Genomic DNA, 54,128 nt, shown 5'->3' on the forward strand with positions numbered 1-54,128 from the left:
GACCAACCAGGTGGCGATGGCGCCGTGGTGGAGCACTCAGATGACCGCCGTGCAGGACGCCTCCGGTGACGAGTTCGAGATCCTGCGGATGCCGACCTTCGACGGTGACGCCTCCAAGGGCCAGCTCTGGTACAAGACCTCGATGTTCTTCTCCGCCGCCGCCGACACGGACCACCCGGAGGAGGCCAAGGCCTTCATCGACTTCCTGGTGAACTCCACCGAGGCCGCCGAGATCGGCGCCACCGAGCGCGGCATGCTCGCCAATCAGACGGCTCTCGATCACATCCGCGAGGACCTGACACCGGAGGAGAATCAGGTCGCCGACTACATCACCGAGATCGAGCCCGACCTCGGCGAGCCGGTCCCGATCCCGCCGCAGGGCGTCTCCGACTACCAGAACCTGCACTTCCGCTACGACCTCGAGGTCCTCTTCGGCCGCATGAGCCCGGCCGAGGCGGCCGAGCAGATGCACGCCGAGATGGCGGCCGCCCTCTGACCCTCCGGGTCCGGAGGGGACACCGCACGACGACGGTGCGCGCCGAGCGTTCGGCGCGCACCGTCGTCGTGGTGGAAGACTGAGGCCATGGACATCACGATCATCGCGACCATCGTTGCCGGGCTCCTGCTCCTCGTCGCCACCCTGGGCACGGTCTACCCGATCCTTCCGGGCAGCTGGCTCGCCCTGGGAACGCTCCTCGCCTGGGCGTGGATCCTGGGGTCGACGGCGTCGTGGACGATGGGGGCGATCGCGATGGTGCTCGTGGCCATCGGCTGGTCCGCCTCCGCGGTGCTGACCGGGCGGAACCTCAAGCAGCAGCAGATACCGCACGGGTCGATCGTGGTGGCGCTGATCGCGGCGGTCGTGGGGATGTTCGTGATCCCGGTGGTCGGCCTGTTCGTCGGCTTCGGCGCCGGCCTGCTGGGCGCGGAGATGACGCGCCGCAAGGATTTCAAGGCGGCGGTCAGATCGTCGGCGTCGGCCCTCAAGGCCACGGGCATCGGCATCCTGATCGAGTTCGGCTGCGCCGCCCTGGCGACCTCGCTCTGGGTCATCGGCGTGATCTGGCACTTCGCCGCCAACTAGCGGCCCGCCGACGCATCGGGTCCGTCACACGCGCCCGTGAGCTTGGCGACGAACACTGGAAACCGTGCGGGCGCGCTCCTACGCTTCGAATGTGAACACCGCAGCCTCCCTCCGCACCGCATTCGACCGCGCCCGCAAGTGGCTGCCCCGGGCCGAAGATCAGGGGGCGCCGCTCGGCGAGGACATCCTCCTCGCCCGGCACGGCGACGCGGTGGTGCGGCTGAAGCAGAACCGGACGCTCGGGATCACCGTGGCCGTGCTGACCGGCGGCGGGATCGACACGGCACCCAACCGGCTCGACGCCGTCGTGCCCGCGCCTGCCCCGCCCGCCGCCCGGGCCGCGACACTGATGGGGGACTACCGGGCCGGGAGGACCGGGGTGGACCGGAACGAGGTGCGCCTCCTGGCGAAGTTCGCGGCGGCCTGGACGGCGGTGACGGTCGCAGTGTGCTCGGCGACGGCGTGGTTCGCGTTCGAGACGATGGACCCCGAGGTCCTGCAGTCCATGATGATGGCCGGCGGCGCGTACTGAACTACTCGGCCAGCAGGCCCGTGGTCCGGTAGGGGATGAGCTGGCGCAGGAACAGCGTGGTCGACGTGCGGGTGATGCCGGGGCAGAGGCGGATCTTCTCGCTGACCCGGTAGAGGTGGTCGGTGTCCTTCGCGGCGACGCGCACGCGCAGGTCGGTGTCGCCCGCGGGCGCCAGGCACTCGAGGACCTCGGGGATCTCCTGCAGGGCGGCGACGGCGTCGAGGAGCCTGGACTGCTCCACCTGCGCGTCGACGGAGGCGGCGACCGTGTAGCCGAGCGCGCTGGGCGTGACGCGGATGCTGTTGGCCTGGAGCACACCCGCTGCGGTGAGCTTCTCGAGGCGGGACTGGACGGTGCCGCGGGCCAGGCCGAGCTGCTGGGCGAGCATCATGATGGGGACGCGCGGGTCGTCGTCGAGCGCGGTGAGGATGCGCCTGTCCGTCGCGTCGAGTTGATGGCTCGCTGAAGTCATGACCGTCCTAGTGCTGGGGTAGATCCCACGCTAGATCGTGGGGTCGCGAAGCACCGAATGTGTTGCGTGCGCACGACGACGGGGGCGAGTTGTCCACAATCGGTCAAAAGGGCTGGATGATGCCGTTTGGGGGCGGTAAATTCGTATTCATGAGATTCATGCGGCTTGACGATGTTGCGGACGAACTGGACGTCAAACTCTCCCTGGTGCGGAACCTGGTGAAGACCGGAGAGCTGCCGGCCATCCAGGTGGGCGGCCGCGGGATGTGGCGAGTCGAACGCGAGGACTTCGAGAAGTACATCGACCGCCAGCGCGAGGCCGCGCGCGCCGCGGCGGAGAAGTACCGTTCGGAACACGAGACCGAGGAGAAGCAGGACTCGGCGTAGGCCGTCGCGCCCCCGGATTTGTGGCGAGGGCGGTGGCGGCGCTAATCTAACGTGCATCGGCTCGTTCGCGAGCCACGGGGCTTTAGCTCAGTTGGTAGAGCGTTTCGTTCGCAATGAAAAGGTCAGGGGTTCGATTCCCCTAAGCTCCACAATGTGAAGTTCCGGGACATCGTTCAATCGATGTCCCGGGATTTTTCTGTTTAATCGGCGGCCCGCACGGGAGACTTCAGACATGACCAGCAAGTTCACCGAGCTCGCGATCGACTGCGCCGATCCGGAATCCCTGGCCCGATTCTGGTGCGCGGTCCTCGACTACGAGGTGCAGGACGCCGACGAGGGACTCGTCTCGATCGGCTCGCCGCTGGAGCCCGAGGGCAAGCACCGCCCCGGCCCCGTGCCGCCCACGCTGACGTTCGCGCGGGTCCCGGAAGGCAAGGCCGTCAAGAACCGGCTCCACCTCGACGTGAACCCGACCGACCGGGAGCAGGCCGAGGAGGTCCGCCGCCTGCTCGAGCTGGGGGCCCGGCGGGCCGACGTCGGACAGGACGAGGCCAGCTGGGTCGTCCTGACCGATCCGGAGGGCAACGAGTTCTGCGTCCTGGCGAGCCGCTGCCCCTGACCGCCATGGGTTCCCGGACGGACGCCTGAGCGCTACCATCCGGAGTCAGAGGTTGCCGGCGCGGAGGAGGCGAACCGGGTGGGTGCGGAACACGACGCGGCGGGCGTGCGGATCGAGCTGACGCGCGGCGACATCGCCGCGCAGCCGGATATCGACGCCGTCGTCAACGCCGCCAACGCCCAGTTGCTGCCGGGCGGCGGCGTGGCCGGGGCACTCCACCGGGCGGCCGGCCCTGAACTGGCAGCAGCGTGCCGTCCGCACGCGCCCATCCGCCCCGGCGAGTGCGTCATCACGGAGGGGTTCGCGTTGCCCAGTCAGTACGTCATCCACTGCCTCGGGCCCGTGTACGGGATCGACGAACCTGCGGCCGGGCTGCTCGCGGACTGCTACCGCAATGCGCTGCTGCTCGCCGACCGCCAGGGGCTGGCGTCGATCGCGTTCCCGGCGGTCTCCGCCGGGTCCTTCGGGTATCCGGCACGGGAGGCGGCCGACGTCGCGCTCGCCACGGTGATCACGACGGCGCCGCGGCTGGCCAGCGTTCGCCGCGTGCGGTTCGTGCTGTTCGGCGAGGAGTCGCTACTGGTGCACGAGCAGGCGCTGGCCGCCGCGACCGGGTGAGCGTTTCGAGGTTGTCCACAGATCCGGCGGATCGTTCCTCGCCGCCGGATGGCGATTGGTACCGTACAGGGGTCGGTATTCGTCAATACCCTTGACGAGAAGCAGTCCGGCCGCGAGCGGCCGCAGGTGGAGGGGAGCAGGGGCGTGGCTTCGTACGATGTCGACTTCGGGCAGTGCAAGACGATCTTCGGTGCCGCCGAGGCCGATGTGGAGACCGCGGAGACGTCCCGCCACAACATCGTCGGCGACCTTGAATCCCTGATGTCCTCGGCTCAGAGGGGGGTGCTGCGGAACGCGCTGGGTGAGCTGAAGGACGAGGCCCTGCTGCCGCAGATGGACGGCGCACGGATCCGGCTCGCGACGGCCGCTTCAGCCGGCTTCGAGATGCTGCAGATCATGAGCGAATCCGACGAGCTGATGCGGGGAGAATCCGACCGCGGGCTGGCCCGGGCCGTCGTCGACGCCCACCTCCCCGGGACCGGCCGGTAGCGGGCGGGCAGAACATGGTCTACATCGATGCCGGCGCGCAGCTGACGACGTGGGAGTCGCCGTCGGCGATCAGCACCGCGGCCGGCTCCCTGAAGGTGAACGGAGCGGCGTTCCACCGGCAGTTCGAATCGTCGGCGGCAACGTGGCAGGGGCTGAGCTCCGCGTATCGGGGGCCGGAGAAGGAGCGGCTCGTCGGGGCCGCGTCGCTGGCGGAGTCGCAGGCGCGGTTCGTTGCGGACGCCACGGGACTGGCGGAGCGGACCCTGAACGATCTGGCGTCCAGGTTGCAGGGATTGATCGCCCGGCGGGAGGCGCTCGTGGCCGACACCTCGGCCTTCAACCGCCGCAACTCCGAGACAGCCGCGCACGAGCTCGACGGGTATGAGGCCAACCAGTACCGGGTCTTGGACGACGACCTGCTCCGGCTGCAGCGCGAGTACGAGGAAACGATTGAAGAGTGCGCGCGGACACTGCGCGGCGTCCGAGCCGGTCACGTGCACGAAGGCGAGTTCTACGATCACGACCTCGTGGACCTCCGGAAGGCGTCGTTCGATGCCGGGGCGGCGGTCCTGCCCGGCATCGAGCTCCCATCGACCGCCACGGTGACCACCATGACGCACGCGGTCTGGAAGTTCGCCGACGGGCTGACGTGGGATTCGCCGCCTTCTGCCGTGACCCGGACGATCGAGAAAGGGGCCGCACTCTACGGCGTTCCGCTCTCCTCCGGCCTGGCCGGGATTTCCAATGCGCTCTTGCGGCGTTCACACTCCGGTGAGCCGTTCAGGGACCGCTTCCTGCGGGAATTCAAGTCGCGGCTCATCTCCTCGACGCCGCTGGTGGGTGACGCGGCGGCCTGGAAGGAGAGCAGGAAACACGCCCTGCCGGTTCCCGGGGTGACGGGATCGACGACCACGACGAGTGGCGCTGCCGGCGAAATGTTGAAGACCGTCTCGACTGACATCGTCGACCGGGTCAGTGGCGTCAACGCGCGTCCCCTCCTGGTGCGCACTGGTGCTGCCCTCGGGACGGCGGGCACGGCCCTGACCGTGGGGTTCGAATTCAACGACCAGTACAAGCAGAACAAGCAGCAGGTGGCGCAGGAACACCCGGAGATGACGGCGGACGAGGTCAGCACCGAGGCCGCGCACGACGCAGGGGCGAATACCCTGGGTCGAACCGCCGCCAGTATCGTGGCTGCAGCCGGTGCCGGCGCCCTCGCCGGAAGTGTCATCCCCGGGCCGGGGACCCTGATCGGTTTTGCCGGCGGAATCCTCGGTGGAATCGCTGCGGAGGTCGATTTCCTCCCGGATGTCGACGGTGACGGTCAGAAGGACAGCATCGCCGACGCTACGGGGCAGTTCTTTGAGGACAGGTGGGACGACATGAGAGGAGCAGATTAGTGGGAGTGTTTGTTCCCCTTCAAGTGTTCGCCCTGTTGGTGGCACTGCCATGGGCTCTGGCTTGGTTCGGAAGGAGCGCCGCCTGGGTTGAAGGGCGCAAACGCGGCTGGCCCCCACTCTTCTTCTTCGCCGGTTGGTGCATGGCCGAAGGTGCAGCGCTGCATTATCTCGTGACGCCGTATGGCAGCAACGAGGAGCCCTTGCTGAACTGGCCGCTGCTCGACGATTTCACGACGATTCTAGGTTTTGGTGGGACTTTACTCGGTCTTGTGGGGTGGCTCGTGTGGTGGCCGCGGTTCTTGCTGCCCGGGTGGGTGCAGGAGCGGCTGAAGGCGGGGGATCCCGTCCGGACGGCGCGTCCGCTGGCGGAGGTGCAGCACTTGATGACGAAGCCGCAGAACCTGGAGCCGGACTTCACGCCCACCATCGAACAGCTCTCCTTGCCGACGACGATCCGCGTGAAGACAGCGCGCTGGTGGTTCGGCGGGCTCTTCTGCTGCCTGGGGGCCCTCATGATGCTCAGCGTCTTGTTCGGGATTCCGGCGGATGCCTATTCGGAGCCGTCGGGGTCGCTGGGCGTGCTGCGTCTACTGTCTATCGTCGGGTTGCCGTTGACTCTGTGGCTGGCTGTCTACTACCTGCGGGGCGCCGTGCGTCCGGACCACATCACACTGTCCAGTACAGGGGTTCGGGCCACCAGCTGGGGGCTCGTCTGGGACGAGATCGAGGAAGTCGAGGTAAAGGGCGACCCCACCTCTCATAAGGGACAGGTGATCGTGCGGCCGGAGCTTGTCGCCTTCTCGAGGGAGCGGGAGAACAACAAGTGGCTCTCGGGCAGGCCTTTGAGGCTGGGCGGGCTGGCGAGCGACCAGCCGTACCTCCGCTTCCAGCCGGGCACCGATATTATGCCGGGCACCCTCGCCGAGATCATTCGCCAGCTTCGAGACTGGCGCCGGGTGGAAAGCGACCACCAGCAGGACGACGGTTTCACCCATGACTGACCGCAGGCAGCAGGAGTGGGCGACGGTGCGGCTCGGGCCGGCCGTCGTCGACGCGCCCTCCGACTGGATCGTCGAGCGGGACGGAAGCGACGGCGTCGTCGTGCTGCGCATGCCCCTCGACGAGACGGACCTCGGCGAACTGGCGACTACCCCAGGGTTCGTGCACCCCAACCTCGTCCTGCGGTACCTCGAATCGCCTCCGGCCGCGGGCGGCGTGGCCAAGACGGCCGCCGACGAGCTGGTCGGCGCCCTGACGGGTTCCAAAGGATCGACCGTCCTGACGGTCGCGGCCACACCGATCAACGGGTACCCGAGCCGCACCCAGGTGATCGCGGGGATCCACCAGCGCAGTCCGTACCAGGTGGACCGCTGGTTCATCGGCGTCGGCGATGCGGTCGTCGAGATCTCGCTGACGCTGCCCGCGATGATCCTGCCGGACATGGTCGCCCTCGGCGGGGAGGTCGCCTGCTCGATCCGCCTCCACCCCGACGCCGAAGCGCCGCCCGAACCCGCTCACCCGGCGATCCCCGAGTCGCTGCGCGATGCCGTCCTCGAAGAACACGTGCGCGGGCTCGACACGGAACAGGACCTCGCGCCCGTCGAGTCCATCGCGAGTCTTCTGGACGGCGCCGATCGCGCATCGCTGCCCGGCAGCAGTGCTCGTATCATCCTGGAGGCCGCCGACTACCTGCTTCACGCCGACGAAGCCGGGCTGAGCGCCCGGTTCGGCTCCCCGGTCCGGCCCGAGATCCTGGAACTGCAGGAACTCGGCATCCTCACCGGGACCGCGCTCACGGGCAAGGGGCGCCAAATCGTCTCCGGGGTCGCCGGCCGCGGCCAGCTCAGCCTCGAAGGAGTCTCGGCCGGCCGTACGACGGCGGGCGACGTCTGGTTCGACGGCGACCAGGCCACGCTGCTGCTCGGCCCCACGCTGGCCGACCTCCGGGACGGGGCGACAGGGCACATCTACGTGCTGCGCGAGCTCGCCCTGTCCGTGCCGACCATCCTCGCCGCGTGGACGCGGAACGACGCCGCCTGGTTCGTCGATCACAGCGTCCGGCTCAGCAGCGCGAACCTGGACGAACGTCTCGACGGCCACCAGCCGGGCGGCGGCCCCGAGGACCTCGCCGCCTTCGACCGCGAGCTCGTCGGCGACGGCCTCACCCGGTGGACGTGCGCAGCAGGCGGTGAGGAGGCGCCCCTCATCTGGTTCGGCGGCACGGGCCGCGGGCCGCTGGTGCCCACCGAGGACACCGGCGACGCCGTCCGCCTCACGACGGTCTCCGCGCTGCAGATCCACGACGAAATCTCCCGCCTCGCAGCGGTCGCCGCCGCGCAAGGCGGATAGACTCGCCGCGTGAATCCAGCCCGCAGCGCCGCGCGCCTCGTCGACGGGATGGAGCGCCACCAGGCCGGGCTCTACCTGGCCGCGATCGCGCTCGGTGCCGCCGCCGGCCTCGGACTGCCGCGGCTCGCGGGCCCGGCCACCGAGCTGATCAACCCGGTGCTCGGGCTGCTGCTGTACGCGACGTTCCTCTCCATCCCCGTCGCCCACCTGGCGCGCGCCGTCCGCGACTGGCGCTTCCTGCTCACGCTCCTCGCCCTCAACTTCGTCCTCGTCCCGCCCGTGGTCTTCGCCCTCTCGCGCCTCGTCGCCGACGACGACGCCCTCACTCTCGGCCTGCTCTTCGTCCTGCTCACCCCGTGCGTCGACTACGTCATCGTCTTCACCGGGCTCGCCGGCGGTGCCAAGGAGCGCCTGCTCGCCGCCGCGCCCATCCTCCTGCTGGCCCAGCTGCTCGCCCTGCCCGGCCTGCTGTGGCTCATGGCGGGGCACGACGTCGTCGCGCACCTTGACCTCGCGCCCTTCGCCGACGCTCTGGTGTACCTCATCCTGCTCCCGCTGGCCGCCGCCGTCGCCACGCAGAGGCTCGCCGAGCGCGGCGGCACCCGGATCCGGCCGGCGGCGCGGGGCCTCGGCGCGGCGGTGCTGGGCGCGATGGTCCCGCTGATGATGCTCACGCTCGCCGTGGTCGTGGCGTCGCAGGTCCACGCGGTGAGCCTCGAGCTGGGCCGGCTGGCGCGCCTCGTCCCGGTCTACGCGGCGTTCGGGGCGGTCATGCTCGGCGCCGGTTGGCTCTTCGGCCGTGCGCCCGCCTGGTTCGGCCGGCCCGGATTCGACATCGCCGCGCGCCGCGCGATCGTCTTCTCCGGCGCGACCCGCAACTCGCTCGTCGTCCTGCCGCTGGTCCTCGCGCTGCCGGCCGCGTTCGATCTGGCACCGCTCGCCGTCGTGACCCAGACCCTCGTCGAGCTGATCCTGATGGTGGTCCTCGTCCGGATCGTCCCGCGCTTGATCCCCGCGTGACACGAGGGCCCTAAACTGGGCGACGTGAAGAAGTGGATTCTGCTGGCCATCGCGGTCGTCGCCGAGGTGACCGCGACGCTCTGCCTCAAGGGTGCCCTCGAGCAGCCGTGGCTGTACACGGTCGTGGCCGCCGGCTACATCGCCGCGTTCGGCCTGCTCGGCCGCGTGCTGCGCGCCGGCATGCCCCTGGGTGTCGCCTACGGGCTGTGGAGCGCCGCCGGCGTGGTGCTGACGGCGCTCGCCTCCGCCGTCGTCTTCTCCGAACCCATCACGCCGCTGATGGCGTGCGGGTTCGTCCTCGTGATCGGCGGGGTCCTCCTCGTCGAGATCGGCCACCAGCGGGCCGTGCCCCGCGTCCGTGCGCGCCGGCACGACGACGGCGCCTCGCAGGCGGCGTCGTGACCGGCCCGACGGTGCTGGCCTGGGTGTTCCTCGCGGCCGCTGTGGTCCTCGAAGTCGGCGGAACCATGAGTCTGCGCGCGGCAACCCATGCCAGCCGCTGGTGGTACCTGGGCGTCGGCCTCTGCTACGCGGGGGCCTTCGTCCTGCTCACCCTCGCGCTCGCGAATTCGATGCCACTCGGCGTCGCCTACGGGGTGTGGGCCGCGTCGGGTGTGGCCCTGACCGCGGTGCTGAGCCGGCTGATCTTCAAGGAGCCCCTGACCCTGATGATGACGGTCGGGATCGTCATGATCTGCGGGGGAGTCCTGCTCATCGAACAGGGCGCCGTGCACGCGTAGCCGCTTCCCGTGCGCGGGAGTCGCTCACGTTTCGAGCAATGATTCCTCCCGCGCATCGGTCAAAACGTCGTTGACGCGCCGACGCGCCGCCCCGCCTCGAGCCTGACCACCCGGTCGGCGGCCGCAATCGAGGCCTCGTCGTGGCTCACGCACGCGACGGCGCGCCCCGCCGCGGCCTGGTCGGCCAGGATCTGCCGCGTCCGCTCCCGGCTCGCCGCGTCCAGGTTGGCCGCCGGTTCGTCGAGCAGCAGCACGCGCGCGTCCTGCACGATGCCCTGCGCCAGCATCGCCCGCTGGCGCTGCCCGCCGGAGAGGCCGGCCAGCGGGCGGCGTTCGAACCCCGCGAGGTCGACGGCGGCGATGGCTTCGGCGATGGCGGCCCGCGCGTCGCGGCGCCTGCTCCGCCCCCACGTTCCCATCGCGACGACGTCGTGCACCGTCACCGGAAGCGATTCCGGTGCCGCGGGGCGCTGCAGGACCAGGGCGACGGGGGTGTCCGCGTCGACCCGGCCGGCGCGCGGGGTGCGGACGCCGGCGAGGATCTCGATCAGGGTCGACTTGCCGGAGCCGTTGGGCCCGGCGATCGCGGTGACCGTTCCGGGTGGCAGCTCGAGGCCGACGTCGTGCAGGACGTCGTGGCCGTCGTAGGCGAAGCAGAGGCCGCGGGCGGAGAGGGACGGGGGTGTTGTGACCATCCCTCCACGATACGTTATTGAGAATGAATCTCATTTAATGCTAGCGTGGCGACTCGTGTTCACCTGGCTCAGCGATCCCTTCTCCTCGTCCTTCATGGCCAACGCCCTGCTCGGCGGGTCCCTCGTCGCCACGATCTGCGGCATCGTCGGAACGTGGGTGGTCGTGCGGGGCATGGCCTTCCTCGGCGAGGCGATCGGGCACGGCATGCTCCCCGGCGTCGCGCTGGCGACCGTCCTCGGGCTGCCGGCCATGCTCGGCGGAGCGCTCAGCGCGGCCGCGATGAGCGCCACCATCGGTCTGCTCCAACGCCGCGGGCGGCTCTCCTACGACACGAGCATCGGCCTCCTGTTCGTCGGCATGCTCTCGCTCGGCATCATCATCGTCTCCCACTCGCGCAGTTTCGCGACCGACGCCACCGTCATGCTCTTCGGCGACATCCTCGCCATCCGGGGGCCGGACATCGCGGTCCTCGCGGCCGCCCTCGCCGTCACGGCGGCGATCGCCTTCCTCTTCCACCGCTCTTTCGTCGCGGCGGCGTTCGACGTCCGCGTGGCCGCCACCCTGGGCCTGCGCCCCCGGCTGGCCCAGGTCATGCTGGTCGCCCTGGTGACGCTGGCCGTGGTCGCGTCCTACCAGGCGGTCGGGTCGCTGCTCGTCGTCGGACTCCTGCTCGCGCCGGCCGTCGCCGCCGGCCGCTGGACGCGGAGGATCGGGACCACGATGGCCGCCGCCGCCGCGTTCGGCGTCGCCTCCGTCGCCGGCGGGCTCCTGGTCTCCTGGTACTTCGCCACGGCCGCCGGTTCGTCGATCGCCTGCACGGCGATCCTCCTCGCCGCACTCTCCGCGGCGGCCCGCTCCGTTTTCGACCGGTGGACCGACCGGTGGGCGACGCACGGCGGACAGCCGGAAGCCGCCACGGGGCGCACCACGGGCCGCGCCAAGGCCCGGGCGGGTGCGCTGGTCGCGTCCGCGGCCGCCGTCGTGGTGGTCGCCACCGGGTGCGCTCCGGGCGCCGCCGACGGCGGGGACGCGACCGCGGACGCCCCGAGCGCCGAAGCGGACCACGGGAAGATCGAGGGGGCCGAGGAGCTCTCGGAACCGCCACTTCATCTGGTCTCCATCGACGACGCCGGACGGGTCGGCCTCCTGGATCTGCTCACGGAGGAGACGGCCGACCTGGGCGCCGTCGGCGCCCCGAGGGCCACCCACAGCGACGGCCGGTACGTCTTCGCAACCACCGACGACGGCGTCGAGATCATCGACAGCGGCGCCTGGACGTGGGACCACGCCGACCACTTCCACTACTACCGCCAGCCGGCCCGGGTCGTCGGCCTCGTCGAAGGCGGCGGCGAGGCCGCGGTGTCGACGCCGATGCTGCCCACGGCGGGTTCGACCGGGGTGTACTTCCCCGGATCGGCCGAAGCCGTCCTCCTGGACAACCACGCGCTCGCCCAGGGGCGCGTCGAGGAGAAGTTCCGGATCGAGACCACCGCGCACCGGGGGCTCGTCGCCCCCGTGGGCGACGGCGCGGTCCTCGTGCCCGCCGACGGGTCCGGCACGGCCGCCGGGCTCCAGTACTACGACGGCGACGGCGCGCCAGTCGACGGCGCCACGGCGGAGTGCCGCGCGGCCCGGGGGACGATCACCACGCGTGTCGGCGTCGCGATCGGCTGCGACGACGGCGCCGTCGTCGTCACCGCTGGGGAGGGGGCAGTGCCCGAATTCGCCTTCGTGCCCTACCCGGACGGTACCGACGTGCCACCGGCCACGAATTTCGAGGCCCGCAAAGGCCGGCCCAGCGTCGCCGCTCTCGCCGGCGACCCCGGAGACGCCCGGGACATCTGGGTCCTCGACACCAGGGAGAAGTCGTGGAATCTCGTACCGGCCGGACGCGAACTGGTCGCCGTGGCAGCCGTCGACGACGCCGACGGCCACCTGGTCGCGCTCGATACCGAGGGCCGCGTCCGGGTCTACCTGGCGGAGACAGGCGAGGAGATCGGGGCCACCGAACCACTCGTGGGTGATCCGGGCGCCGGCACGGGCCTCGTGGTCGACGCCCAGCGCGCCTACGTGAACGACCCCGCCACGGGGACCGTGCACGAAGTCGCCTATGCCGGCGAAGTCCGCCTGGCCCGCAGCCTCGAGACCCCCACCCGCCCCGACTACTTCGCGGAGACCGGACGATGACCAACCAGCAACGGCTCGGACGCCGGATCGACGCCGTCCGACGCGTGATACTCGCGGTGGTGGCGGTGGCGCTGGCCGTCCTCGCCCTCGTCGGCTGCGCCCCGGGCGGGGGTGGAGACGGCGGGCGCCCGCAGATCGTTGTCACCACGAACATCCTGGGCGACGTCGTGCAGAACGTCATCGGCGACCAGGCCGATGTCACCGTCCTGATGAAACGGAACGCCGACCCCCACTCCTTCGAGGTCTCGGCGAAGGAGGCCGCCGACATGCAGGAGGCGGACCTGCTCGTCTCGAACGGTCTGGGCCTGGAGGAGAGTCTCGGCCAGCACTTCGAGCGGGCCGGATCCGCCGGGGTCGAACACTTCGTCGCCGCCGAGGCGATCGAGCCGCTGGACTACGAGTCCGGCGAGGCGGCCGGCGTCCCCGACCCGCACTTCTGGACCGATCCGGAGACCATGATCGACGTGGTCTCCGCACTGGAGGAGTCCTTGGCGCAGCTGCCGGGGGTCGACGCCGGGCAGGTGTCGGCCGCAGCCGAGACCTACCGCGACGACCTCGTCGACCTCGACGCCACGATGCGTGCGCAGTTCGCCACGATTCCGCCGCAGCGCCGCGCGCTGGTCACCAACCACCACGTGTTCGGGTACCTGGCCGAGGCCTACGACTTCCGCCTGATCGGGGCCGTCATCCCGGGTGGCAGCACGCTCGCCTCGCCCAGCGCGGCCGATCTCGAGGAGCTCAGCGGCGCGATCGAGGAGGCCGGCGTCCCGGCGATCTTCGCGGAGTCGTCGCAGCCCGACCGCCTCGTCACCGTGCTCGCGGACGAGGCCGGCATCGAGGTCGCCGTCGTCGAGCTCATCACCGAGTCCCTGACCGAGGCCGGCGCCGGCGGCGGAACCTACTTGGAGATGATGCGCACCAACACAACCCGTATTACCGAGGGCCTCACGGCCTGAGGACCACCGAACACCACAGAAAGAGGAAGCAATGAAGAGAACCATCACACGCGGTGCCGCTTCGGCGGCCGTTGTGGCCGTCGCGCTGACGGCCTCCGGATGCGCCGGCGCCACCGGGGCGGACAGCTCCGACTCCCCGTCCGCCACCGGGCGCCTCGCCGTCGCCTACGAGGGCGGCATCGCCGTGCTCGACCCCGCGACCCTGGAGGTCGTCGACCAGTTCGACTCGGAGGAGTTCACCCGCCTGAACTCGGCCGGCGACGGCAGGAACGTCATGGTCACCATGTCGGAGGGCTTCCAGGTGCTCGACACCTCGACCCCCGAGCTCACCGACCTGGTCTTCGACGCGGTCACGCCCGGGCACGTCGTGCCCCACGGCTCCACGACCGCCCTGTACGACGACGGCACCGGCGACACCACGATCTACGACACCGAGGCGTTGGACTCCACCAGCGGCGAGCTCCCGGAAACCCGGGGCGTTCCCGCCGAAGCCGCCCACCACGGAGTGTCGGTCCAGCTCACCGACGGGACCCTGCTGACCACCATCGGGGACGAGGAGTCCCGCAGCGGTGCCCGCGCTCTCGACCCGGAGGGAGAGGAGCTCGCCCGCAGCGAGGACTGCCCCAGCATCCACGGTGAAGGCACGGCTGCCGACGAGGTCGTCGTCTTCGGGTGCGAGGACGGTGCGCTGCTCTACCACGACGGCGCATTCGAGAAGCTCGATGCGGACGAGGAGTACGGCCGCATGGGCAACGCCTACGTCTCCGCGACGAGCCCCATCGTGGTCGGCGACTACAAGGACGACCCCGACGCCGAGGGCTACCTGCTGGATCAGGTGGTCCTCATCGACACGGCCGGGCACACCTACGAGAAGGTCGAGCTTCCCGACGGCATCGAGTACACGTACCGCGATGTCATCCGCGGACCGGGAGAGAACGCCTACATCCTCTCGACGGACGGGGCCATCCACGTCCTCGACCCCGACACGGGCGAGATCACGGACGCCATCGACGTGATCGACCCGTGGGAGGGCCCGGGCGAGTGGCAGGAACCGCACCCGACACTGGTCGGCACGGGGGACACCGCCTATGTGACCGAGCCGGCGAAGAACACAGTGCACGCGGTCGACCTGACCACGGGGGAGGTCACTGCGTCGGTCGAGCTGGAGGCCGCGCCGAACGAGATCGCGGTCGCCTCCGAGTAGCAGCCGATAGGGTGGGGTCGTGCCTGTACCGGACTTCATCCTGCGATTGCGCGAGCGGATCGGGACCGATCCGCTCTGGCTCCCCGGCGTGACGGCCGTCGTGCTGCGCGGCGCCCCGGCCGAGGTCCTGCTGGTGCGCCGCTCGGACAACGGCCAGTGGACGCCCGTGACCGGGATCGTCGACCCGGGCGAGCATCCGGCGCACACGGCGGTCCGCGAGGCGGCCGAGGAGACCGGCGTCGAGATCGAGGTCGAGGAGCTCGTCTGGGTGGGCGTCACGGATCCGGTGGTGCACGTCAACGGCGACCAGGCCCAGTACCTGGACCACACGTTCCGCTGCCGGTACGTCTCCGGCCAGCCGTACCCGGCCGACGACGAATCGACCGACGCCGGCTGGTTCCGCCTCGACGACCTGCCGCCCATGCGGGAGATCTTCCGCGAGCGGATCCGGACCGCCGCCGAGCGGACCGGCAGCACCCGACTCGACTAATCCGGCCAGACGCCGCTGCTGCCGCGGCGGTGGCTGCCGACGACGTGGGTGTCGACGATCCCGATCGCCTCCATGAGCGCGAACATCGTCGTCGGCCCCACGAACGCGAAGCCCTTCTTCTTGAGGGCCTTGGCCAGCGCCTTGGACTCCTCGGAGGTCGAGGGGACCTCCGCCGCACTGGCAGGCCGCGGGGTCTGCTCCGGCCGGAACGACCACACGAGACCCGCCAGGTCCTCCGGCCCCTCCCGGAGCTCGAGCGTTGCCTGGGCGTTCCGGATCGCCGCGTGGATCTTCGCGCGGTTCCGGATGATCGACGCATCGCCGAGCAGGCGCTCGACGTCGGCGTCGCCGAACGCGGCCACGCGCTCCGGGTCGAAGCCCGCGAACGCCGTCCGGAAGGCCGGCCGCTTGCGCAGGATCGTGGCCCAGGAGAGGCCCGACTGGAACGCCTCGAGGCTCAGCCGCTCGTAGACGCCCTGCTCGTCGCGCACGGGCAGGCCCCACTCGGTGTCGTAGTACTCGCGCAGCAGGTCGTCGTGCGCCGCCCAGGCCGGGCGGGCGAGCCCGTCCGTCCCGACGACGAGCCCGTTGCCGCCGCTGTCTTGCTCCGCCATGTGATCCCCTCGCCGTGTGCTGGTTGACGTCCGGGTCCATCATCGCAAGCCCCGGGAGCCGTGGCCGGGCGCCCGCCCCGCCTGTGGACGGGCGCGTCGGTTTCCGGTCCTTGTGGATGGCTGGAGACGCGACGGCCTGCGGCGGCTAGCGGGGACCGACACGCGGGGCATGCCGCATGCTGGCCCGGTATGCGCTCGGCGAGAGCCTGAAATGCGAGGAGAAATGCTGGCGGAAGTGGTCCGCAGTGCTGTAGCCGACCTGGTGGGATACCGCTTCGATGGTCAGCGATGTCGTCTCCAGCAGAGAGCGCGCCTCCTGGAGCCGCAGCGCCGTCACCCATCTGACGGGTGTCAGGCCCATGACGTCCTTGAACCGCCGGTGAAAGGTTCGCGGAGACATGTTGCATGCTCTGGCGAGGTCGCCGACCGTCCATGCGCGTGCCGGGTCTTCTTGAATGAAGTCTGCGAGACCGGCGAAGGGGTGTACCGGTACGGGGCGACTGCGCGGAGCAAATTGCGCCTGGCTCCCTTGGCGTCGAGGTGGCGTGACCATGGAACGGGCGATCACCTGGGCCGTCGAGGAACCGGCGATTGCTTCAATGGCTGCCAGCAGGACGTCGACGCCGGCCGTCACCCCCGCGGAAGTCCACACGTTCCCGTCGCGGACGTAGAGGGCATTGGTGACGGGCGTGATGCCCGGGGCGCTGAACACGAGCTGGTCCATGAACCGCCAGTGGGTCGTTGCACGCCGAGAACCGAGGAGGCCGGCCTCGGCCAGCACGAACGCGCCGGTGCACAGGCCGATGATTGCTGCCTCAGGGGCCTTCGCCTGTCTCCGCAGCCACTCGAGTTCAGCTGGAGCAATCTTCCCGAGCCGTTGTTCGGAACCGGGGACAACCACGATGTCCGCCTTGTGGTCGTCCAGATCGATCGAGCGGGGAACGACGACGCCCTCGGCGGTTCTCACCTCGTCCGTGGCGGCGAAGACGCCCAGATCGAAGGCGACGGCCGTCATTTCAGGGCGGTTGCCGAACACCTCCTGTGCGACGGCGAAGTCGTAGATCCTCATGCCGTCGTAGGCCAGAATCACCGTGGAAATGGTCTGCATGGCAGGATCCTACTGGACCATGGCATATATGCCAGTGTTGGCGGTCCGTGCGGCCGGATGAAATGGAAGCATGACTCGAGAACCTGATCTGACTGATGCCGCCCTGATCCTCGTCGACGTGCAGGAGGGCTTTCGCGACCCGTGGTGGGGGCGGTCCCACGAGCTCGAGACCGCCTACGCCAAGATCGCCCGGCTGGGGCGGGAGTGGAACGCCCGCGGGCTGCCCGTGGTCAAGGTCCGCCACGACAGCCAGAACCCCGAATCGCCGTTGTATGCGGGCAGTTCCGGGAACCGGTTCGTGACCGGTGTCGCCTCGTTGCGTGAGGACGTGATCGTGACCAAGACGGTGAACTCCGCCTTTCTCGGCACGCCGGATCTGGCCGAATGGCTGCGGGCCAGGGGGATCTCGACGATCGTCGTCGCAGGCGTCCAGACGAACGCCTGCGTCGAGACGACGGCTCGAATGGGAGGGAACCTGGGCTTCTCGGTCGTCGTCCCCTTGGACGCGACCGCGACCTTCGATCTGGAAGGCCCGGCTCTGGCTGGGAACCCGCCAATCCGGCTTTCTGCAGAAGACCTCATGCGCGCGACTGCGGTCAGCCTCCACGGCGGTGGTTTTGCGCACGTGACGGAGGTGTCGACCATTCTGTCGGCTTTGGAGGAGAAGTCGTAGCCAATGGGGACGGGCCCTGCGTGGGGCGGGCGCGCCGGTTTCCGGCGCTTGTGGATGAGGAGTCCCGCGAGAGCTTCGTCATGCTTCGCCCCGCGCGGGCGACGCGGTGGGCGGGATGGGAGACAATGGGTGCGACGCCGTCGTCGCACACCCCTCTGCCGCACCTACTTCCCCTGGAAGGCCAGATGACCACCACCGCTCCGACGGCTCCCGCCGCCTCCACGCTCCTCGAAGGCCGCCCGCTCCTGCTCGCGGTCATCGCCCTCGCCATGGGCGGGTTCGGCATCGGCACCACCGAGTTCACGATCATGGGTCTGCTCCAGGAGGGCGCCGTCGACCTCGGCGTGCGCAACCAGGACATGGGCCTGATGATCTCCGCCTACGCGCTTGGCGTGGTGGTGGGCGCGCCCGTGCTGACCGCACTCGGCGCCCGCGTGCCGAAGCGGACGATGGTCCTCTGGCTCATGGTGGTCTTCACGCTGGCCAACGCCTCCTCGTTCTTCGCGCCCACCTACGAGGTCATGGTCTTCACGCGCTTCCTCTCCGGGCTGCCGCACGGCGCCTACTTCGGGCTGGCCGCGATCCTCGCCTCGACGCTGGTTCCGCCGACGAAGCGCGGGCGGGCGATCGCGTGGATCATGCTCGGCCTCGCGGTCGCGAACGTCATCGGCGTGCCGCTGTTCACGTGGCTCGGCCAGCAGCTCGGCTGGCGGTCGATGTTCCTGGCCGTCGCCCTGATCGGCGTGCTGACCTGGATCTCGATCCGCACGTTCGTCCCGTTCAGTCCTGCGCACGCCGACGCGAGCATCCGCCGGGAACTGACCGCGCTGAAGAGCGGCGGCGTCTGGCTGGCGATCTGCACCGGCATTGTCGGCTTCGGCGGCTTCTTCGCCGTCTACTCCTACATCAGCCCGATCCTGACCGACGTGACGGGGCTGCCGATCGAGGTCGTCCCGCTGGTGCTGGGCCTCTACGGCCTGGGCATGGTGGTCGGCAACCTCGTCGGCGGCCGGCTCGCCGACTGGTCCGTGTTCGGCAGCCTCTACATCTCGATGACGTCCCTGACGATCGTCATGGTCGTCTTCGGCCTGGTCTCGCCGATCCCGTGGCTGGCGCTGATCTTCGTGTTCATCATGGGAGGTGTGGGCTCGCTCCTCGCGCCGGGCCTGCAGTCCCTGCTCATGGATTCGGCGCCGAAGGCCCAGTCGCTCGCGGCGTCGCTGAACCACTCGGCCCTGAACATCGCGAACGCACTGGGCGCGGCCCTCGGCGCAGCGGTCATCAACGCCGGGCTCGGCTACCAGGCGCCGGCCTACGTGGGGGCGATGCTCGCCGTCGGCGGCCTCGTCCTGGCCCTCGTCTCCGGCTTTGTGCACCGCCGGAAGACCGCCCGCGCGGCCTAGCTCGCGGTGGCGGTGATGTTGAACATCCAGTTGACGCCGAACCGGTCGGTGAGCTGACCGAACCTGTCGCCCCACGGTGCGGTCTCGAGCGGGATGCTGACGGTCGACTCGCCGGCGAGCTTCTCCCACCAGTCCTCGAGCTCGGACGCGTCCGACTCCGAGTCGCCGCTGCTGCTCAGCGAGATGGTGCCGTAGCCGTTGCCTTCCATGCCGTCGGGCAGGTCGGAGGCCATGAGGTGGATGCCACGGTCGAGGAACAGGGATCCGTGCATGATGTTGCCTCCCGCGTCCCCGGCGCCCTCGCCCATGCCCTCGGCGTAGGTCATCATGCCGAGTTCACCGCCGAACACCGAGTGGTAGAACTCGAGGGCGTCCTTGGCCTGGCCGTTGAACTGCAGGTACGGGGTGAGTCCGATGGTCATCGTGGTGCCTTTCGCAGCAGGGAGCGGGCGCCGATCCGGACACCCTGACGCTATTCTTGCCTGCCGGAGCGCATTGCGGAACCCCGTGCCGGAGACTCTTGACAGGCTCCGGCTGTGGCGCGAGGGTCGGGATGACGGAGCCGACTCCGCTCGGCCGTCACACGAAGGGGGACGCGATGCCGAAGATCATCGTCTCGATGTGGACCACGCTCGACGGATTCGTCGCCGGCCCGGAGGACGAACTGGACTGGCTGCGGATCGACGACCGGGCCATGGACTACGAGCAGGCCCTGGTCGACGACGCCGACGCGCTGCTGCTCGGCCGCGTCACCCATGGCGATTTCGCCGGCTACTGGCCCGCGGCGGCGCGGAATCCGGAGGAGTCCGACGCGGTGCGCGCCTTCGGCCGGCGCCTCGACGAGTTGCCGAAGTACGTCGTTTCCGCAACGAGCGAGACGGCCACGTGGGAGGGGACCCACGTGTTCGACCGGATCGACCCGGCCGCGATCGCGGCGATCGAGGGGACGGTCGTGGTGTACGGCAGCCTCAGCATCGTCCGCGCTCTCACGGGGCTCGGCCTGGTCGACGAGTTCCACCTGCTGCTCCACCCCGTCTACCTGCGGGAGGGACAGCCGCTCTTCGGCGGGCTCGAGTCCCGTGTCGAGCTCGAGCCGTCGAGCCTCGAGTCCTTCGGTTCCGGCGTCACGCTCATGAAGGCGCGGCCGGCGCGGTAGCCGGCGGTCGGCTTCCTGCCCGGCGGGAGCCGGTCAGCTCGCCTTGGGCGGGGCGTCGGCGGTGTCGGGAGAGGGCGTCTCTGCGGTCGACGACGGCGGTCCGCCCGCGTCGTCGTTCTGCGGCCCGTCCCCGGTCCCGCCGGGGCCGCTCACCGGTGCCAGCATCTCCGCCGGGACCTCGCCCTCCGGGTTGGAGGAGACGAGTGCGTTGATCCAGCGGGCCGTGGGGTCCGCGTCGATCAGGAACGACTTGAGCAGCAGGGTGGCCGGCAGCGCCAGCAGCGCGCCCAGCCAGCCGAGCACCCAGTACCAGAACATGAGGGAGAGGAACGAGACCATCGGCGTCACGCCGACGGACTGGCCGGTGAACTTCGGCTGGATGATGGACTGGACGGAGAAGTTCAGAACCGAGTAGGTGACGACGACGGCGATCGCCGCCCCGCCGCCCGAGTCCAGCAGGGCCAGCAGCGCGGGTGGCACGAGGCCGATGATGAACCCGATGTTCGGGATGTAGTTGGTCAGGTAGGCGAGCACGCCCCACACCCAGATCAGCGGGACGTCGATGATCGCGAGCGCGAACACGTCGAGTGCCGCCACGATCAGCCCGAACACGGTGGTCACGATCCAGTACCGGCGCACGCCGTGCGCGAAGTTCATCAACGCGTGGTGCGTGGAGGGGCGGGCGCGCCGGACCATGTCGAGGCGGCGGCCGAACCCGGCCGAGTCCATCGCCAGGAAGAACACCGCCATCACCACCGTGACGAGGACGGCGAGCACACCCGTGACGTTGGTGACCAGCGGAGTGAGCAGGCTGACGATGCTTCCGGCGCCGATGGCCCGGAACTCCTCGAGGACCATCGTCTGGCTGATGCCCAGCTGGGACAGGCCCGCGCTGATCTCGACCCAGAGCTCGTTGAATTCGCGGTTGTACTGCGGCAGCTCGCGTAGCAGCTCGCCCACGGCCCAGCCGGTGGATCCGAAGAACACGCCGATCAGGACCAGCACGACGACGAGGGTCGCCGCCGCGGCGAGGTAGCGCTGGACGCCGCGCGCCACCATGAGCTTCTGCAGCGGGTAGGCGACGATCATGAGGTTCAGCCCGAGGAAGACCGGGGCGACGATGTCGCGCGCGCCCTGGACGAAGTACATGAGCAGCGCGATGCCCGTGATGGTCACGGCGATGAGCGCGATGCGCGGCCACATCATGCGGGCTGCTGCGCTCTGGCCGGTCTTCCCGGCGGCCCGGTCGCGCCCGGGCGCGGTATCCCCAATCATGCGTGCAAGTCTAGTGATCGTTGCTGGCAGATTGATGTGGGGGATCGCCCTGAAATCTTCCCCGGGGTCGCCCTGGCGCGCGGGGCCGCCGCCCTAGACTGGAGGGCATGGACCACATGCCTGCCGCCTGCTGTTCGCCTGCCCGCGACGTCCCCCCGGCCGAGCGCGCCGAGCCGCTCGCGGCGGCCGCGGCGCCCGCGGTGGAGCACGACGACGTGGCGCTCGCCGGCGGCCGGTTCGAGATGGGGGACGCCTTCGACGAGGGCTACCCCTCCGACGGCGAGACGCCCGTGCACCCCGTCGAGCTCGGCGGCTTCCGGATCGACGCGACCGCGGTGACGAATGCGATGTTCGCCCGGTTCGTCGAGGAGACCGGGTACCGGAGCGACGCCGAGCGCTACGGTTCCTCAGCGGTCTTCCACCTGCTCTCGACGGCGGGGCGGGGCGAGGTGATCGGCGCGGCCGCCGGCGCCCCGTGGTGGCTCAACGTCGCCGGCGCCGACTGGGCGCACCCGACGGGGCCGTCGTCGTCCTGGCGCGACGTGCCGGAGCATCCGGCGGTGCACGTCTCCCACGACGACGCCCTGGCCTACTGCCGGTGGGCGGGCCGGCGCCTGCCGACCGAGGCGGAGTGGGAGTTCGCCGCGCGCGGCGGGCTCGAGGGGCGCCGGTTCGCCTGGGGCGACGAGCTGACCCCGGACGGCGAGCACCGGTGCAACATCTGGCAGGGCGAGTTCCCGCGGACGAACACCGGCGACGACGGGTTCGTCGGCACCGCGCCGGTCCGTTCGTTCCCCGCCAACGGGTACGGGCTGTACGAGGTGGCCGGGAACGTGTGGGAGTGGTGCGCCGACTGGTTCCTGCCCAAGTACTACCGGAAGGCGCCCGTGCAGGAACCGAAGGGGCCGACGATCGGGGCCGGCCGGGTGATGCGCGGCGGCTCGTTCCTGTGCCACGACTCGTACTGCCACCGCTACCGGGTGGCGGCCCGCTCGTCGAACACGCCGGAGTCCTCGTCGAGCAACTGCGGCTTCCGGACGGTTGCCCTGTAGGAGCCGATTTTGTCCGTGCTTCGGCGGTCCTGTATAGTTTCTATCCGGTTCACCGCTCCGGTGGGAACCTCCCTTCTGGGGGTATGGCGCAGTTGGTAGCGCGTCTGCATGGCATGCAGAAGGTCAGGGGTTCGAATCCCCTTACCTCCACCAGAGATGATGAAAGGCCCGGACCTCGGTCCGGGCCTTTTCTCGTGCCGGAGCCGACCGGTCCATGCCGCGAGGGGTAGCCCGCGGGGCCCGGCAGGGGCCATCATGGCAGCATGACTGACCCGAAACAGAAGCTGTCCCCGTCAGAGATCGCCGAAGCCGGCCTCGCCGGCTGGCGGCTGGCCGACGAGACCCTGACCGCGCACTTCCAGACCCAGGACTTCGCCACCGGGCTGGACCTGGTGAACCGCATCGGCGGCTCCGCCGAGGAGGCCAACCACCACCCGGACATCACGCTCACCTACCCCGAGGTCGGCGTCACGCTCTCCAGCCACGACGTCGGCGGGATCACCAGCCGCGACGTCGACCTGGCGCGGATCATCAGCGGTCACGCCGAGGACCTGGGTGTGGAGGCCGCTACCGAGTAGGAAATCAGGAGGATGGTCCGCATGACGACGAAACTCCTGCTGCTCGCCGACACGCACGTCCCGGCGCGTGCCAAACGACTCGGCGACGAGGTCCTGCGCGCCGTGGACACCGCCGACGTCGTGGTGCACGCGGGGGACTGGGTCGATACCGCCACGCTGGATCTGCTCGAGTCCCGCTCGCGCCGGTTCCACGGCGTCTACGGCAACAACGACGGCCCGGAGCTGCGGGCGCGGTTGCCCGAGGTCGCGCGCTTCACCATCGAGGACCTCGACCTGGCGGTCGTCCACGAGTCTGGTCCGGCGGCAAAGCGCGAAGAGCGGATGGACGAGGCGTATCCCGGTGCCGACGTGCTGGTTTTCGGCCACTCCCACATCCCCTGGGATACTGTGACGCCCCGCGGTATGAGGCTCCTCAACCCGGGCTCGCCCACGGACCGGCGCCGGCAGCCCGTCTGCACCATCATGTGGGCAACGGTCGGCGGCGGCCGGATGGACGTGGAGCTGGTCCCGGTCGAGCGCTGATTCGCGCAGGGGACGGCGTCGCTACTCCGAGCCGCCCCGCCAGCCGAGGTCCCTGCTGATCGCCTCGGTGGTCGCCAAGAGGTCCGGCAGGCGGTGCCGGAGTCCGTCGACGTCGAGTCGCGTGCGGAACGCGGTGATGGAGACCGCGCCGGCTACCTCGTCAGCGTGGTCGCGGACGGGAGCGGCGATGCAGTTGGACAGATCGTCGTACTCTCCGTCGTCGAACGACCAGCCCCGCTCCTGAACGCGCGTGAGTTCGCGCTCGAAGGCGTCTCTGCTTGTGATCGACCGCTCCGTGAACCGCTCGAAGGCCGTGCGGTCGAGAATCTCGCGGCGGCGGGTGCCGGGCAGGTACGCGAGGATCGCCTTCGCCACACCCGAGGTGCTGACGACGGCGTCGCCGCCGATCTCCGTGTTGAGGACGATCGAATCCCGGGGCTCGATCTTGTCGACGTACCGGATCCGGTCCCGGTCCGGAACGGCGAACTGGACGGTGGCCCCGATCCGGTCGCTGAGTTCCTTGAGGTGCGGGTGGGCGATGCCGCGTAGATCGAAGTGGGCCATGGCCGACTTGGCGAGTGCGGCGAGGCGGAACCCGGTGCCGAAGACCCCGGCCTGCGTCTGACGCACCAGGCCCGCCTCCTGAAGCGTCAGCAGGGTCCGCAGAACGGTCGTGCGGTGGACGCCGAGGACGGCGGCGATCTGCGCCGCCGACCTCGGTTCTTCGCTGCACAACTCGAGGATCTCGATGGCGCGGGAAACGGTCGAGCTCATGCCCTCATTATGCAGGCTCCGGATCCGTGACGCCGACTCGGAGCAGAAGGTTGGCGAATCTGCGCCGGTCTCCGCTGACGATGCAGAGTGCGAGGCTCCGCGACGAGCAGTGGGCGAAGAACTCGTCCCGCGCGAGGGCGGTATGTGGAACCTCCTGCGCCGCCGTGGCGTCCCGCACAGCGGCCGTCGACTCCCGGCCCGCGCGGGCGAGCCCCGCGTCTGGTGCCTCCATCGTCATGACCTCCTCTATCGCCAGCGTGGTCGCGAGGAGCCGGGCGACCTCCGGGACCAGCGGAGCACCTGGGGCGAGCGCCGCATGGATCGTTGCCGCATTCGGGCCGAGTGCCGTCGCGGATGCGAAGTGCGCATCGGCGACGAGCAGGAGGGAGCCGTGGCCGGCCCTGGCGAGGGCCGCCAAGGCTTCCGGGTGGGTGATCGTCGTCCTCAACATCAGCTGAAGTGCTGTCCGCCGTTGACGTCCATGATCGTGCCCGTCGTGAACGAGGCCCCCGGGGAGGCGAGCCACGAGACGGCCGCGGCGACGTCCCCGGGTACTCCGGCCCGTCCCACTGGGATGCCGCTGACGGTCTGCTGCTTGGACTCCGCCGTCGTGAAGGTGTCGTGGAAGGGTGTCGACTCGATAAACCCCGGGGCCACAGCGTTCACGGTGATCCCCTCGGGGGCCAGCTCGTTGGCCAATCCGCGCGTGAAGCCGAAAAGCGCCGATTTGGCCGTCGCGTAGGCGGTCGCCCCGGCATGTCCGCCGCTGCGCCCCGCCAGCGATGCCACGGTCACGATGCGTCCCCCGGTGCTCATCAGCGGAAGCATGCGCCGGGTGACCAGGAAGACGGAGTCGACGTTGACGGCCTGGATCCGTCGGAACAACTCGTGGGGCATCGCTGCGATCCGGGACCGCTCGATGAGCCCGCCGGCGTTGTGTACGACGATGTCGGCACCGCCGAGTTCTGCTGCGAACCGGTCGCCGAGGGCTTGGACCTCGTCCTCGACAGTGAGGTCGGAGCGGAGTGTCAGGGCCGGCCGTCCGTCGGCGCTGCGCAGCCTGCCGACTGCTTCGTCCGAGGGAGCATGGGTCCTGTAGGTCACGGCGACGCGTGCCCCGCGTGCGGCCAGTGCCTCCGCGATGGCCGCGCCGATTCCGACACCGCCGCCGGTGACGAGCGCGTTCTTGCCGCGCAGTTCGAGGTCGTTCATGTGTGTGACTCCTTGGTTGGTCGGGCGAGGGTGGTGTCGCCTTCGGGGCGGCGTCCGGCGAAGAGCCAGGCCGCGATGGCGGTGACGGCAAGTGCTGCCGCCAGGAAGAGGAGGCCGGCTAGCGACGAACCGGTGAGATCGGTGAGCCAGCCGACGGTGATCGGCGAGACGAACCCGCCGATGTTGCCGACGGCGCCCACGAGTCCGATGCCGGCGGCAGCGGCCGCCCCGGAGAAGAGGCTGGCCGACATCGAGAGCATCGGTCCGATCGCGGTGTAGATGCCGATGGCCGCCAGTGAGAGGGAAGCGAGCGCGATGATCGGGGAGACGTCGAGGCTGTAGCCGGCACCGAGCAGTCCGAGGGCTGCGAGTCCCAGGCTGAGTGACGCGTGGGCCGCGCGTTTTCCGGTGCGGTCGGCACGGCGGCTCCACCACAGGACGAAGCATGCGCCGGCGGCGTAGGGGATCGCGACCACGAGGCTGCGTTCGAAGGCTGGAAAGTCTCCGAGTTCGCCCACAATCGACGGGAGCCAGAAGGCGAGACCGTAGATGCCCAGCACCATTCCGAAGTTCAGGCCGGCGTAGGCCCAGGCGGTGCGATTCAGGAGTGCCGCGCGGAAAGTGAGGATCGAATGTGAGGTGATGCGGGCATCGTCGCTGGCGATGGAGGTCTCGAGGGCACCGCGTTCCGCAGCCGTCAGCCAGCGGGCGTTCGCCGGCCGGTCCGTGAGCAGGAAGGGGACGGCGAGGCCGAACAGCACGGCCGGAAGTCCCTCGACAAGGTACATCCACTGCCAGCCGTGGAGCCCGAGGAGCCCGTCGAGGGTGAGCAGCGCGCCGCTCAGCGGCGCTCCCAGCATGTTCGCCAATGGCTGCGCCAGGACGAACACCCCGAGCACGGCGGCCCGCTCCCGCACCGGGAACCAGAGGGTGAAGTAGAAGACGACGGCGGGGAAGAATCCCGCCTCGGCGATGCCCAGCAGGAACCGGATCCAGGCGAAGGAGACGTCGTCGACGACGAACGCGGTCGCCATGGCCAGCAGACCCCACGGAATGAGGATCCGGGAGATCCAGCGGCGCGCGCCGAATCGGTGCATGCCGGCGTTGCTGGGGATTTCGAACAATGTGTAGCCGACGAAGAAGAGGCCGGCGCCCAGGCCGAAGGCCGTGGCGGTGAGGCCGAGGTCGCTGCTCATCGGTTCGCGGGCGAAGCCGACGTTGTTCCGGTCGAGGTAGGCGATGAAGTAGAGCGTGCAGATGAGGGGGAGAATCCGCCAGCGCGCTTTGCGCAGGGCGGTCGCGAGAAGGGTGTCGTGAGGTGAACGGGTGGTGATCGACATGAGACTCCTATGGCTTTGGTGCCGAATCACGAGCGGTCCGTCGTCAGGGTGGGGCGGTTAGCTTCCGCCGGTGCGGGTCGCTCGCAGCGATTGTGATCCTAACAACATATGCACTTCTAGTGCAATAGATGCACAAAAGCGGAGGCGGTCCCAATGCGAGGGGAGCACCCTCGGGGGAGGGGTGTCCGGGGTGGCGTTGCGGGCGCTGGTACGGGACGAGCAGGCTTCCCGGCGCCGAGGGTTCCGCTCCCGTCGCGGGGCGGTACTCTCCGTGCCTGCTGTTCTCGGTCTCGGGGTGGCCAGGTCGCGACCCTGGCGTCGAGGTCAAAGTAAGCATGTGTGATTGACCTGACATACCGACATAGTGCAGGATGTGAGCCACGACACGCCTCTTGGCCTTCGCCCTGAGGCACGCACTTGACAGAGGAGTCCCCATGTCCGGCCACCACGGCCCCGCTGTGAGCGCCAAACTGCCACCGCTCACAGCGGGGCCGCATCGCAAGAGGATCGGCCTGATCTCCATCGTCGCCTGCTTCGGCGGGCTGCTTTTCGGCTACGACACCGGCGTCACCAACGGTGCCGAGGGTCTCATGGCGCAGGAGCTCGGTCTGGACCTGATCCAGCTCGGCATCGTGATCAGTTCCCTGGTCTTCGCCGCGGCGGTCGGCGCGCTGGTCTGCGGCCGGATCTCCGACTCGTGGGGTCGACGCCGAACGATCATCCTGCTCGCGGTCATGTTCTTCATCGGCACCCTGCTGGTGGTCTTCTCCCCGGGCGGCCCGGAGTCGGGCACGTTCTCCCCGACCGGCTTCGCAGTCCTGGTCGCGGGCCGCATCATGCTGGGCCTCGCCGTCGGCGGCGCCTCCACGGTCGCCCCCGTCTACCTGGCCGAGATGGCGCCCTACGAGATCCGCGGATCCATTACGGGACGCAACGAGCTGGCCATCGTCGCGGGGCAGCTCGCCGCGTTCGTGATGAACGCGATCATCGCTTCGCTGCTCGGCGGCCACCTGGACGGCGTGTGGCGCATCATGTTCGCGATGTGCGCCCTTCCCGCCGTGGCGCTCTTCATCGGCATGCTGCGCATGCCGGAGTCTCCACGCTGGCTCGTGGAGAAGAAGCGGTACGACGACGCCCTCGCCGTCCTGAGGACCGTGCGCTCGGAGGAGCGCGCCCTGGCCGAGCTGCGCGAGGTCGAGCAGACCGCGCAGGAAGAGGCCGAGAGCGGCGACGTCGGCTTCAAAGCGATCCTGACCAACAAATGGCTGTTCCGGATCGTGCTCGTTGGCATCGGCGTGAGCATGATGCAGCAGCTGACCGGCATCAACTCGATCATGTACTACGGCACGCGCGTGCTGGAGGAGGCCGGGATGTCCGCGCAGCAGGCGGTGCTGGCGAATATCGCGTTCGGTGTCGTCGCCGTGATCGGCGGCGTCATCGCCCTGCGCAACATGGACCGGCTGGACCGTCGCAAGACGTTCCTCATCGGGCTGACGCTGACCACCGTCTGCCACTTCCTGGTCGGCATCGCCGCAACGCTGCTGCCGGCGGGGAGTCCGATCCGCCCTGTAGTGATCCTGGCGCTGGTGGTCGCGTTCGTCTTCTCGATGCAGACCTTCCTGAACGTTGCCGTGTGGGTGTGGCTCGCCGAGATCTTCCCGCTGCATATGCGCGGTCTCGGCATCGGCATCTCCGTCTTCTTCGGCTGGACCACCAACGGGTTCCTGGCCCTGTTCTTCCCGTCGCTGGTGGCCGGCATCGGCCTCACCGGATCCTTCTTCCTCTTCGGCGGCATCGGCGTCCTGGCCCTGCTGTTCGTCTACAAGCAGGTCCCCGAGACCCGCGGCCGCACGCTCGAGGCCCTCGAGGAGGACGTCACCACGGGCAACATCTACGTCGTCCAGCCCCAGGACATCAAGCAGTGACCGGCGGACGGCCCGTCGGAGGGCGCACCACCACCGCAAAGGAAAAATCCGCCATGACGCAGAAGCCCGTTCGCTTCGGCCTCGTCGGCACCGGTCGCATCGGCCGCGTCCACGCCGCCTCGATCGCCGCGAACCCGGAAGCCGAGCTCGCCTGGGTGGCCGACCCGTTCGTCGAGGGCGCCCACGAGGACGGCCGCGCGGCCCTGCTGCTGGCCGACGCCGCGCAGCGCTCCGCCACGGAGGGCGTCGCCGTCCGGCTTGCTCCGGCGACGGTCGCGTAGGGGAGCCGGCATGGAATTCACGTTGGCCGCCTGCGCGGAGATGCTCTACCTGGACCTGCCCGTGGCCGAGCGCGTCCGGCGGATCCACGAGCGCGGGTTCGCTGTGGAGATCTGGGACTGAAGCAGCAAGGACCTGCCGGCGCTGGCCGCCACGGGGGCGGACTTCTCCTCGATGACCGGCTACCTGCGCGGCGACTTCCTGTCCGACGACGGCCGCCGGGAGCTGGTTGCGACGGCCCGCCAGTCGCTGCGCGCGGCAGAGGAGATCGATGTCCCGCGGCTCAACCTGCACGGGACCGGCCTGGGGGCCCGGCGGGCTTCCGGTCCGCCCCGGCACCGAGGTCGGCGGGCGGCGCCGTGGATCGGCGAGATCCAGGTAGCGGACGTGCCGGTCCGGTGCGAGCCCGGCACCGGCGAGATCCACTACCCGGCCGTGGCGGCGGCGCTGCGGGACCTGGGGTACACCGGCGTCGTCGGACTGGAGGGATGGGCCAGCGGCGACCCGGACGCGGCGCTCGAGGCGTTCCGGGCGGCCTTCGCGTAGGCGGAGCCGAGGGCGGTGGATCTTCGACGCGACGTCGACACCCGTCTCCCCATCCCGTCTAGAACAGCTGGCGCAGGTTGGTCTTGGCCAGGTCCAGCAGCTCGTCGCCGCGGCCGGACATGACGGTCCGGATCGCGTACAGGGTGAAGCCCTTGACCTGCTCGGCCGTGATGTTCGGCGGCATCGACAGCTCCTGCCGTTCGGTCCGCACGTCCAGCAGGGCCGGCCCGTCCACGGCCAGGAACTCCTTGACGGCCGCCGGCAGTTTCCGCGACGATTCGACCCGCTTGCCCCAGATCCCCAGCGCGTTCGCCACGGCCCCGAAGTCCGGGTTGACCAGTTCCGTCCCGTAGGTCACGAACCCGGCGGCCTTCATCTCCAGCTCCACGAAGTTCAGCGACGAGTCGTTGAAGACCACCACCTTCACCGGCAGCTTGTTCTGCACCAGCGTGATCAGCTCGCCGAACAGCATGGCCAGCCCGCCGTCGCCGGACATCGCGATCACCTGGCGGTCCGGCTCGTTCGCCTGCACGCCGATCGCCTGCGGCAGCGCGTTCGCCATGCTGCCGTGGGCGAAGGACCCGAGCAGCCGGCGCCGCCCGTTCATCGTCAGGTAGCGCGACGCCCAGACCACAGGGGACCCGACGTCCGGAATGAACACGGCGTCGTCGCCGGCCTTCTCGTCCAGCAGCCGAGCGAGGTACTGCGGGTGGATGTCCGCCTTGCCGCGGCTCGGCACGGCGAGGTCGTCCAGCCGCTCCCGGGTCTTCGCGTAGTGGCGCCGGGCGTCGTCGAGGTGCTTGCGGTCGCCGGCGGTCTCCAGCCTCGGCAGCAGGGCCTCGAGCGTGGCACGGCTGTCGCCGACCAGGCCCAGGTCGACCGGGTGGCGCCGGCCCAGCTGCTCGCCGCGCAGGTCGATCTGGATCGTCGTCGCGTGCTCCGGATAGAACTGCTGGTACGGGAAATCGGTGCCCACCATCAGCAGGGTGTCCGCTTCCTCCATGGCCCGGTAGCCGGAGGAGAAGCCGAGCAGCCCGGTCATGCCGACGTCGTACGGGTTGTCGTACTCGACATGCTCCTTGCCGCGCATCGCGTGCACGATCGGCGCACCCAGCTTCTCAGCCGCGGCGAGCAGCTCGGCGTGGGCGCCCGCGACGCCGGCCCCGGCCAGGATGGTGGTCTTCCCGCCGCGGTTGAGCAGTTCGGCGGCCCGCTCCAGCTCGTTCTCCGACGGCACGACGACGGGGCGCGCGCGGGAGATCACCGTGTTGCGGTTGCTCGGGGTCTCGGCCAGAGCGACATCGCCCGGCATCACGAGGACGGCGACGCCGCGTTTCTCGACCGCCGTGCGCATGGCGATCTCCATGAGCCGCGGCATCTGGGAGGGGTGGGCCACGTACTCGACGTACACGCTGCACTCGCGGAAGAGCTCCTGCGGGTGCGTCTCCTGGAAGTAGTTGGAGCCGATCTCCGTAGTGGGGATGTGCGCGGCGATCGCCAGCACGGGGACCCGCGAGCGCTGGGCGTCGAAGAGCCCGTTGATCAGGTGGAGGTTGCCGGGCCCGCAGGATCCGGCGCAGACCGTCAGGTCCCCGGTCATCTCCGCCTCGGCCGCGGCCGCGAAGGCCGCGGACTCCTCGTGCCTGACGTGGACCCAGTCGATGGTCCCGTCCTTGCGCAGCGCGTCCGTGAACCCGTTCAGGGAGTCCCCGGGCAGTCCGTAGACCCGTTCGACGCCGTTGGCACGCAGCGTGCCGACCATATTCTCTGCAACCGTGACCATGATGTCCCTTCCTTTGCGAAAAGAGCCTGCTGTCCCGAACCCTACCCGTGAACCTCGAAGTCGAGAACGACGGATTCGAAGCTTTCCAGTTCCCGCCACGTCGCCGGAACCCCGGCGCCGCGGTCCTCCGCGGCCGCCGGCATCCGGTCCACGGCGGTGAGCTGCTGCAGGTCGAGGCCCGTGAGCCGGGCGATGTCGCCGATGGGCACCTGGAAGGTCCGGAACGCGCCGAGCGGGGGCGCCGTGCCGTCGTCGGCTCCGCCCGGGCGGGGCACGTCGGGGAGGTCGTCCAGTTGCGGCGTCTGATCCACCACGTACCCGGTGGCCGACAGGGTGCCGCCGTGGAGGAACGCGGCGACCTTGAAGTACTGCAGCGGGATGCCGATGCCCCGGTACTCGGGATCCCGGTCGCTGAAGACCGGCCCGGTGAACACGGCGAGGCGCCGGCCGTGGTCGGCGGCGTGCTCCAGCAGGTAGGTTTCGAGGCCAAGCCACAGGTTCATGCTCTGGTTGTACCTCGCTGCCTGCGGGGCCGCGTTCGTGTAGAAGAAGGTGTCCTCGTTGGCCCGGGCGGCTTCCTGCCGGGAGTCGCCCCAGATCGCCGACGCGCGCCGGACCAGGTGCCCGCGGTCGAGGTCGTTGCGGGCGTAGACGCGATCGCCGCTCTGCTGGTCCCCGGCCACGCGCGGATCGAGGCGCCAGTCGATCCCGGACCGGCCGATGTCGAAGAACTTCGCCCCGTCGATGCCCAGGGCCGTCACCGCGGCGAGGCGCTTGTCCGGGCGCAGCAGCACGGAGAAGTGCGTGTACGGCAGCAGCACCGTCTCGACTCCGCCGAGCGCCGGCACGGGGACGGGCAAGCCCAGGAACGACTCGTCGAAACCCTCGCGATCTGACAGGTCCGGCGTCTGCGGGGTGCGTGGGGCGGCAGCTTCGGGGTCCATGCCCGGAACGTATCAGGCGGTGGTGACGGAATAGTGAACGCGGCGGCCGGGCCGATCGTGCTCGGCTACGGCCCGTCGGTCCGCGTGGCGCGCACGACGACGTCGCGCAGCTCGGTGTGCCCGCCGTGCCCGGGCAGGGACCGGGTGTGCTCGGCGACGGTCTCGATCCGCCAGCGGTCGGGGGTCAGTAGCTCTGCGATCCGCGCCCCGGTGACGGTGGCCTCCGCGGGCGGCCAGCCGGCGTCGTGCTCGTGGCGGTGCCCATCGGCGGGGGAGCCGTGGTGGCCGCCGTGGTCGAGGTGCCCCACGACGAGCAGGGTGCCGCCGGGCGCCACCCAGGCGGCGATCCGCCGGTACAGCTCGAGCTGGGGGATGGAGGCGTGCGCGTAGTTGGTCATGACGAGGTCCGCCGGCTGCTCCGGCTCCCACGTGGTCAGGTCCGCGGCGATCCACCGGGTCCGCTTCGCGGCGCCGGCTGCGCGGGCCCGCTCCCGGGCGGTCGCGATCGCCCGCTCGGACAGGTCGACGCCGGTGACCTCCCAGCCGGCCGCGGCCAGAGCCAGCGCCTCGGTCCCGATGCCGCAGCCGGCGTCCAGGGCCTGCCCGGGCGCAAGATCCCGCGTCTCGTCGGTGACGTACGGGTTGGGCGGCGCGGTGGAGCCGCCGCGCTCCGGCGACTCCCAGTGCTCCTCCCAGAAGTCCTTGTCGAAGGCCGGCTCCGGGGCGTCCGCGTCCTGGTTCGCGTCTGAGGTCATGTCCGTATCCTCCCAGAGCCGGCGGCCCGTGGCGATGCCCGGACGACGGCGGCCGCGGAGACGGGGTCCGCGGCCGCCGCTGCGCGTTCGTCGGGCTACAGGGTCGCGGTGTCGATCACGAACCGGTAGCGCACGTCGCTGTTCAGGACCCGCTCGTAGGCCTCGTTGACGCCGGCCGCCGAGATGAGCTCGGTCTCCGGGGCGATTCCGTGCTCGGCGCAGAAGTCCAGCATCTCCTGCGTCTCGCGGATGGAGCCGATGTTGGACCCGGCGAAGGACCGGCCGCCCATGATCAGCGAGAACACCGAGACCGGCAGCGGCTCCGGCGGGGCGCCGACGTTCACGAGCGCGCCCTCGGGGCGCAGCGTGGCGAGGTACGCGTCCATGTCCAGCGGCGCGCTGACGGTGTTGATGATCAGGTCGAAGGAACCGCGCAACCCCTCGAGCGCGCCCTCCTCGCCGGTGGCGACGTGCCGCACCGCGCCGAAGGCGAGAGCGTCCTCCTTCTTGGACTCGCTGCGGGAGAGGACCGTCACCTCGGCGCCCATGGCCACGGCGATCTTCACACCCAGGTGGCCGAGGCCGCCCATCCCGACGACGGCCACCTTCGAGCCGGGGCCCGCGTTCCAGCGGGCGAGCGGGGAGTACGTGGTGATGCCGGCGCACAGCAGGGGAGCGGCGGCGTCGTAGGGCAGTGCCTCCGGCATGCGCAGCACGAAGTCCTCGTCCACGACCACGTGCGTCGAGTACCCGCCCTGGGTGATGGTCCCGTCGCGGTCCGGCGAGGCGTAGGTCTGCGTGTTGCCGCTCAGGCAGTAGTGCTCGTTGCCGGCGCGGCACTGCTCGCACTCGCGGCAGGAGTTCACCATGCAGCCGACGCCGACCCGGTCGCCCACGGCGTGGCCGGTCACCTCCGAGCCGATCTCGGCGACCTCGCCGACGATCTCGTGGCCGACGACCTGCGGATAGGTGATCGGGCCCCACTCCCCGCGCACGGTGTGGATGTCGCTGTGGCAGACGCCCGCGTAGCGGATGGCGATCAGGACGTCCTTCGGGCCGACGTCGCGGCGCTCGATCGTGAGCGGGACGAGGGGCTCGGTGGCGGAGGGTGCGGCGTACGCCTTGACGTTGAGCATGCGTTTCCAATCGTGGGGGAGAGGCGGGATCGGTACGGGTGGAACCTGTGGACAGGATCGCACAGGGGGACGCGCGGTGGTTACGCGTCGCCGGAGAGCTGCTCGATGAGCTTGGCGTTGAAGGCCTCGAGGTCGCCCGGGTTGCGGGACGTGACGAGCGGGAAGCCGCCCGAGGTGTCGAGCACGACCTGCTCGTCCACCCACGTGGCGCCGGCGTTGTTCAGGTCGGCGCCGAGCGACGGGTAGGAGGTGAGCCGTTTGCCGGAGGCCAGGCCGGCGTCGATCAGCAGCCACGGTCCGTGGCAGATCGACGCGACGGGCTTGCCGGAGTGGGCGAAGTCCTGGACCAGCTTCCGCGCGTGCGCATCGATGCGCAGCTGGTCGGCGTTCAGCGTCCCGCCGGGGATCACGACGCCGTCGTATCCGGAGGCGTCGACCTCGGCGAGGGTCGTGTCGACCGGGACCTCGGGGCCGGGATCCTTGTCGCTCTTGAGGGTGCGGACGGGGGTGTTCTCGACGGCGGCGACCGTCACGGCCGCGCCAGCGCTGCGGAGGGCCTCGACGGCCTGGGTGAGCTCGTCGCTCTCCGTGCCGTAGTTGGTGGTGATGACGAGGACCGTGCGGCCATTCAGTGCGGTGCCGGTGGTGTTCGATGCCGATGTCATGGATTCGTTTCCTTTCGACGGGGTGCCGGTCGCTTTTCGCTGGCGCCTGTCCTCCATGGCTATCACGCTGGCAGGGGCGGTCTCGAGGGCGCGGCGCCCCGGAACTCGCTGGGAATTCCGTCAAGGCCGGTCCGCCCGGGTAGAGCCGGATGGCATGCGCCGGCTGACGAGAATCGCCTAGAGGACTAGGATCGGGGCGTAGTGTCAAACAATCTGGCGGCAGAGAACCTCTGGTGCCGAGAACCGAGGAGCATGCTCCGCACAGCACCGTCCACCGCTCCGCCCCTGGCGGCGGCACCCGTCTTGTCGCGGAGGGACAGCGTGGTCTTGGAGCTGCGTCGCGCCGTCGTGCGTGGGGTGCTGCGCCCCGGCGACAAGCTGACCGAGATCAATCTCTCCAAGGCTCTGGCCGTGAGCCGGCCGACCCTCCGCGAAGCCCTGAACCAGCTCGCCCAGGAGGGACTGCTGGTGCAGGAGCCCTATCGTGGGCTCCGCGTGGCGCGTCTGGACGCGGCGCAGATCATGGACGGTGCCCGCACCCGCCACGCGTTGGACATGCTCGCCGTCGACGAGCTCCTCGCGGACTCCACGGGCGAGCGGATGGACGACGTCGAGGCCTATTGGCGCGATTTCGAGCGCCTCGAGCACCACCGGGACCCGCTGACCCGCCACGAGGCGCACATCGCGTTCCACCGGGGCATCTGGGCGGCGTCCGGCAACTCGGTGCTGCTGCGCATGTGGCCCGTGACCGAGGCGCACCTGACGATCGCGCTGGGGCACGAGCAGGCCGTCCGGCCCGTCTCCGAACGCGCCGACGAGGGCCACCGCCGACTCATCGCCGCACTCCACACCCGGGACCGTACAGCGATCGAGAGCGCGTTCCGCGCGCACACCGTCAGCGGCGCTCAGGAACTCGTGTCCCTGATCGAAGCCGAAGGCCAGGAGGAGACCTGATGCACCACAAAACGACCCCCGAGCGCGGTTCCGGTGACGCCGTCCGCGCCGTCTTCCTCGACGTGGACGGAACCTACGCTGCCTACGGGGTGGTCCCGCCCGGGCATGTTGCGGCCGTGCGCGCGGCCCGGAGTGCAGGCCACCGCGTCTTCCTCTGCACGGGGCGCCCGCTGTCGATGCTGGATGAGCACCTGCTCGGCGCCGGGTTCGACGGCGTCGTCGCGAGCGCGGGCGCCTACGCCGAGGTCGGCAGCGAGGTGCTTCTGGACCGGCACTTCCCCGCCGATCTGGCGGCTGCAACGGTCGCGGCGCTCGACGCCCACGACGCCGTCTACTTGCTGGAGACGCAGGAGGCCCTGCACACCCCGCCGGCCGCCGAGCAGCGCCTGCGCGCGCACGTCGAGGCGCACTTCAGCCGGATCCCCGGGCAGCGAGACTCAGGTTCCTCCGCGATCCTCAACGCGCTGCGCCCCACCGTGGACCGTGCCGCCGCGGCCTTCGCCAAGGTCTCCGTGCTGGAGAGTCCGGTCCCCATGAGCGAGCTCGTGGCGCAGATCGGCGAGGGCGTAGCCGTCGTCGAGAATTCGATCGCGGACGAGGGCCGCCACGCGGGCGAACTTTTCCAGCGGGGGATCAGCAAGGCAGACGGCGTCGCGGCCGTGCTCGCGCACCTGGGTATCGACCGCGAGCACTCGGTCGCCGCCGGGGACGGCGAGAACGACCTGGAGATGATCGAGTTCGCCGGGGTCGGGATCGTCATCGAAGGCGCCTCGGAGCGCTTGTTGGCGTTGGCGGACCTGACGGCCGCGCCACCGCGCGCCGAGGGCCTCGTGGCGGCCTTCGCCGAGCTCGGCCTGGTATGACGAAGGGCGGGTGCGGGAGCCGCCTACGGCACCCTCACCCGCCCCGGAGGACGACGGCGTCAGGCCACGTGCGCGTCGGCGAGGTGCAGCGCCTCGTCGATGATCGCCAGGCCGCGGCGGGCGTCGTCGTCGCTGATGTTCAGCGGCGGGACCACGTGGATGCGGTTGAAGTTGGCGAACGGCAGCATGCCGGCGGACTTGAGCGCCGCGATCAGCTCGTTCATCTCCGGTGAGGAGCCGCCGTAGGCCGCCATCGGCTCCTTGGTCTCGCGGTTCTTGACCAGCTCGATGGCCCAGAAGCAGCCGGCCCCGCGGACCTCGCCGATCGACGGGTGGCGCTCGGCCATGGCGAGCAGCTCCGGGCCGAACACCTCCTCGCCGAGGCGGGCCGCGTTCTCGACCATCGACTCCTCGCGCATCGCGGTGATGGCGCCGACGGCCGCCGCGCAGGCCAGTGGGTGGCCCGAGTAGGTCAGGCCGCCCGGGTAGGGCCGCTGCGCGAACGTCTGGTAGATCGTCTCGCTCATCGCGACGCCGCCCAACGGGACGTAGCCGGAGTTCACACCCTTGGCGAAGGTGATGATGTCCGGGGTGACGCCCCAGTGGTCGACGGCGAACCACTTGCCGGCCCGGCCGAAGCCGGCCATGACCTCGTCCGCGATGTACACGATCCCGTACTTGGCCGTCAGCTCGCGCACGCCCTCGATGTAGCCGGGCGGCGGGACGTAGATGCCCGCGGTGCCCGGGATGGACTCGAGCACCAGCGCCGCGATGTTCGCCGCGCCCTCGAGCACGATCATGTCCTCCAGGTGCGCCAGCGCCCGCTGGGTCTCCTGCTCCGGGGAGTCGGAGTGGAAGTAGGAGCGGTACGGGTACGCCGGGAAGAAGTGCACGACGCCGGAGTCCCCGTCGTCGTTCGGGATGCGGCGGGGGTCGCCGGTCGCGTTGATGGCTAGATGCGTGCCGCCGTGGTAGCTGCGGTACGCGGACAGGACCTTCTTGCGGCCGGTGTGCAGGCGGGCCATGCGGATCGCGTGCTCGTTCGCGTCGGCGCCGCCGTTCGTGAAGAACACCCGGTTCAGGTCGCCCGGGGTCAGCTCCGCGATGAGGCGGGCCGCCTCGGAGCGCGCCGCGTTGGCGTGCTGCGGGGCGATCGTGCAGAGCTCGGTCGCCTGCTTGACGATCGCGTTGACGACCGTTGGGTGCTGATGCCCGATGTTGGTGTTGACCAGCTGGGACGAGAAGTCCAGGTACCGCCTGCCGTCGGCGTCCCACACGTGGGAGCCCTCGGCCTTGACGAAGGTCATCGGGTCCAGCGTCTCCTGGGCGGACCAGGAGTGGAACACGTGGGCGCGGTCGAGCTCGTAGGCGCGGCGCCCGGCGTCCAGCTGCTCGGGCGTGGGCGCGGAGGCCGGCGTCGTGGTGGTCTCGGTCATGATTCTGCTCCTAGGAGTGCGTCGGGAAGCCGAGGTTCAGGCCGCCGTGGCTCGGGTCCAGCCAGCGCTTGGTGACCACCTTGCCGCGCGTGAAGAAGTGCACGCCCTCGGCGCCGTGCGCGTGGGTGTCGCCGAAGAGCGAGGCCTTCCAGCCGCCGAAGGAGTAGTAGGCCATCGGGACCGGGATCGGGACGTTGACGCCGACCATGCCGACCTCGACCTCGTTCTCGAAGCGGCGGGCGGCGCCGCCGTCGTTGGTGAAGATCGCCGTGCCGTTGCCGTACGGGCTGTTGTTGATGAGCTCGAGGCCGTCGTCGTAGCTGTCGACGCGGACCGTGGAGAGCACCGGGCCGAAGATCTCGTCGGTGTAGATCGACATGTCCGTGGTGACGCGGTCGAACAGGGTCGGGTTCAGGAAGAAGCCCTCGCCGTCGGCGTCCGGGGTGACCTGCCGGCCGTCGAGGACCAGGTCGGCGCCGGCGGCCTCGCCGGCGTCGATGTAGGAGGCGACCTTGTCGCGGTGGGCGGAGGTGACCAGCGGGCCCATGTCGCAGCCGCGGGTGCCGTCGCCGATGCGCAGCGTGCGGGTGCGCTCGGCGATCTTGGCGACGAGCTCGTCGGCGATCGAGTCGACGGCGACGATGACGGAGATGGCCATGCAGCGTTCGCCGGCCGCGCCGAAGCCGGCGTTGACGGCGGCGTCGGCGGCGAGGTCCAGGTCGGCGTCGGGCAGCACCAGCATGTGGTTCTTGGCACCGCCGAGGGCCTGGACGCGCTTGCCGGCGGCCGTGCCGCGCTCGTAGACGTACTGGGCGATCGGGGTGGAGCCCACGAAGGAGACGGAGGCGACGTCGCGGTGGTCCAGGAGGGTGTCGACCGACTCCTTGTCGCCGTGCACGACGTTGAAGACGCCGTCCGGCAGGCCGGCTTCCTTCCAGAGCTCGGCCATCCAGTTGGCGGCCGTCGGGGTCTTCTCGCTGGGCTTGACGATCACGGTGTTGCCGGCGGCGATGGCGACCGGGAAGAACCACATCGGCACCATGGCCGGGAAGTTGAAGGGGGCGATGATCGCGGAGACGCCCAGCGGCTGGCGGACCGAGTGCACGTCGACCTTGGTCGAGGCGTTCTCGGTGTGGCCGCCCTTGATCAGGTGGGCGATGCCGCACGCGACCTCGACGACCTCCTGGCCGCGGGAGATCTCGCCGAGTGCGTCGTCGAGGACCTTGCCGTGCTCGGCCGTGATGATCTCGGCCAGCTCGCCCTTGCGGGCGTTGAGGAGCTCGCGGAAGGCGAAGAGGACGGTGGTGCGCTTGGCCAGCGAGGTGTCGCGCCAGCCCGGGAACGCGGCCTTGGCGGCGGCGACGGCCTGGTTCACGGTGGCCTCGGAGGCCAGGGCGACGCTGCCCGTGACCTGGCCGGTGGCCGGGTTGGTGATGTCGGCGGTGCGGGAGCCCTGGTCGGCGACGGTCGCGCCGTCGATCCAGTGGGAGGTGGTGCGGAGGGAGACGGTCTGCATGAGGTGCCCTTCAGTCGGCGGGATCGGTGTGCTGCATCCAGCATGCGCGCGGTTCGGGCCCGATGTAAGCGACAGGGTGTATGGATAACTGGGACAGAACGATACGATCTGTCAATGAGTGTTCTTCCCGAAGGTTCCGGGTCCGCCGGCCGGCTGACCATCGCGAGCGTGCTGGAGCAGGAGGAGATCCGCGCCGGCGCACCGGAGGTCCTGGCCGGCGGCGGCCGCCTCGACGACGACGTCCGCTGGGTGCACGTCGCCGACTCGGCCGCCATCGGCGGGCTGCTCGAGGGCGGAGAGCTCGTGCTGACCACGGGCCAGGCGTTCCGCCACTCCGCGGAGGCGACCCGCACGTTCCTCGACGATCTGGGCGCGGCCGGGGCGGCCGGCGTCGTCATCGAGCTCGTGGACGCGCGGGCGGAGCCGGCGACGGAGGCGATCGAGCACCTGCGCGCCGCCGTCGTCGGGCGGGACCTGCCCGTGGTCCTGCTGACGCGGAAGGTGCGGTTCGTGCGCGTCACGCAGGTGGCGCACCGGGCGCTGGTCGGCGAGCAGCTGGCGCGCGTGGAGCGGGCGCGGCACGTGCACGAGGTCTTCACGCAGCTCTCCCTCGAATCCGCGAGCGAGCAGCGGATCGTCGACCAGACGGCCATCCTGCTCGATTCGCCCGTGGTGCTCGAGGACGTGGCGCACCGGGTGCTCGCGTTCCACGGCGAGGATTCCGTGGGCCTGCTGCACGACTGGGTGCGGCGGGCGCGCGGGGTCGGGTACCTCGAGACGACCGGCCGCCGCGGCGGGGCGGACGACTGGCTGCAGGCCCCCGTCGGCGTCCGCGGGCGCCGGTGGGGCCGGCTCGTCGTGACGAGCCCGCTGTCGGACGACGACGAGGCCAGTCAGGTGCTCGAGCGCGCCGGGCAGGCCCTGACCCTGGCGCGGATGGCCGGCCGCGACGAGCGCGAGCTGCTCTACCAGGCGCAGTCCGGCCTGATCCACGAGCTGCGGCACTCCCGCACGCTCGGCGAGCCCGAGGCGCGGACCCGGGCGGCGGCGCTGGGGCTCGCCGACGCTCCGTACTACCTGCCGGCCGTGATCCGCCTGGACCGGCGCGCGGACGAGGATCCGACCGGGCTGCAGCTGCGCGAACGCGCCCTGCTCGAGGAGCTGACCCTGGTGGTGCGGCGGGCGCGGCGCTCGGTGCTGGTGGCGGGCATGGACTCGGGATCCCTCGGGCTGCTGCTGCCCGTGCCGGCGCGGCAGCTCGAGGACGGCCTGGTGGAGGACCTGTGTGCGCGGCTGACCGCGGCGCGGCACGGCGGCGAGCAGGAGCCGGACTGGTCGGTCGGCGTCGCCCCGAGCCGGCCGGGCCTGGTGGAGGCGGCGGCCGGACTGGACGAGGCGGTGCAGGTCGCGGAGATCGCCGGCACCCTGGAGACGCGCCGGCAGCCGTTCTTCCGGTTCGGGGACCTGCGGCTGCGCGGGCTGATGTCGATCATGCAGGCCGATCCGCGCGTGGCCGCGTTCGCCGAGGCGGAGCTCGCGGGTCTGACCAGAGACGACGACGCTGCGGGCCTGGACCTGCTCGAGCTCTACCTGGCGCACGGCGGCAACAAGTCCGCGCTGGCCCGCACCGGCTTCCTCAGCCGGCCGGCGCTCTACGCCCGGCTGGCCAAGCTGCAGGACAAGCTCGGCGTCTCGCTCGAGGACGCCGAGTCCCGGACGGCGCTGCACGTCGCGGTCCTCTGGCACCGCCTGCGCGAGGCCGACGCCGCCGCCTCCTGACGGCCCGCCGCCTGTTGCACCCTGCCACCACGACGCGGAGCCGATCTTCCGGGGTCGCGCGCCCGCGCACCCCGGAAGATCGGCTCCGCGTTGACGGGTGCTTCGCCCTCAGGTCGGGGTCGGCGTCCACGGGTCGATGAGGGAGAGCCCGAGCCCGTCGAAGTCTTTGCTGTTCCGGGTGGCCATGGGTGCGCTGTGCGTTCGCGCGATGGCCGCGATCTGCGCGTCGGCCGTGTGGATCGGGCGTCCGGCCGACCTGCGGCAGGCGAGGATCTCTGCGTAGGGTGGGCTCGCGTTCACGTCGAAAGGCAGGATTCGCAGGTCGAAGTAGTCACCGAGGACGTCTTCGACGTACTGATCGAGAACCTTCCTGCGTTTGCCGTCCGGGAGTAGCGCCACACCCGCCCGCAGCTCAGCCGCGGTGACTGCTGTGGTGTAGAGGGACATCGAATTCTGCTGGTCCAGCCAGGCGATCACCGTCTGGCTGGGCTCCGGCAGCATGAGTTCGGAGATGACGTTCGTGTCGAGGATGATCATCAGTGCTGCGAGAAGTCTGTCGAACGGGCCGCGTCCTCCCGGCGTTCAGGGACCTCGACACCCGGGTCGCCGAGTTCGAGGAAACGCTGACGCATGGCGGTCCCCAGACCGAAGGCCGCAGGGGGAGCGTTCATCTCTCGACTCAGGATCACCCTGGCCTCGGCTTCCATTGAACGCCCGTTCGCGGCGGCGCGGCGGCGTAAGGCCTCTTTGGTGGACGGCTCAAGATTGCGGATCACGATGCTCGCCATAAGGGACCTCCGGTTGATATCAGCGATATCATTATACAATCTGTGGCCGAAGGAGTCGAGACGCCGGGCAGTAGTCAGGAACCGTCGCGGAGGAGTTCTCTCAGCGCCGCTTTCAGGGTGGTGACCGCCGTCGCCCATCCGATGCGCTCCTGTTCGAGGCGGAGATGCCCGTGCTCGCCGAGCGCCGCGAACGCGTCCACCTCCGCCGGCGTCAATCCGGCTGGCACAGTGACTCTCGGCGGGTTCGGGTCCGCGCCGGCAAAGGGCAGGTGGGTCTCGAGCGTGCCGCGGTCCATCATGACGGAGACCGCATCCGGCAGGATGCCGCGCAGCGCGGCCAGGATGTACAGGCCGTCCGCGTCCAGATCACCCCAGTAGACCAGCGGCACCCTCGCGATCCACGGCAGGTCGGCGATCCAGCGGACGTCGTATCCGCCGCCGTGGATCGCCACCACGCCGTCGATCGGCGGCAGCGCCAGCAGCGTCTGCAGATTCTCGAGCACGACGACGGCCTGTGGCGTGATCTGCAGCCTCGCCAGTTCCGCGACCGAGGCGGCGAGGTCGCCGAGGCCTCCCGGGGCGAGCTGGTCGTCGAGGAACCGGAGCCGGTAGAGCTTCGGCGGGCCCGCGAGCCCCGTGTCGAGGCGGCCGGTCGCCGCTGTGTTGAGTGTTTCGACGACGCCGCGGTGGCGTTCGTACCACTTCGAGTCGATGCCGGGCACCGGGAGCTGCCGCGGCAGCAGGCCGGATGCGGGGTGGTCGACGATCCAGGCGAGCACATCGAAGAGCCGCTCGAAGTCCTCACTCGGCAGGGCCACGATCTTCTTGAGCACCTTTGCCACGGCCGATCCCATGAGGCCCGAACCGTCCGGGGCGACGGGCTCGTCCAGTGCAGCAGGCTCGGCCGGGACGGCGGCTGCGTCCGGGCCCGGGAGGTCCAGGAGGCGGGACGCACGCCCCGCCGCCGTGTTCCAGTGCGTGGACCGCCGCAGGAACGCGGCGACACCGGCCGGCGCGGTGCAGCGGAGCCGCACGGGGACACGCTGGGTCCCGCTGTTCGGCCACCGCCTCGCCTCCCAGTCGATGGCCACGACGGAGGAGCCGCCGAGGGCCGCGCCGACGTCGTTCCAGGCCTTCAACCAGGCGCCGACGGCGCCGAGATCGAGGGCCGCCTGCGCATCGGTCGGCGGGTGCAACGGCATCGACTGCGGCGAGCCGGAATCGAACGGGTCGACCGCCCAGGCGGCGAACTTCCGCTCGTAGGTCTTCTGCAGGCGTTCGCGCGCCTCGGCGACGGTGATCACAGGACGTGGGGCCCGACGTCGAACAGAGTCTCCGCGTCGCGTTCGCCGTCGGACGAATCATCGTCGGCCGGTTTGTCGTCGTCCGCGGCAGCGCCTTCCCCTGTCGCGTCCGCGTGGACGTCCGAACCGTCGCGGTCCTCCCGAACCTCAGAAAACGGGACCGGAGAGAGCCGCGAGTCGCGGGAGTCGCGGCAGGTGACGAGCGCGATCCCACCGACGTAGTCCTCAAGCGTGCGCAGCAGTTTGAGTGGGGTCGCGAGGATCATGTGGAATCCGAACTCGGTGAAGATGTCGAGCGCCATCCGGGTGAAGGTGGCATCGGCCTTGTCGAACGCCTCGTCCATGACGATCGATCCGTAGCGCGGAAGCTCCTCGCCCTGCGTCAGCTGGTAGCGCAGCGCCGCGGCCAGGCAGAAGACCACGAGCTTCTGCTTCTGCCCGCCGGACCGTCCCTGCCCGGAGTCGTAGTAGTCGAGGACGTCGCCATCGGCGTCGATCTCCACGGCGGTGAACCTCACGTGGGTGCGGACGTCGAGGCACTGCTGACGCCAGGAACGGTCGGCGGAGTCCGACGAGCCGAGCCGGCGCATGAGCCGGGCCAGGACCTCGAACCGCCGCTCGGCCTCCGACCGTTCCTCCTCCGGGGCGAGGGCGCCGGTCGTGACCGTGTTGAGGTCGCGTAGGAAGTCTCCGGCCATCGGCGGCCGGGCGTCCTCGATCCGGATCTGCAGGAACCGGCCGGGGCTGTACGGGCTGCACAGCAGGGACTCGTTGATCGGCGCGATCCGGCGGCGGAACTCGCGGGCCGCCCGCTGGATGAGTTCGCGCAGCTGGGCGATGTTCTGCTGGGTCTGCGTGCGCAGCATGTCGAAGAACCGGTGCTCGAACTCCGGGAGCCGGTCGGCCTCCAGCTGCTCGAGCACGTCGAGGTATCCGGCCCGGTCTGCCACGTTCTCGCTGTAGTCCTGCGCCGCGTCCGGCCACTGCGTCTTGAACTCGGCGATGATCCTGGCCATCGTCAGGCTCAGCTCGTTCAGCCGCGTGCGTGCCGCGTCCCGGCGGGAGTTGAGGGCGGCCTGCGTCTTGCGGGCGTCTGTCTCGATGGTCTCGTGGGTGGTGGCGCGCCGGGTCTTGACTGCGTCGAATTCGGCCAGTAGGGCCGTGGCGGTGTCCTCGGGTACGGCGTCGGACGGCCGGCTCTCGAGGTCGCCCACCAACCGCTCCAGGTTGTCCGCGCGTCCGGTGGCGGCCGCCGTGGCGTTGCGTTCCTGCTCGTGGACCCGGTGGGCGGTGCCGACGGCCTCGGCGGCCTGTTCGAGCCGGTGCTGCGCCGCGCGCAGGTCCCCGTCGTCGGCGAGCAGCGTGGCCCGCGAGGAGTCGAGGTCCTCGACGCGGGCGGTCGCCCGGTCCACGTCGATCCGCTCCCACGCCTGGCGGGCGATCTCCTCGGCCGTGAAGAGCCGCCGCTGCAGCAGGGCCTCCTGCTCGGTGATCGCCGCCTCGGCGCGGTGGGCCACCTCGAGTTCGCGCGCGACGGTTTTGCGTTCGTCGAGGAAGTGATCGAGCTTCGAGCCGTTGTCGAAGCCGAGGACCCAACGCCGTCGGTCGTCGACCCGGAAGCGGTCGTCCTTTTCGAAGGACCGAGCGCCGCGTTTGACCTGGCCGGCCCGGGTCACGCCGCGGCGGAGCCGGGCGAGGTCGTCGGCCGTCTCCACGCAGGCGAAGTCGTACCTGTCGGACAGCCTGTGGAGGAGCCAGTCGCGCATCGGTCCGTCGGCGACCTCGATCCGATACACGAGCGAATCCTCCGACTCTGGCCGTGCCGGTGCGCTCGAGGTGCGCGGCACGATCTCGTACCGCAGGAACGTCCCCAAGTGGGCGGCATCGACGGCGCGAACGACTGCCTGCTCGTGGGCGGCCGGGACCAGGAGCACTGCACTGAGCGGGCGCAGCACCCGTTCGATCGCACCCGTCCAGTCCGCGTGCTCGGCCCGGACCTCTAGGAGTTCGCCGGCGAACGGCAGGGACCTGATGGGGATGCTCGTCTCCTGCGCGATGACGTCGCGCGCCTGCAGCAGGTCGGGGTTGAGGTTGGATTGGTTGCCGCGCATCGCCTTGACGACGCGGTCGATGTCGGCCAGCCGTTGCCCGGCCTCGTACGCCGCCCCGACCGCGCGCTGGCGGGACTCGTCGATCCGGCCGCGCTCGGCGTCCGCGGATTGGGTCAGCGCGCGGGTCTCGTGCTGCAGTTCTGCGAATTCCGCCGCGTCGGCGGGCCGCGGCATCTGGACGCCCTCGAGCTTCCGGTCCAGCTCGGCGCGCTCCCGGCGGACGGTCTCGAGCCGGTCGCGTTCGTTCGCGAGCCGTGATTCGAGTAAGGCGAGCTGCTGCCCGCCCCGTCTGTCGACCTGGGCGCGGGCTTCGTCGACGACTCGGCGGGCGGAGTCCTCCGCGTCGGCGGCCGTCACCAGCGCACGCTCGCGCTCGGCCAACGCGGCTTCCTCCTCGCGGAGGGCGTCGCGGGTGAGGTCGAGGCGCCAGCGGTGGGTGAAGTCCTCGAGGTGACCCAGCAGCAGGCTCAGGCTCTCCGACTCACGTTCGGCCGCATCGTAGGCGTGGGACGCCGTCCGCAGCGGGGCCAAGTGCTCGACCTGCCGCCGGGCCCGCAGGACGGCCTCGTGCGCCGCCGAGAGTTCCGTGAACTGTTCGACGGCGGCGTCGGCCTTGGCGAACGTCGCCGGCTCGTCCAGCATGAACTTGCGGAACAGCTCGTCGAGAGAGCCGAGGTTCTTGGCCGACTGTGTCTTGTGCAGCAGGAGGGTCGCGCGGTCTCCCGAGAGGCCGAGGGCGCGGGAGAAGCGGCGCTCGAATTTCGCGTGCTCGGTCTCGACATTGGCGTCCGGGTACGCGGACTTGAGCTCGCGGACCTTGATCCCGTTCGCCGCGAGTGGTTCGAGGTCCGGCAGGGAGATCGGCCCGGCGGAGAGCAGCCCGACGTCCTTCACGTCTGCCGGCGCGGTGCCCCCGGTCTTGACGTGGAACAGCTTGACGAGGGACTGCGTACTGCCGGAGCCGTCCGCGTAGCGGAGCAGTACACCGGACCAGGTGGCCTTGGGCCGCAGGAAGTGGCTCGTGATCTCGCCGGTGGCCTCGTCCGTGCCGCGCCGCCATGCGCCCCGGACATAGGTCAGGAGTGTCCGGTCGCCGCTGCGGGTGGAGGCGTCGGCGGCGGCCGCGTTGAAACGCGCCCGCCCCCGGGAGGTCAGTACGGCGCTGATGGCGTCGACGATCGACGACTTGCCGGAGCCGGACTCGCCCGTCAGCAGGAAGCCCTTGCGTGGGACGTCGATGGCGTGGAACCCCGAGAAGGTGCCCCAGTTGACCAGCTCGACGCGTTCGAGACGCCACTGTCCCGGGTGGATCGTGGTGCTCATTCCTTCTCTCCGTCCAGTACGGCATCGGCGCCCGCCTCGTCCATCTCGGTGTCCGTGCCGGTCTCCGGGTCCGCGCCGTCGTCTCCGGCGGCGATCAGGCGCTGGTACTCGGCGGTGACGGCCGCGATCTGCTCCGGGCCGAACACCAGCCGCAGCACGGGGGAGACCTCGAACCGGCCCTCGGTCGGGGTACGCAGCAGCAGGTTGTGGGTCTCGAACTTCTTCCAGGACGAGTTGATGCGCTTGGCGAAGCCGGCCTCGTCGGTGGACTCGGCACCCCGGTAGGAGTGCAGGTGCTCGTACACCTCGTCGCGGCCGATGAATACGCGGCGCGGCCCAGCACCGCGGACCAGCTCGCGGCGCAGGAACAGGAGCAGGGCCGTGTCCATGAACGTCAACGCCATGGTCCGTACCACTTGCGGGAGGTCCTTCTCCGTCGATTCGGCGTTTCGGACGAACGCTACGCCTTGGACCTCGTCCACGACGAGGTCCAGGAAGAGGTCGGCTAGGCGGGAACGGATGCTCTGGGTATCCGTGAGCAGGGCGCGCCAGGCCTCCTTCTGCCGGTCGGCGGACAGGTAGGGCCCCTTGACGAGCGCGGCGAAGGCGCGGCGCGAGGATTCGGCGAGGGTTCCGGTGTCCGTCTCCCACAGCCGGCCGTCGCGTGATCCGACGTCGAACTCGCGGTGGGCATCGTCTCGCCCGGTCTCCTCCGCGGGTTCGTTCGGCGCCGGATCCGGCAGGGCAGGTGTCATGCGATGGCCTCCTGGAACAGGAATCGGGGGACGCGCGCCCGGCGCTCGCCGTCCGGGGTCCGCCACGAGACGGATTCGACGGCGTCACGGGTGCGGGTGGCGTGTTGCTCGGCGAGAACGAGGAGGCCCACAACGCTCGCGACCCCTTGAGTCGCCCGACGGTGGGAGAGAATGTCGGCGATCGTGGAGGGCCCGTGCGCGGCGAGCACGGAGTTGACGTTGTCGGTAACCTCCTGCATGTCGATTTCGGAGGCGCGGACGGCCTCGCGCAGAGCTTCAAGGTCGGCGGGCTGCGTCTCGTGGATCTCGAGGGGCTCAGAGGTTTCGCTGTCCGCGGGGTTCTGGAGTTTCATCGCGCTCGGCGAGGTGACGTGCACGCCCGTGAGCGCCAGCTCGATCGGGAGCCTCGTCCAGGGACGGGTGGTGGACGAGGCGCGCCCCGCTGCGCCGAACGCCTCGCGCAGCATCTGGTGGACCAGTCGTTCCTCCGCAAGCTCCTCCGACTGGACGAAGCGGCGCAGGCTGCGGCTCAGGGACGTCATGACGTCGTTGATCTCTCCGCTGGCGTCCTGCATCGCCGGTAGCAGGCGCCGCAGCTGGGTCCGGTTTTCCGGAGAGAGGGAGCGGGCGAAGGGGCGCTCGAGCAGGGCGTCGAGATCGTCGTCGACGGCGGTCGTCTGCTCCGGGTCGAGGAGTAGCGAGTGGAACGCGGAGAACGAGCGGCCGGCGTCGGACTCGGCGAGGACGTCGACGCCGCGGAAGATGTCGTCGAGAACCGAGCCCCGGGAGGCCGGTTCCTCGATCAGCCGGGCCCGCAAGTCGCGATTGATGAGGTCAAGCTCGGCGCGGACTCGGGCGAAGTCCTCCGGGAGCTCGGATGCGAGGGAGAGGACGTCGTGCGCCTGGTCGACGGCGCGATGCTCGTCCAGTGTGTCCGCGTCGCCGCGCGCCAAGGCCTCGATCCGGGCGTCGAGGCGGTTCCGTTCCGCCTGCAGTGCGGCGATCCGGCGGGACACGTCCGGGTCTGTGTCGATGCTGAGGCGGCGGATCCGCTCGACGATCGTGGCGAGGCGGGACTCCGTCACCGAGGTGCGCGGCACGGCGAGGGAATCGATGAAGCGCAGGGCGGTCAGCGTGCCGTCGCTCAGTTCGTAGATCTCCTCGCGCGCCTCGCCAGGGCGGCGCACGAGGTAGCCGTCCGTCAGCCACGCGCGGCAGTACGCCGCCGCCGGCTGGCGGAGATCGAAGCCGCGCGCCCGCAGGTCGACCAGATCCGTCTCGACCGCGTCGAAGAGCTCGGCGGCGGCGAGGTGGCGACGCTCGCGCGAGAAGTGGGTGCCGAGCACGGCGAGGGCGACCGGCGCAGTGTCGGTGCGCAGCAGAGCCCACGCCGGACTCTCCTGGAGCAGCCGGCGCGCGGTGAGGGCTACGCGGACCGTGGACACGTTTTCAGGCTATCGGGGACCACCCGCGAAGTGCGCATCCGGGCACAACGGATCGTGCACGTCGAGGCCGAGTTCTTCCGCGACTGTCAGCATCTGCTGGTCGTGGCTCACCAGTGCTACACCGGTGCCGAGGAGCGAACACGTCGCCAGGTGGATGGCGTCGAGGGACTTGATGTGCGGCTCGAGCGCGGCTGCGAATCGGAGAACACCATCGTCGATGCCGAAGAAGGAGACGTTGTTCAGCACGTGACCCGCGGAGCGGATGGCCAAGCCCTCGCGGCGCAGGACGCGGACCGTTTCAAGTTTCAGCAGGCCAGATGAGGCGAACTCGTGCCCCGCAGCTAGTTCCGTCTTCATCCACGATGCGGATGAACCAAGCGGGCGCAGAGCCACGTCGAGTGCCACAGACGAATCGAGGTACCAGCGCATCAGTGTTCGCCCTTCACCCATTCGAGGAGCTCGGCGACCTGCGCCTGCGTATAGGTGCCCGAATTCTCGGTTGGCCACGGTGTCTCGTCGGACTTGGGGCTGTTGAGGCGGCCTTCGGAACGCAATCTGTCCCAGAGGTCCGTATGGCCGTCGACAGGCTCGATCCGCCAACGCGGTGTGCCTCGTTCCGTGACGATGACTGCCTCGTCCGCCTCTGAGATCTGGGCGAGCACCTCAGCGGTCTTCTGGTTCAAGTCTCTCTTGCTGATCGACTTCATGACCCCATTGTAGTACCTCTGTCTGACATTAAATCGTGGAGAGTGCCTACTGGAACAGCGCGCCCGCCATCGCGATCATGCCCTCCTGCGGGCTCGACGCGTGCGCCAGCGACCGCTTCGGGATCCGTCCCGCCCCGCGCGCCAGGTGGCCCGCCTCGACGGCGAGCTTCATCGCGCGGCCCATCGCGACGGCGTCGTGCGCCCGGGTGACCGCGCTCGCCAGCAGCACGGCCTCGCAGCCGAGCTCCATCGCCAGCGTCGCGTCCGACGCCGTGCCCACGCCCGCGTCCAGGATGATCGGCACCCCGGCCCGGGACACGATCGTCTCGATGTTGAACGGGTTCAGCACGCCCAGGCCGGTCCCGATCGGGGCGCCGGCCGGCATCACGGCTGTCACGCCGACGTCCTCGAGCCGCTTGGCGGTCACCGGGTCGTCGTTCGTGTACGCGAACACCTTGAACCCGTCCGCCACCAGGGTCTCGGCGGCGTCGACGGTCTCGGTCGGCTCGGGAAGCAGCGTGTCCTCGTCGGCGATGACCTCCAACTTCACCCAGTCGGTCTCCAGGGCCTCGCGCGCCATCTTCGCCGTCAGCACGGCGTCGCGCGCCGTGTAGCAGCCGGCCGTGTTCGGCAGCGGCCGGACGCCGAGCCGCTCCAGCATCGCGAACACGCTCGAGCCCGTCTCCGCCGCGTACCGCCGCATCGCCACCGTGGTGACCTCGGTGCCGGAGGAGACCAGCGCGTCCTCCAGCGTGGCCAGGCTCGTGGCCCCGCCCGTGCCCATGATGAGCCGGCTGCCCAGCTCGACCCCGTCGATGACCAATTTCTGCGATTCCATGTCAGCCTCCCTGCGTCGCTGTGACGAGCTCGACGACCGCGCCCGCCTCGATCGCCGTCGCCGCCCACGCGGACCGCGGGACGACCTCCCCGTCCAGCGCCGCCGCGACCCCGGTGCCCCGGCCGGACGCCAGGCGCCCGTCGTCGCCGATCGCCTTGCCGGTCTCCTGCGCGACGACGTCGCGCAGGGTCGTGCCCGCGCCCGCCGCGCGCTCCTTGCCGTTCAGGGTGAAGGCGACGCCGGGCGTCGTCTGCGCTGTCTCGGTCATGTGCTGCTCCTCGTGGTCGTGGGGCCGGCGGTGCCGGCCGGGCGGGTCGGGGCGGAGGGGGTGAACCGGTCCGGATGGACCGAGGCGAGCAGCTCCGCCGGGGTGGGCGCGGCCGGATCGGTGGCGCCGTCGTCGTGGTCGGCGGGCGCGGGCTCCGCGACGATCTTCGCGGTGAGGCGGCTGCCGAGCGGGGCGAGCAGGATGCCGTGGCGCGAGTAGCCCGTGGAGACGATCAGGCCGGGGTCGAGGCGGCCGATGAGCGGGACGTCGTCCGGGGTGCCGGGGCGGGCGCGGGCGGTGGTCTCGAGCAGGGTGGAGTCGAGCACGCCGGGCAGGATGCGGCGGGCGGATTCGAGCAGATCGTGCACGCCCTCGGTGCTGACGCCGGGCTCGGAGTCCTCGCGGCTCGTGGCGCCGAGCACCACCGTTCCGTCGACGCGCGGCACCGCGTAGACCGGACGCCCGTTGACGATCGCGCGGACGATCCGGGTGATGAGCGGGCGGTTGCGCTCGGGCAGGCGCAGGCGGAGGATGTCGCCGTGGATCGGGCGCAGCGGCAGATCCAGCAGGTCCGCGGCGCCCAGGCCCGTGGCGACGACGGTCTGGTCGGCGGCGAGGCGGCGTCCGTCGTCGAGCTCGACGCCGGTGGTGGCCCCGCCCGTGGTGGTGAGCGCGGTGACGCGGGAGCGGACGAACTCGGCGCGCGGGTCCGCCTCGAGGCGCGCGATGAGGGCGGCGGTGAGCCGGCGCGGGTCGACCTGGTGGTCCTCGGGCAGGTGCACGCCGCCGGCGATCGAGGGGGCCAGGGCGGGCTCGAGTTTGCGCAGCTGCCGGCTCGTGACCGCCTCGACGGGCAGGCCGGCCGCGCGCTGCAGCGCGACGAGGTCCTCGAGCGCCGTCCGGTCCGCGGCGTCGGCTCCGACGACGACCGTGCCGGTGCGCAGGTAGCCGACGCCGAAGTCGCGCGCGTCCGTGTCCGCACCGCGATCGGCGCCCTGAGCGTGCTCGCCGCCGGTCGACAGCCGCTCGAGGAACCCGCGGTACATCCGACCGGAGGCGATCATCAGCCCGAAGAGCGGGCCCTGGCCCCAGATCATCTCGGCGGCGGGGGCCAGCATGCCGGCGGCCGCGTGGCTGGCGCCGGAGGCCGGAGCGGGGTCGCAGATCGTGACGTCCCAGCCGCGGCTGGTCAGCTCGAAGGCGGTGGCCAGGCCGACGATCCCGGCCCCGGCGACGATCGCATGCGCCATGATTCCTCCCTACGGCGGCATGATCCGCATCAGGTCTGGTGGTCGGCGCCTAACTGCCTCGGCGCCCTCTCAGCCCGGTACGGGCTCCCACGGATTGGCCCCTATTGTAGACACATGAGCCACAGCACAGACGCACGCGTGACAGCCGGCGAAGCCTTCGGCCCGGCGGATACGACGACGACGCTGACGCGGTCCGACCGCCTCGAGCTGCTGGAGCAGACCCGGCTGTACGTGTGCACGAACGCCCGCGAGGAGTCCGGGGACCTGCGCGAGTTCCTGACCGCCGCCTACGCCGGGGGAGTCGGGATCATCCAGCTGCGCGACAAGGGCATGGAGGCCGCCGCCGAGATCGACCGCCTCATGGTCCTGGCCGAGGTCGCCCGCGAGCAGGGGGCGCTCTTCTCGGTGAATGACCGCGCCGACATCGCCGCGCTGACCGGGGCCGACGTGTTGCATCTGGGGCAGGGTGACTTGTCGACTACCCAGGCGCGCACGCTGCTGGGACCCGACGTCCTGATCGGGCGCAGCACGCACACCCTGACGCAGATCAACGCGGCGAACCAGGACCCGGGGATCGACTACTTCTGCGTCGGTCCGGTGTGGGAGACGCCGACCAAGCCCGGCCGTGCCGCCGTCGGGCTGGACCTGCTCGGCTACGCGGCCGCGGTGGCGAAGAAGCCGTGGTTCGCGATCGGCGGCATCGACGCGCAGCGCCTGCACGAGGTGGCGGAGGCGGGCGCCGAGCGCGTCGTCGTCGTGCGTGCCGTGACGGAGGCCGCGGACCCGGCGGCGGCGGCCCGCGAGCTCCGTATGGGTTTTAGCGCCGGGTGAGGGTTGAGGCGTAGTCGTCGAGGACGCGCAGGATGCCGTCGTGCTGCCAGACGCGATTGCGTTTGAAACCGCTGCGTTCGCTGAGCACACCGGTTTCGGCCAATTGCGCGAGTGCTCGCTGGGCCGTTGTTCCAGAGGTGTCCAGCAGGCGGGCGACGAGGTGTGCGTTGATGACCGGGTGCGTCACAAGATGCGGAAGGACCTTCCACGCCGCGGCCTGCCGGCGCAGGGACGACATGCGCTGCCGGGCGGCATCTAGCTGGTCTGCCAGGGAGTCAACGAGGTCTTCACCTGTCCGGGCGGCGAACCGGGCGGCTCCCGCGAACTCGGCCACGATGGGAGCCGCGTTTCCTGAGCGGTATGCGGTCAGCGCCTCGAAGTAGGAATCGGTGCGGCGGAGCAGCCCGGCGGAGACGGGTGCCGTGGTCTGTGTCAGGACGCTTTTGGCACGCAGGAGAGCGTGGACGAGCGCGCGGCCGGTTCTCCCGTTGCCGTCGACGAAGGGGTGGATGGTCTCGAACTGCGCGTGGGCGATGGCGGTTTGCACCAGAACGGGGAGATCGTCCCGGTGCATGAAGTCCGTCAGGTCGGCGAGGGCAGCGGCCACCAGCCCCGGCTGCGGGGCGACGAAGGATGCGCCGCGGGGGCTGACAGCCGAACGTCCCACCCAGACAAGCTGCTGGCGCAGGTGGCCGGCGTGCTCTTCCCATCCGCGCTGTCCGGACATCAGCTCGGCATGCATGGTGAGGATTGCGTCGAGGTCCAGCTGGTCCGCGAGACGCAAGGCCGCCTCCATCGCGCGAACGTTGGCGACCACGACTCGAGCGTTGTCGCTGGTGGATTGATCGAGTTCCGCCAAGGCCAATTGGCGGGCCCCCACCGTGAGGTTCTCGATCTGGGACGAGGACGTGGACTCGGTGCGCAGGAGCACCGCTGACATGGGCCCGAGGGTCGTCGATTGGGCGCCCAGCTTCGAGG

General features: G+C 70.3%; 60 protein-coding genes, 2 tRNA genes and 1 riboswitch (2 of these 63 cut by a window edge). Of the genes, 32 read left to right on the forward strand and 30 right to left on the reverse strand.

Translation table 11 applies throughout. From position 1 onward, the window contains the following. The 3 genes from IE069_RS07335 to IE069_RS07345 form a co-directional block, all read left to right on the forward strand. Positions 1–496, forward strand: partial view of an ABC transporter substrate-binding protein gene (locus IE069_RS07335; RefSeq protein ID WP_189349469.1) — the final stretch only. It extends 773 nt beyond the left edge of the window; only the last 496 of its 1,269 coding nucleotides appear in the window; the start codon falls outside the window, past its left edge; its stop codon occupies positions 494–496. Positions 497–583: 87 nt separating this feature from the next. Further along, positions 584–1,084 carry a DUF456 domain-containing protein gene (locus IE069_RS07340; RefSeq protein WP_189349470.1) on the forward strand — a complete coding sequence of 167 codons (501 nt, stop codon included), beginning with the start codon at positions 584–586 and terminating at the stop codon, positions 1,082–1,084. Between the two features lie 91 nt (positions 1,085–1,175). Continuing rightward, positions 1,176–1,616, forward strand: coding sequence for a hypothetical protein (locus IE069_RS07345; RefSeq protein ID WP_189349471.1), 441 nt, complete (start codon positions 1,176–1,178; stop codon positions 1,614–1,616). A gap of 1 nt (position 1,617) precedes the next feature. On the opposite strand, the gene IE069_RS07350 is transcribed toward IE069_RS07345, so the two are convergent. Beyond that, the gene (locus tag IE069_RS07350) at positions 1,618–2,088 is read right to left on the reverse strand and encodes an Lrp/AsnC family transcriptional regulator (RefSeq protein WP_189349472.1); all 471 of its coding nucleotides are present in this window, start codon (positions 2,086–2,088) and stop codon (positions 1,618–1,620) included. Positions 2,089–2,237: 149 nt separating this feature from the next. Between IE069_RS07350 and IE069_RS07355 the strand changes: the two genes are divergently transcribed. The 5 genes from IE069_RS07355 to IE069_RS07375 all read left to right on the forward strand — a co-directional run bounded on the left by IE069_RS07355 (position 2,238) and on the right by IE069_RS07375 (position 4,200). After that, positions 2,238–2,474: a helix-turn-helix domain-containing protein gene (locus tag IE069_RS07355; protein ID WP_229791007.1), complete on the forward strand. Its 237-nt coding sequence runs from the start codon at positions 2,238–2,240 to the stop codon at positions 2,472–2,474. Between the two features lie 76 nt (positions 2,475–2,550). Then, positions 2,551–2,623: transfer RNA gene (locus tag IE069_RS07360), tRNA-Ala, on the forward strand. Positions 2,624–2,706: 83 nt separating this feature from the next. Continuing rightward, positions 2,707–3,093, forward strand: coding sequence for a VOC family protein (locus IE069_RS07365; protein ID WP_189349473.1), 387 nt, complete (start codon positions 2,707–2,709; stop codon positions 3,091–3,093). Between the two features lie 78 nt (positions 3,094–3,171). Continuing rightward, entirely contained in the window at positions 3,172–3,711 is a 540-nt protein-coding gene (locus tag IE069_RS07370) for a macro domain-containing protein (RefSeq protein ID WP_189349474.1), read from the forward strand. Between the two features lie 144 nt (positions 3,712–3,855). Further along, positions 3,856–4,200 (forward strand): hypothetical protein, encoded by a 345-nt coding sequence (locus tag IE069_RS07375; protein WP_189349475.1) that lies wholly within the window; start codon positions 3,856–3,858, stop codon positions 4,198–4,200. A 19-nt stretch (positions 4,201–4,219) separates the two neighbouring features. Here the strand turns inward: IE069_RS07375 and IE069_RS07380 are convergent, their stop codons facing one another. Further along, a complete protein-coding gene (locus tag IE069_RS07380) occupies positions 4,220–4,444 on the reverse strand; it encodes a hypothetical protein (RefSeq protein ID WP_189349476.1) in 225 nt (74 codons plus the stop codon). Positions 4,445–4,517: 73 nt separating this feature from the next. On the opposite strand from IE069_RS07380, the gene IE069_RS07385 reads away from it, so the two are divergent. The 6 genes from IE069_RS07385 to IE069_RS07410 are packed head-to-tail and all read left to right on the forward strand — an operon-like array spanning position 4,518 to position 9,709. Continuing rightward, the gene (locus IE069_RS07385; RefSeq protein WP_189349477.1) at positions 4,518–5,600 is read left to right on the forward strand and encodes a hypothetical protein; all 1,083 of its coding nucleotides are present in this window, start codon (positions 4,518–4,520) and stop codon (positions 5,598–5,600) included. Then, complete coding sequence (locus IE069_RS07390; protein ID WP_189349478.1) at positions 5,600–6,601, forward strand: hypothetical protein; 1,002 nt, start codon at positions 5,600–5,602, stop codon at positions 6,599–6,601. The genes IE069_RS07385 and IE069_RS07390 overlap by 1 nt, the downstream gene beginning before the upstream one ends. Further along, positions 6,594–7,949 carry a hypothetical protein gene (locus IE069_RS07395; protein ID WP_189349479.1) on the forward strand — a complete coding sequence of 452 codons (1,356 nt, stop codon included), beginning with the start codon at positions 6,594–6,596 and terminating at the stop codon, positions 7,947–7,949. The genes IE069_RS07390 and IE069_RS07395 overlap by 8 nt, the downstream gene beginning before the upstream one ends. A gap of 48 nt (positions 7,950–7,997) precedes the next feature. Further along, a complete protein-coding gene (locus IE069_RS07400; RefSeq protein WP_189349552.1) occupies positions 7,998–8,969 on the forward strand; it encodes an arsenic resistance protein in 972 nt (323 codons plus the stop codon). A gap of 24 nt (positions 8,970–8,993) precedes the next feature. Next, positions 8,994–9,371, forward strand: coding sequence for a DMT family transporter (locus IE069_RS07405; RefSeq protein WP_189349480.1), 378 nt, complete (start codon positions 8,994–8,996; stop codon positions 9,369–9,371). A gap of 14 nt (positions 9,372–9,385) precedes the next feature. Then, positions 9,386–9,709: a DMT family transporter gene (locus tag IE069_RS07410; RefSeq protein WP_189349553.1), complete on the forward strand. Its 324-nt coding sequence runs from the start codon at positions 9,386–9,388 to the stop codon at positions 9,707–9,709. A 59-nt stretch (positions 9,710–9,768) separates the two neighbouring features. Here IE069_RS07410 and aztA read toward each other — a convergent pair whose 3' ends face one another. Next, positions 9,769–10,404 (reverse strand): zinc ABC transporter ATP-binding protein AztA, encoded by a 636-nt coding sequence (aztA, locus tag IE069_RS07415; protein WP_189349481.1) that lies wholly within the window; start codon positions 10,402–10,404, stop codon positions 9,769–9,771. Between the two features lie 37 nt (positions 10,405–10,441). Here aztA and aztB point away from each other — a divergent pair, with 37 nt between their 5' ends. From aztB to IE069_RS07440, 4 genes are read left to right on the forward strand one after another with little or no spacing between them, the layout of a single operon-like run. Then, positions 10,442–12,592 carry a zinc ABC transporter permease AztB gene (aztB, locus tag IE069_RS15605; protein WP_229791008.1) on the forward strand — a complete coding sequence of 717 codons (2,151 nt, stop codon included), beginning with the start codon at positions 10,442–10,444 and terminating at the stop codon, positions 12,590–12,592. Then, entirely contained in the window at positions 12,589–13,548 is a 960-nt protein-coding gene (gene aztC, locus IE069_RS07430; protein ID WP_189349482.1) for a zinc ABC transporter substrate-binding protein AztC, read from the forward strand. Before aztB ends, aztC begins: the two co-directional genes overlap by 4 nt. 31 nt (positions 13,549–13,579) lie before the next feature. Continuing rightward, positions 13,580–14,752, forward strand: coding sequence for a zinc metallochaperone AztD (aztD, locus tag IE069_RS07435; RefSeq protein ID WP_189349483.1), 1,173 nt, complete (start codon positions 13,580–13,582; stop codon positions 14,750–14,752). Between the two features lie 19 nt (positions 14,753–14,771). Further along, a complete protein-coding gene (locus IE069_RS07440; protein ID WP_189349484.1) occupies positions 14,772–15,242 on the forward strand; it encodes an NUDIX hydrolase in 471 nt (156 codons plus the stop codon). Here the strand turns inward: IE069_RS07440 and IE069_RS07445 are convergent. Both IE069_RS07445 and IE069_RS07450 read right to left on the reverse strand, forming a co-directional pair. After that, positions 15,239–15,856, reverse strand: coding sequence for a DNA-3-methyladenine glycosylase I (locus IE069_RS07445; RefSeq protein WP_189349485.1), 618 nt, complete (start codon positions 15,854–15,856; stop codon positions 15,239–15,241). The two genes, IE069_RS07440 and IE069_RS07445, sit on opposite strands and share 4 nt — an antisense overlap. Positions 15,857–16,001: 145 nt before the next feature. Further along, the gene (locus IE069_RS07450; RefSeq protein WP_189349486.1) at positions 16,002–16,964 is read right to left on the reverse strand and encodes a GlxA family transcriptional regulator; all 963 of its coding nucleotides are present in this window, start codon (positions 16,962–16,964) and stop codon (positions 16,002–16,004) included. A 70-nt stretch (positions 16,965–17,034) separates the two neighbouring features. Between IE069_RS07450 and IE069_RS07455 the strand changes: the two genes are divergently transcribed. Together IE069_RS07455 and IE069_RS07460 are read left to right on the forward strand one after the other, a co-directional pair. Further along, positions 17,035–17,637, forward strand: coding sequence for a cysteine hydrolase family protein (locus IE069_RS07455; RefSeq protein ID WP_189349487.1), 603 nt, complete (start codon positions 17,035–17,037; stop codon positions 17,635–17,637). 185 nt (positions 17,638–17,822) lie between these two features. After that, positions 17,823–19,040 (forward strand): MFS transporter, encoded by a 1,218-nt coding sequence (locus tag IE069_RS07460; RefSeq protein WP_189349488.1) that lies wholly within the window; start codon positions 17,823–17,825, stop codon positions 19,038–19,040. On the opposite strand, the gene IE069_RS07465 is transcribed toward IE069_RS07460, so the two are convergent. Next, positions 19,037–19,462, reverse strand: a complete 426-nt coding sequence (locus IE069_RS07465; protein WP_189349489.1) for a VOC family protein — start codon at positions 19,460–19,462, stop codon at positions 19,037–19,039. The two genes, IE069_RS07460 and IE069_RS07465, sit on opposite strands and share 4 nt — an antisense overlap. 131 nt (positions 19,463–19,593) lie before the next feature. Between IE069_RS07465 and IE069_RS07470 the strand changes: the two genes are divergently transcribed. Further along, positions 19,594–20,196 (forward strand): dihydrofolate reductase family protein, encoded by a 603-nt coding sequence (locus IE069_RS07470; RefSeq protein ID WP_189349490.1) that lies wholly within the window; start codon positions 19,594–19,596, stop codon positions 20,194–20,196. 33 nt (positions 20,197–20,229) lie between these two features. Here the strand turns inward: IE069_RS07470 and IE069_RS07475 are convergent, their stop codons facing one another. Further along, entirely contained in the window at positions 20,230–21,471 is a 1,242-nt protein-coding gene (locus tag IE069_RS07475) for an AI-2E family transporter (protein WP_229791009.1), read from the reverse strand. Between the two features lie 116 nt (positions 21,472–21,587). Between IE069_RS07475 and IE069_RS07480 the strand changes: the two genes are divergently transcribed. The 4 genes from IE069_RS07480 to IE069_RS07495 all read left to right on the forward strand — a co-directional run bounded on the left by IE069_RS07480 (position 21,588) and on the right by IE069_RS07495 (position 23,623). Then, on the forward strand, positions 21,588–22,523 hold the full coding sequence (locus IE069_RS07480) for a formylglycine-generating enzyme family protein (protein ID WP_189349556.1): 936 nt from the start codon (positions 21,588–21,590) through the stop codon (positions 22,521–22,523). A 77-nt stretch (positions 22,524–22,600) separates the two neighbouring features. Further along, positions 22,601–22,676: transfer RNA gene (locus IE069_RS07485), tRNA-Ala, on the forward strand. A 110-nt stretch (positions 22,677–22,786) separates the two neighbouring features. Beyond that, a complete protein-coding gene (locus IE069_RS07490; RefSeq protein ID WP_189349491.1) occupies positions 22,787–23,101 on the forward strand; it encodes a 4a-hydroxytetrahydrobiopterin dehydratase in 315 nt (104 codons plus the stop codon). A 21-nt stretch (positions 23,102–23,122) separates the two neighbouring features. Next, positions 23,123–23,623 (forward strand): metallophosphoesterase family protein, encoded by a 501-nt coding sequence (locus IE069_RS07495; RefSeq protein ID WP_189349492.1) that lies wholly within the window; start codon positions 23,123–23,125, stop codon positions 23,621–23,623. Between the two features lie 21 nt (positions 23,624–23,644). On the opposite strand, the gene IE069_RS07500 is transcribed toward IE069_RS07495, so the two are convergent. The 4 genes from IE069_RS07500 to IE069_RS07515 are packed head-to-tail and all read right to left on the reverse strand — an operon-like array spanning position 23,645 to position 26,949. Further along, a complete protein-coding gene (locus tag IE069_RS07500) occupies positions 23,645–24,397 on the reverse strand; it encodes an IclR family transcriptional regulator (RefSeq protein WP_189349493.1) in 753 nt (250 codons plus the stop codon). Between the two features lie 7 nt (positions 24,398–24,404). Further along, complete coding sequence (locus tag IE069_RS07505; protein ID WP_189349494.1) at positions 24,405–24,848, reverse strand: RbsD/FucU domain-containing protein; 444 nt, start codon at positions 24,846–24,848, stop codon at positions 24,405–24,407. After that, positions 24,848–25,609, reverse strand: coding sequence for an SDR family NAD(P)-dependent oxidoreductase (locus IE069_RS07510; protein ID WP_189349495.1), 762 nt, complete (start codon positions 25,607–25,609; stop codon positions 24,848–24,850). Before IE069_RS07510 ends, IE069_RS07505 begins: the two co-directional genes overlap by 1 nt. Further along, positions 25,606–26,949, reverse strand: a complete 1,344-nt coding sequence (locus IE069_RS07515; RefSeq protein WP_189349496.1) for an MFS transporter — start codon at positions 26,947–26,949, stop codon at positions 25,606–25,608. Before IE069_RS07515 ends, IE069_RS07510 begins: the two co-directional genes overlap by 4 nt. A 434-nt stretch (positions 26,950–27,383) precedes the next feature. Here IE069_RS07515 and IE069_RS07520 point away from each other — a divergent pair, with 434 nt between their 5' ends. The 3 genes from IE069_RS07520 (at position 27,384) to IE069_RS07530 (ending at position 29,699) form a co-directional block, all read left to right on the forward strand. Further along, positions 27,384–28,874, forward strand: a complete 1,491-nt coding sequence (locus IE069_RS07520; RefSeq protein ID WP_189349497.1) for a sugar porter family MFS transporter — start codon at positions 27,384–27,386, stop codon at positions 28,872–28,874. A gap of 53 nt (positions 28,875–28,927) precedes the next feature. Then, positions 28,928–29,155 (forward strand): hypothetical protein, encoded by a 228-nt coding sequence (locus IE069_RS15780; protein ID WP_373287801.1) that lies wholly within the window; start codon positions 28,928–28,930, stop codon positions 29,153–29,155. Between the two features lie 172 nt (positions 29,156–29,327). Next, positions 29,328–29,699 (forward strand): TIM barrel protein, encoded by a 372-nt coding sequence (locus tag IE069_RS07530; RefSeq protein ID WP_308425380.1) that lies wholly within the window; start codon positions 29,328–29,330, stop codon positions 29,697–29,699. Between the two features lie 58 nt (positions 29,700–29,757). Here the strand turns inward: IE069_RS07530 and poxB are convergent, their stop codons facing one another. The 5 genes from poxB to IE069_RS07555 all read right to left on the reverse strand — a co-directional run bounded on the left by poxB (position 29,758) and on the right by IE069_RS07555 (position 34,982). Further along, on the reverse strand, positions 29,758–31,482 hold the full coding sequence (poxB, locus tag IE069_RS07535) for a ubiquinone-dependent pyruvate dehydrogenase (protein WP_189349498.1): 1,725 nt from the start codon (positions 31,480–31,482) through the stop codon (positions 29,758–29,760). A 41-nt stretch (positions 31,483–31,523) separates the two neighbouring features. Beyond that, a complete protein-coding gene (locus IE069_RS07540) occupies positions 31,524–32,426 on the reverse strand; it encodes a DNA/RNA non-specific endonuclease (protein WP_189349499.1) in 903 nt (300 codons plus the stop codon). A 65-nt stretch (positions 32,427–32,491) separates the two neighbouring features. Then, on the reverse strand, positions 32,492–33,181 hold the full coding sequence (locus tag IE069_RS07545) for a class I SAM-dependent methyltransferase (protein ID WP_189349500.1): 690 nt from the start codon (positions 33,179–33,181) through the stop codon (positions 32,492–32,494). 95 nt (positions 33,182–33,276) lie between these two features. Beyond that, a complete protein-coding gene (locus tag IE069_RS07550) occupies positions 33,277–34,317 on the reverse strand; it encodes an NAD(P)-dependent alcohol dehydrogenase (protein ID WP_189349501.1) in 1,041 nt (346 codons plus the stop codon). 80 nt (positions 34,318–34,397) lie between these two features. Beyond that, positions 34,398–34,982 (reverse strand): type 1 glutamine amidotransferase domain-containing protein, encoded by a 585-nt coding sequence (locus IE069_RS07555; RefSeq protein WP_189349502.1) that lies wholly within the window; start codon positions 34,980–34,982, stop codon positions 34,398–34,400. A 252-nt stretch (positions 34,983–35,234) separates the two neighbouring features. Here IE069_RS07555 and IE069_RS07560 point away from each other — a divergent pair, with 252 nt between their 5' ends. Together IE069_RS07560 and IE069_RS07565 are read left to right on the forward strand one after the other, a co-directional pair. Continuing rightward, positions 35,235–35,936 (forward strand): GntR family transcriptional regulator, encoded by a 702-nt coding sequence (locus tag IE069_RS07560; protein WP_189349503.1) that lies wholly within the window; start codon positions 35,235–35,237, stop codon positions 35,934–35,936. Beyond that, positions 35,936–36,799 (forward strand): HAD-IIB family hydrolase, encoded by an 864-nt coding sequence (locus IE069_RS07565; RefSeq protein ID WP_189349504.1) that lies wholly within the window; start codon positions 35,936–35,938, stop codon positions 36,797–36,799. The genes IE069_RS07560 and IE069_RS07565 overlap by 1 nt, the downstream gene beginning before the upstream one ends. A 59-nt stretch (positions 36,800–36,858) precedes the next feature. On the opposite strand, the gene IE069_RS07570 is transcribed toward IE069_RS07565, so the two are convergent. Further along, positions 36,859–38,235, reverse strand: a complete 1,377-nt coding sequence (locus IE069_RS07570; protein WP_189349505.1) for an aspartate aminotransferase family protein — start codon at positions 38,233–38,235, stop codon at positions 36,859–36,861. Between the two features lie 10 nt (positions 38,236–38,245). Further along, positions 38,246–39,751, reverse strand: a complete 1,506-nt coding sequence (locus IE069_RS07575; RefSeq protein ID WP_189349506.1) for a CoA-acylating methylmalonate-semialdehyde dehydrogenase — start codon at positions 39,749–39,751, stop codon at positions 38,246–38,248. A gap of 114 nt (positions 39,752–39,865) precedes the next feature. On the opposite strand from IE069_RS07575, the gene IE069_RS07580 reads away from it, so the two are divergent. Beyond that, a complete protein-coding gene (locus IE069_RS07580) occupies positions 39,866–41,530 on the forward strand; it encodes a PucR family transcriptional regulator (protein ID WP_189349507.1) in 1,665 nt (554 codons plus the stop codon). Between the two features lie 108 nt (positions 41,531–41,638). Here the strand turns inward: IE069_RS07580 and IE069_RS07585 are convergent, their stop codons facing one another. The 11 genes from IE069_RS07585 to thiO form a co-directional block, all read right to left on the reverse strand. After that, the gene (locus tag IE069_RS07585) at positions 41,639–42,067 is read right to left on the reverse strand and encodes a type II toxin-antitoxin system VapC family toxin (RefSeq protein ID WP_189349508.1); all 429 of its coding nucleotides are present in this window, start codon (positions 42,065–42,067) and stop codon (positions 41,639–41,641) included. Next, on the reverse strand, positions 42,067–42,318 hold the full coding sequence (locus IE069_RS07590) for a FitA-like ribbon-helix-helix domain-containing protein (RefSeq protein ID WP_189349509.1): 252 nt from the start codon (positions 42,316–42,318) through the stop codon (positions 42,067–42,069). Before IE069_RS07590 ends, IE069_RS07585 begins: the two co-directional genes overlap by 1 nt. A gap of 74 nt (positions 42,319–42,392) precedes the next feature. Next, on the reverse strand, positions 42,393–43,622 hold the full coding sequence (locus IE069_RS07595) for a Wadjet anti-phage system protein JetD domain-containing protein (protein WP_189349510.1): 1,230 nt from the start codon (positions 43,620–43,622) through the stop codon (positions 42,393–42,395). Next, a complete protein-coding gene (locus tag IE069_RS07600; RefSeq protein WP_189349511.1) occupies positions 43,619–47,056 on the reverse strand; it encodes an ATP-binding protein in 3,438 nt (1,145 codons plus the stop codon). The genes IE069_RS07595 and IE069_RS07600 overlap by 4 nt, the downstream gene beginning before the upstream one ends. After that, positions 47,053–47,811 (reverse strand): DUF4194 domain-containing protein, encoded by a 759-nt coding sequence (locus IE069_RS07605; protein ID WP_189349512.1) that lies wholly within the window; start codon positions 47,809–47,811, stop codon positions 47,053–47,055. Before IE069_RS07605 ends, IE069_RS07600 begins: the two co-directional genes overlap by 4 nt. Then, positions 47,808–49,256, reverse strand: a complete 1,449-nt coding sequence (locus IE069_RS07610) for a DUF3375 domain-containing protein (protein WP_189349513.1) — start codon at positions 49,254–49,256, stop codon at positions 47,808–47,810. The genes IE069_RS07605 and IE069_RS07610 overlap by 4 nt, the downstream gene beginning before the upstream one ends. 9 nt (positions 49,257–49,265) lie before the next feature. After that, positions 49,266–49,706 carry a PIN domain-containing protein gene (locus IE069_RS07615; protein ID WP_308425381.1) on the reverse strand — a complete coding sequence of 147 codons (441 nt, stop codon included), beginning with the start codon at positions 49,704–49,706 and terminating at the stop codon, positions 49,266–49,268. After that, positions 49,685–49,963, reverse strand: a complete 279-nt coding sequence (locus IE069_RS07620; RefSeq protein ID WP_189349515.1) for a type II toxin-antitoxin system Phd/YefM family antitoxin — start codon at positions 49,961–49,963, stop codon at positions 49,685–49,687. The genes IE069_RS07615 and IE069_RS07620 overlap by 22 nt, the downstream gene beginning before the upstream one ends. 46 nt (positions 49,964–50,009) lie before the next feature. After that, a complete protein-coding gene (locus IE069_RS07625; protein ID WP_189349516.1) occupies positions 50,010–50,801 on the reverse strand; it encodes a thiazole synthase in 792 nt (263 codons plus the stop codon). A 1-nt stretch (position 50,802) separates the two neighbouring features. Further along, positions 50,803–51,069 (reverse strand): sulfur carrier protein ThiS, encoded by a 267-nt coding sequence (thiS, locus tag IE069_RS07630; protein WP_189349517.1) that lies wholly within the window; start codon positions 51,067–51,069, stop codon positions 50,803–50,805. Beyond that, positions 51,066–52,319 (reverse strand): glycine oxidase ThiO, encoded by a 1,254-nt coding sequence (gene thiO, locus IE069_RS07635; RefSeq protein WP_189349518.1) that lies wholly within the window; start codon positions 52,317–52,319, stop codon positions 51,066–51,068. Before thiO ends, thiS begins: the two co-directional genes overlap by 4 nt. Continuing rightward, positions 52,309–52,420: riboswitch (TPP riboswitch) on the reverse strand. (Overlaps the previous gene by 11 nt.) A 13-nt stretch (positions 52,421–52,433) precedes the next feature. Here thiO and thiE point away from each other — a divergent pair. Beyond that, positions 52,434–53,150 (forward strand): thiamine phosphate synthase, encoded by a 717-nt coding sequence (gene thiE, locus IE069_RS07640; RefSeq protein ID WP_189349519.1) that lies wholly within the window; start codon positions 52,434–52,436, stop codon positions 53,148–53,150. Here the strand turns inward: thiE and IE069_RS07645 are convergent. Continuing rightward, positions 53,137–54,128: the 3' portion of a Fic family protein gene (locus IE069_RS07645; protein WP_189349520.1), read on the reverse strand. The gene runs 238 nt beyond the window's last position; 992 of the gene's 1,230 nt are visible here — the last part of the coding sequence; its start codon lies beyond the right edge, outside the window — the gene reads right to left on this strand; it ends in the stop codon at positions 53,137–53,139. The genes thiE and IE069_RS07645 overlap by 14 nt on opposite strands.

The organism is Zhihengliuella salsuginis, assembly GCF_014651715.1.
GTDB classification, from domain to species: Bacteria; Actinomycetota; Actinomycetes; order Actinomycetales; family Micrococcaceae; genus Zhihengliuella; species Zhihengliuella salsuginis.

Coding starts and splice junctions, on each gene's coding strand:
- IE069_RS07515 (WP_189349496.1), bottom strand. CDS start 26,949: ATGTCGATCACCACCCGTTCACCTCACGACACCCTTCTCGCGACCGCC.
- IE069_RS07365 (WP_189349473.1), top strand. CDS start 2,707: ATGACCAGCAAGTTCACCGAGCTCGCGATCGACTGCGCCGATCCGGAA.
- IE069_RS07510 (WP_189349495.1), bottom strand. CDS start 25,609: ATGAACGACCTCGAACTGCGCGGCAAGAACGCGCTCGTCACCGGCGGC.
- IE069_RS07590 (WP_189349509.1), bottom strand. CDS start 42,318: ATGGCGAGCATCGTGATCCGCAATCTTGAGCCGTCCACCAAAGAGGCC.
- thiO (WP_189349518.1), bottom strand. CDS start 52,319: ATGGCGCATGCGATCGTCGCCGGGGCCGGGATCGTCGGCCTGGCCACC.
- IE069_RS07600 (WP_189349511.1), bottom strand. CDS start 47,056: ATGAGCACCACGATCCACCCGGGACAGTGGCGTCTCGAACGCGTCGAG.
- IE069_RS07350 (WP_189349472.1), bottom strand. CDS start 2,088: ATGACTTCAGCGAGCCATCAACTCGACGCGACGGACAGGCGCATCCTC.
- IE069_RS07605 (WP_189349512.1), bottom strand. CDS start 47,811: ATGACACCTGCCCTGCCGGATCCGGCGCCGAACGAACCCGCGGAGGAG.
- aztC (WP_189349482.1), top strand. CDS start 12,589: ATGACCAACCAGCAACGGCTCGGACGCCGGATCGACGCCGTCCGACGC.
- IE069_RS07580 (WP_189349507.1), top strand. CDS start 39,866: ATGAGTGTTCTTCCCGAAGGTTCCGGGTCCGCCGGCCGGCTGACCATC.
- IE069_RS07455 (WP_189349487.1), top strand. CDS start 17,035: ATGACTCGAGAACCTGATCTGACTGATGCCGCCCTGATCCTCGTCGAC.
- IE069_RS07450 (WP_189349486.1), bottom strand. CDS start 16,964: ATGCAGACCATTTCCACGGTGATTCTGGCCTACGACGGCATGAGGATC.
- IE069_RS07540 (WP_189349499.1), bottom strand. CDS start 32,426: ATGGACCCCGAAGCTGCCGCCCCACGCACCCCGCAGACGCCGGACCTG.
- IE069_RS07490 (WP_189349491.1), top strand. CDS start 22,787: ATGACTGACCCGAAACAGAAGCTGTCCCCGTCAGAGATCGCCGAAGCC.
- IE069_RS07570 (WP_189349505.1), bottom strand. CDS start 38,235: ATGACCGAGACCACCACGACGCCGGCCTCCGCGCCCACGCCCGAGCAG.
- thiE (WP_189349519.1), top strand. CDS start 52,434: ATGAGCCACAGCACAGACGCACGCGTGACAGCCGGCGAAGCCTTCGGC.
- aztD (WP_189349483.1), top strand. CDS start 13,580: ATGAAGAGAACCATCACACGCGGTGCCGCTTCGGCGGCCGTTGTGGCC.
- IE069_RS07530 (WP_308425380.1), top strand. CDS start 29,328: ATGACCGGCTACCTGCGCGGCGACTTCCTGTCCGACGACGGCCGCCGG.
- IE069_RS07355 (WP_229791007.1), top strand. CDS start 2,238: ATGAGATTCATGCGGCTTGACGATGTTGCGGACGAACTGGACGTCAAA.
- aztB (WP_229791008.1), top strand. CDS start 10,442: ATGCTAGCGTGGCGACTCGTGTTCACCTGGCTCAGCGATCCCTTCTCC.
- IE069_RS07520 (WP_189349497.1), top strand. CDS start 27,384: ATGTCCGGCCACCACGGCCCCGCTGTGAGCGCCAAACTGCCACCGCTC.
- IE069_RS07550 (WP_189349501.1), bottom strand. CDS start 34,317: ATGCTCAACGTCAAGGCGTACGCCGCACCCTCCGCCACCGAGCCCCTC.
- IE069_RS07560 (WP_189349503.1), top strand. CDS start 35,235: ATGCTCCGCACAGCACCGTCCACCGCTCCGCCCCTGGCGGCGGCACCC.
- IE069_RS07480 (WP_189349556.1), top strand. CDS start 21,588: ATGCCTGCCGCCTGCTGTTCGCCTGCCCGCGACGTCCCCCCGGCCGAG.
- IE069_RS07460 (WP_189349488.1), top strand. CDS start 17,823: ATGACCACCACCGCTCCGACGGCTCCCGCCGCCTCCACGCTCCTCGAA.
- IE069_RS07400 (WP_189349552.1), top strand. CDS start 7,998: ATGGAGCGCCACCAGGCCGGGCTCTACCTGGCCGCGATCGCGCTCGGT.
- IE069_RS07545 (WP_189349500.1), bottom strand. CDS start 33,181: ATGACCTCAGACGCGAACCAGGACGCGGACGCCCCGGAGCCGGCCTTC.
- IE069_RS07475 (WP_229791009.1), bottom strand. CDS start 21,471: ATGATTGGGGATACCGCGCCCGGGCGCGACCGGGCCGCCGGGAAGACC.
- IE069_RS07470 (WP_189349490.1), top strand. CDS start 19,594: ATGACGGAGCCGACTCCGCTCGGCCGTCACACGAAGGGGGACGCGATG.
- IE069_RS07555 (WP_189349502.1), bottom strand. CDS start 34,982: ATGACATCGGCATCGAACACCACCGGCACCGCACTGAATGGCCGCACG.
- IE069_RS07340 (WP_189349470.1), top strand. CDS start 584: ATGGACATCACGATCATCGCGACCATCGTTGCCGGGCTCCTGCTCCTC.
- poxB (WP_189349498.1), bottom strand. CDS start 31,482: ATGGTCACGGTTGCAGAGAATATGGTCGGCACGCTGCGTGCCAACGGC.
- IE069_RS07395 (WP_189349479.1), top strand. CDS start 6,594: ATGACTGACCGCAGGCAGCAGGAGTGGGCGACGGTGCGGCTCGGGCCG.
- IE069_RS07625 (WP_189349516.1), bottom strand. CDS start 50,801: ATGGAATCGCAGAAATTGGTCATCGACGGGGTCGAGCTGGGCAGCCGG.
- IE069_RS07615 (WP_308425381.1), bottom strand. CDS start 49,706: ATGGGTGAAGGGCGAACACTGATGCGCTGGTACCTCGATTCGTCTGTG.
- aztA (WP_189349481.1), bottom strand. CDS start 10,404: ATGGTCACAACACCCCCGTCCCTCTCCGCCCGCGGCCTCTGCTTCGCC.
- IE069_RS07500 (WP_189349493.1), bottom strand. CDS start 24,397: ATGAGCTCGACCGTTTCCCGCGCCATCGAGATCCTCGAGTTGTGCAGC.
- IE069_RS07465 (WP_189349489.1), bottom strand. CDS start 19,462: ATGACCATCGGACTCACCCCGTACCTGCAGTTCAACGGCCAGGCCAAG.
- IE069_RS07505 (WP_189349494.1), bottom strand. CDS start 24,848: ATGTTGAGGACGACGATCACCCACCCGGAAGCCTTGGCGGCCCTCGCC.
- IE069_RS07575 (WP_189349506.1), bottom strand. CDS start 39,751: ATGCAGACCGTCTCCCTCCGCACCACCTCCCACTGGATCGACGGCGCG.
- IE069_RS07585 (WP_189349508.1), bottom strand. CDS start 42,067: ATGATCATCCTCGACACGAACGTCATCTCCGAACTCATGCTGCCGGAG.
- thiS (WP_189349517.1), bottom strand. CDS start 51,069: ATGACCGAGACAGCGCAGACGACGCCCGGCGTCGCCTTCACCCTGAAC.
- IE069_RS07565 (WP_189349504.1), top strand. CDS start 35,936: ATGCACCACAAAACGACCCCCGAGCGCGGTTCCGGTGACGCCGTCCGC.
- IE069_RS07620 (WP_189349515.1), bottom strand. CDS start 49,963: ATGAAGTCGATCAGCAAGAGAGACTTGAACCAGAAGACCGCTGAGGTG.
- IE069_RS07495 (WP_189349492.1), top strand. CDS start 23,123: ATGACGACGAAACTCCTGCTGCTCGCCGACACGCACGTCCCGGCGCGT.
- IE069_RS15780 (WP_373287801.1), top strand. CDS start 28,928: ATGACGCAGAAGCCCGTTCGCTTCGGCCTCGTCGGCACCGGTCGCATC.
- IE069_RS07445 (WP_189349485.1), bottom strand. CDS start 15,856: ATGGCGGAGCAAGACAGCGGCGGCAACGGGCTCGTCGTCGGGACGGAC.